Origin of the sequence: Enterococcus mundtii (assembly GCF_002947535.1) — a bacterium.
Taxonomy (GTDB): Bacteria; Bacillota; Bacilli; order Lactobacillales; family Enterococcaceae; genus Enterococcus_B; species Enterococcus_B mundtii_B.
Window position 1 is genome coordinate 57,672 of sequence record NZ_PUAP01000050.1, and the last position, 45,923, is coordinate 103,594.

Here is a 45,923-nt window from a genome sequence, read left to right on the forward strand (position 1 = left end):
CGTTTACCTTAGGTGAATGGCACAGACGAAATCAAAATGATTTTGTCGGCTAAGAAACGAGAGGTTGCGACACGCCCGGACGCTTTGCCACGAACGAGCGTGACGGAAATTTTCGTGGAGCTATGTCTACTTTTCAAAATAGGCGAAGGAGGGAACAAGATGGCAAAACAAAAAATTCGTATCCGTTTAAAAGCGTATGAACACCGTATTTTAGATCAATCAGCGGATAAAATCGTGGAAACTGCAAAAAGAACTGGAGCTGGCGTTTCTGGTCCAATTCCATTACCAACTGAACGCAGTCTTTACACAGTTATTCGTGCGACTCACAAATACAAAGATTCACGCGAACAATTCGAAATGCGTACACACAAACGTCTTATCGACATTGTGAACCCAACACCAAAAACAGTTGATGCTTTAATGAAGCTTGACTTACCATCAGGTGTTAACATCGAAATCAAACTATAAAAACTAAACTAATAATAATGGAGGTGTACTCATGACCAAAGGAATCTTAGGGAAAAAAGTGGGAATGACACAAATCTTCACTGAATCTGGCGAATTAATTCCAGTTACTGTTGTAGAAGCTACGCCAAACGTAGTACTACAAGTAAAAACAATGGAAACTGATGGCTACGAAGCTATTCAAGTTGGTTACCAAGACAAACGTGAAGTTTTATCAAACAAACCTGCGAAAGGTCATGTTGCAAAAGCAAACACGGCTCCTAAGCGCTTCATTCGTGAATTCAAAAATGTTGAGCTAGGAGAATATGAAGTAGGAAAAGAAATTACAGTTGATGTTTTCCAAGCAGGAGACATTATTGATGTAACAGGTACTACGAAAGGTAAAGGATTCCAAGGGGTTATCAAACGTCACGGCCAAAGCCGCGGACCAATGGCTCACGGTTCTCGCTACCATCGTCGTCCTGGGTCAATGGGTCCAGTTGCACCTAACCGTGTATTCAAAAACAAACGTCTTGCTGGCCGTATGGGTGGCAACCGCGTAACTATCCAAAACTTGGAAGTTGTACGTGTAGATGCTGAAAGAAACGTAATCTTGATCAAAGGTAACGTTCCTGGAGCGAAAAAATCATTAATCACTATCAAATCAGCTGTGAAAGCTAAATAATAGTAGGAAGAAAGGAGGAACTAAGGAATGCCGAATGTAGCATTATTCAAACAAGATGGAAGCCAAAACGGTGAAATCACTCTTAACGAAGAAATCTTCGGAATTGAACCAAATGAAAGTGTTGTTTACGACGCAATCGTTATGCAACGCGCATCATTAAGACAAGGAACACATGCGGTCAAAAACCGTAGCGCTGTTCGAGGCGGTGGCCGTAAACCATGGCGTCAAAAAGGAACTGGTCGTGCTCGTCAAGGATCAATCCGTTCACCGCAATGGCGTGGAGGTGGCGTAGTCTTCGGACCAACACCACGTTCATACAGCTACAAACTTCCTAAAAAAGTTCGTCGTTTAGCAATGAAATCTGTATTGTCAGAAAAAGTTGCTGAAAACAACTTGGTAGCAATCGAAGGATTAAGCTTTGATGCACCAAAAACAAAAGAATTCAAAGAAGTTCTTGCTAAATTATCTATTGACTCTAAAGTATTGGTTGTACTAGAACCTGGTAACGACTTTGCAGCTTTATCTGCACGTAACTTATCAAACGTTTCTGTAGTAACTTCTGACAACGTTAGCGTTCTAGATGTTGTATCAAATACAAAAGTTTTAGCAACACAAACTGCTCTTACTCAAATTGAGGAGGTGCTTGCATAATGAACTTACTAGACGTAATCAAACGCCCAGTGATCACTGAGAAATCAATGCTTGCCATGGATGACAAGAAATATACTTTCGAAGTAGACACTCGCGCAAACAAAACTTTAGTAAAACAAGCGGTTGAAGCTGCTTTTGACGTGAAAGTCAAAAACGTGAACATCGTGAACGTACGTGCGAAATTCAAACGTATGGGCAAATATGCAGGATATACAAAAAAACGTCGCAAAGCGATCGTTACATTGACTGAAGATTCAAAAGAAATCCAATTATTCGAAGCTGCTGAATAAGCAATACTCGATAACTGATTAAATTAGGAGGGGAAAACGTGGCGATTAAAAAGTACAAACCTACCACAAATGGCCGTCGTAACATGACAGGTTCTGATTTTGCTGAAATCACAACATCAACACCTGAAAAAACATTGTTACAGCCATTGAAAAACCATGCTGGACGTAATAACAACGGCCGCATCACTGTACGTCATCAAGGTGGCGGACACAAACGCCAATACCGCGTGATCGATTTCAAACGTAACAAAGACAACGTTGTTGCTACTGTTCAAACGATCGAATATGATCCAAACCGTTCAGCTAACATCGCGTTAGTACATTATGAAGATGGAGTGAAAGCTTACATCTTAGCACCAAAAGGACTACAAGTTGGAATGAAACTTGTTTCAGGTCCTGAAGCAGATATCAAAGTCGGAAATGCTCTTCCTTTAGAAAACATTCCAGTTGGTACTGTGATCCACAATATTGAAATGAAACCTGGTAAAGGTGGACAATTGATCCGTTCTGCTGGTACAAGTGCTCAAGTACTTGGTAAAGAAGGCAAATACGTATTGATCCGCTTGAACTCTGGTGAAGTTCGCATGATCTTAGCTGCATGCCGCGCAACAATCGGTTCTGTAGGTAACGAACAACACGAACTTATCAATATTGGTAAAGCTGGCCGCTCTCGTTGGATGCGTAAACGCCCAACTGTACGTGGTAGCGTAATGAACCCTAACGATCACCCACACGGTGGTGGTGAAGGTAAAGCTCCAATCGGACGTAAAGCTCCAGTTTCTCCTTGGGGTCAACCAGCTCTTGGTTACAAAACTCGTAACAAGAAAGCTAAATCAGACAAACTTATCGTTCGTCGTAAAAATAAATAATTACTTTGACCATGTGTCGCACATTTTGAGAGGAGGTTCACCATGGGTCGTAGTTTAAAGAAAGGGCCTTTCGTTGATGAGCATTTAATGAGTAAAGTTGAAGCTCAAGCAGGGGCCGAAAAGAAAAAAGTAATCAAAACTTGGTCTCGTCGTTCGACAATTTTCCCAAGTTTTGTTGGATATACCATCGCAGTATACGATGGACGTAAACACGTACCAGTTTACATCCAAGAAGATATGGTAGGACACAAATTAGGTGAATTCGCACCAACTAGAACTTATCGTGGGCATGTCGCTGACGACAAGAAAACGAGACGCTAATTCGAGGGGAGGATAAAAGCAAATGGCAGAACAAATCACATCAGCTAAAGCAACTGCAAAAACAGTTCGCACTTCACCTCGTAAAGCGCGTCTAGTAATTGACCTTATCAGAGGTAAAAGTGTTGCGGATGCAATTTCAATTTTGAAATTCACACCAAACAAATCTGCTGGGATCATCGAGAAAGTATTGATGTCAGCAATTGCAAATGCAGAAAACAACTTTGACTTAGATGTTGAGAACTTGGTAGTATCTGAAGCATTTGTTAACGAAGGACCAACAATGAAACGTTTCCGTCCACGTGCAAAAGGTTCAGCTTCACCAATCAACAAACGTACAAGTCATATCACGGTAGTCGTATCAGAAAAATAAGGAGGGATAATCTGTGGGTCAAAAAGTACATCCAATTGGAATGCGTGTAGGCATCATCCGCGACTGGGATGCAAAATGGTTTGCTGAAAAAGAGTATGCAGAGTTCTTACACGAAGATTTAAGAATCCGTAAATTTATTTCAACTAGACTTGCTGATGCTGCTGTATCAACAATTGAAATCGAGCGCGCAACTGGCCGCGTAAACATTTCAATCCACACAGCTAAACCAGGTATGGTTATTGGTAAAGGCGGATCTGAAGTCGAAAACCTAAGAAAAGAATTAAACAAATTAACTGGTAAAAGAATCCATATCAACATCGTGGAAATCAAAAAACCAGATTTAGATGCTAAATTAGTAGGTGAAGGAATTGCACGTCAATTAGAAAACCGTGTTGCATTCCGTCGCGCTCAAAAACAAGCGATCCAACGTTCAATGCGTTCTGGCGCTAAAGGGATCAAAACTCAAGTATCTGGACGTCTAAACGGTGCGGATATCGCTCGTTCAGAAGGATACTCAGAAGGAACAGTTCCTCTTCACACTTTGCGTGCGGATATTGATTACGCATGGGAAGAAGCAGATACAACATACGGAAAACTAGGAGTTAAAGTGTGGATCTATCGTGGAGAAATTCTTCCAACTAAAAAAAACACTGAGAAAGGAGGGAAATAAACATGTTAGTACCTAAACGTGTAAAACACCGTCGTGAATTCCGCGGAAAAATGCGTGGTGAAGCAAAAGGCGGAAAAGAAGTAGCATTCGGTGAATACGGCTTACAAGCTGTTGAATCACACTGGATCACAAACCGTCAGATCGAAGCTTCTCGTATTGCTATGACTCGTTACATGAAACGTGGCGGGAAAGTATGGATCAAAATTTTCCCTCATAAATCATATACATCTAAAGCGATCGGCGTTCGTATGGGTAAAGGTAAAGGGGCTCCTGAAGGATGGGTTGCACCAGTAAAACGTGGTAAAATCATGTTTGAAATTGCAGGCGTTTCTGAAGAAGTAGCTCGTGAAGCATTACGTTTAGCTTCTCACAAATTACCAATGAAAACTAAGATCGTAAAACGTGAGGAAATGGGTGGTGAATCGAATGAAGGTTAAAGAAATCAGAGAATTAACCACTGCCGAAATGCTTGATCAAGAAAAACAATTAAAAGAAGAATTGTTTAATCTTAGATTCCAATTAGCAACAGGTCAATTAGAAAACACTGCACGTATTAAAGAAGTACGTAAATCGATTGCACGCATCAAAACAGTTTTGCGTGAACAAGCTAAGTAATTATGGAAGGAGGCCATTAAGCGTATGACTGAAGAAAGAAATCAACGCAAAGTTTATCAAGGTCGCGTGGTATCAGACAAAATGGATAAAACAATTACCGTTGCTGTCGAAACAAAGAAAAACCACCCTATCTACGGTAAACGTATGAACTATTCTAAGAAGTACAAAGTACATGATGAAAACAACACAGCAAAAGTTGGAGACATCGTTAGAATTATGGAAACTCGTCCATTATCAGCTACAAAACGTTTCCGTTTGTTGGAAATAGTCGAAGAAGCAGTTGTTATCTAATAACACGAGATTTTCCTATATAGATTGAATGCAAAATCTGAAAGGAGGATACACAACGTGATCCAAGCAGAAAGTCGTTTAAGAATCGCTGATAATTCAGGCGCACGTGAAATTTTGACGATCAAAGTCCTTGGCGGATCTGGTCGCAAAACTGCGAATATCGGTGATGTGATCGTTGCTACGGTTAAACAAGCAACGCCAGGTGGGGTTGTCAAAAAAGGTGACGTGGTTAAAGCCGTTATCGTTCGTACAAAATCAGGAGCTCGTCGTGCAGACGGTTCATATATCAAGTTTGATGAAAATGCTGCAGTGATTATTCGTGATGATAAAAGCCCTCGTGGAACACGTATCTTTGGGCCAGTTGCACGTGAACTACGTGAAAACAACTTCATGAAGATCGTTTCTCTAGCACCAGAAGTTTTATAATCTTGAGACACTTAACAAAGGAGGTGCGAAACAGTTATGTTTGTTAAAAAAGGCGATAAAGTTAAAGTGATCACCGGTAAAGACAAAAACAAAGAAGGCGTTGTATTAGCAGCGTTTCCTAAACAGGATAAAGTGGTTGTCGAAGGTGTGAACATGATCAAAAAACACCAAAAACCTTCTCAAGCTGCTCCTCAAGGTGGAATTGTTGAGATGGAAGCGCCACTTCACGTTTCTAACGTGATGGTCATCGACTCTACTGGTGTAGCTGGCCGTGTTGGCTACAAAGAAGTAGACGGAAAAAAAGTCCGTGTTTCTAAAAAAACCGGTGAAGTTTTAGATAAATAAAAAGTTTAAGGAAGGAGGGTCTTACTGAATGAACCGCCTAAAAGAAAAATATCTTAAAGAAGTAACTCCATCATTGATGGAAAAATTTGACTATAGCTCTGTTATGCAAACACCTAAAGTTGAAAAGATCGTCATCAACATGGGTGTTGGTGATGCGGTATCAAACGCTAAAAACTTAGACAAAGCAGTTGAAGAACTAACTTTGATCACTGGACAAAAACCAATGATCACAAAAGCTAAAAAATCAATCGCTGGATTCCGTTTACGTGAAGGAATGCCAATTGGAGCAAAAGTTACCTTACGCGGAGAAAGAATGTACGAATTTTTAGATAAATTAGTATCAGTTTCTCTACCACGTGTACGTGACTTCCATGGTGTAAGTAAAAAAGCCTTTGATGGTCGTGGAAACTACACTTTAGGTATTAAAGAACAATTGATCTTCCCAGAAGTAGATTATGATTTAGTAGATAAAGTACGTGGTATGGACATCGTCATTGTAACGACAGCGAACACAGATGAAGAATCTCGTGAGTTGTTGACACAATTAGGCATGCCATTCCAAAAATAATTAAAGGAGGCGAACTACGTGGCTAAAAAATCAATGATTGCTAAAAACAAACGTCCTGCAAAACATTCAACACAAGCTTATACTCGTTGCGAACGTTGCGGACGTCCACATTCAGTTTATCGTAAGTTCCATCTTTGCCGTATTTGCTTCCGCGAACTTGCCTATAAAGGTCAAATTCCCGGCGTGAAGAAAGCTAGCTGGTAAAAAAGTAAATTCGCATAAGAAGGAGGTAAAAGTTCAATGGTCATGACAGATCCAATTGCAGATTTTCTAACTCGTATCCGTAATGCAAACATGGTTAAACATGAGGCTTTAGAAGTACCTGCATCAAAAATTAAACGTGACATCGCTGAAATCTTGAAACGTGAAGGTTTCGTCCGTGATGTTGAATATATCGAAGATGACAAGCAAGGCGTGATCCGCGTTTTCCTAAAATTCGGTAAAAGCGGCGAACGTGTTATTACAAACTTAAAACGTATTTCTAAACCAGGCTTACGTGTTTATGTTAAAGCTGGCGAAGTGCCAAAAGTTTTAAATGGCTTAGGTATCGCTATTATTTCGACTTCTGAAGGTGTTGTCACTGATAAAGAAGCTCGTGAGAAAAACATCGGCGGCGAAGTTATCGCTTACGTATGGTAATCAAGTAGAATCTACAAGGAGGTGTCTTTAAGTGAGCCGTATTGGAAATAAGATCGTTGTGATCCCTGAAGGAGTAACTATCACTCAAGATGGAAACAACGTTACAGTTAAAGGACCAAAAGGGGAATTGACTCGTACATTTTCTGCTGATATCAAAATGAATATCGAAGGAAATGAAGTGACATTCACTCGTCCAAATGACAGTAAAGAAATGAAAACTATCCATGGAACAACTCGTGCTAACTTCAACAACATGGTTGTAGGTGTTAGTGAAGGTTTCCAAAAAGGATTAGAATTAATCGGGGTTGGGTACCGTGCGCAAATGCAAGGAACAAAACTTGTATTGAACGTTGGTTACTCACATCCAGTAGAAATCACACCACCAGCTGGCGTGACTGTTGAAGTACCATCTAACACACAAGTAATTGTGAAGGGTGCGAACAAAGAAGAAGTTGGCGAATTAGCTGCGAACATCCGTGGTACTCGTCCTCCAGAACCTTATAAAGGTAAAGGTATTCGTTATGTTGGCGAATTCGTACGCCGTAAAGAAGGTAAAACTGGTAAATAATCGTTTCGAAAAATTTCATAGAAGCCAGCAGCAGGAAAAAAGGATTTTGCTGAAGTATTTCTTCATTAAGAGAGAGTTTACTTGTGCCGCAGCTTCTATTTTTTCAAAACTGATCATTCCTACTGTCTGACAGTAGGAAAAATAAAAATAAAGAGGTGACAATTGTGATTACAAAACCAGATAAGAACAAAACACGTCAAAAGAGACACCGTCGTGTACGTAACACTATCTCTGGTACTGCTGAGCGCCCACGCTTGAACGTTTTTCGTTCTAACAAAAACATCTACGCGCAACTTATTGATGACGTAGCGGGTGTAACGCTAGCAAGTGCCTCTACCTTGGATAAAGAAATTTCAGGTGGAACAAAAACAGAAGCAGCACAAGCTGTCGGTAAATTAGTTGCTGAACGCGCAACTGAAAAAGGCATTAAAGTCGTAGTCTTTGACCGTGGTGGATACCTTTACCATGGCCGTGTGCAAGCTTTAGCTGAAGCTGCTCGCGAAAATGGACTAGAATTTTAGAAGAAGGAGGAATACCATTCATGGTTTATATCGATCCAAAACATTTGGAATTAGAAGACCGCGTTGTTGCAATTAACCGTGTAACAAAAGTTGTTAAAGGTGGACGTCGTCTACGTTTTGCTGCTTTAGTTGTTGTCGGTGACAAAAACGGACACGTAGGATTTGGTACTGGTAAAGCACAAGAAGTACCTGAAGCGATCCGTAAAGCAATTGAAGATGCGAAGAAAAACTTAGTTGAAGTACCTATGGTTGGTTCAACAATCCCACACGAAGTAATCGGTGCTTTTAGTGGTGGTAGAATCCTAATGAAACCTGCTGTTGAAGGTTCTGGGGTTGCTGCTGGTGGACCAGTTCGTGCCGTATTAGAATTAGCAGGGGTAGCAGATATCACTTCTAAATCTTTAGGCTCAAACACACCAATCAACGTTGTTCGCGCAACTGTTGAAGGTTTGAAACAATTAAAACGTGCTGAAGAAGTTGCAGCTCTACGCGGCAAATCAGTGGAAGAATTAATCGGATAAGGAGGACAAACATAATGGCTGAATTAAAAGTAACTTTAAAACGCAGTATTATCGGACGTCCTCAAAACCAACGCGATACTGTTAAAGCGTTAGGTCTTACAAAGATTAACAGTTCTGTGGTTAAGCCTGCTAATGAAGCAATCAAAGGCATGATCAACACTGTTTCTCACTTAGTGGACGTTGAAGAAGTTTAATTAAACAAATGAAATAAGAACTAGGACAATTAAGGAGGTGCCAAACCTATGAAACTTCATGAATTAAAACCCGCTGAAGGTTCACGCCAAGTACGTAACCGTGTTGGTCGTGGTACTTCTTCAGGTAACGGAAAAACTGCCGGACGTGGTCAAAAAGGACAAAAAGCTCGTTCAGGCGGTGGTGTACGTCTAGGATTCGAAGGGGGACAAACACCATTGTTCCGTCGTTTACCAAAACGTGGATTTACAAATGTTAACCGTAAGGACTACGCAGTCGTTAATTTAGATGTCTTGAATCGCTTTGAAGACGGAGCTGAAGTAACACCTGTTGCTTTAGTAGAAGCTGGAATCGTGAAAAACGAAAAAGCTGGAATCAAAGTTTTAGCTAACGGAGAATTGAACAAAAAGTTAACTGTGAAAGCAGCTAAATTCTCAAAAGCAGCACAAGAAGCAATCGAAGCGGCTGGTGGCTCTGTTGAGGTGATCTAATGCTTAAACTATTAAAAGACGCTTTTAAGGTCAAAGATATTAGATCGAAAATCCTTTTTACTGTATTTGTTCTCTTTGTTTTTCGTTTAGGGGCACATATTACTGTTCCCGGCGTAAATGCGAGCTCATTACAAAACCTATCTAACTTACCGTTTTTCAACATGTTGAACTTGGTAAGTGGTAGTGCAATGCAAAACTTCTCGATCTTTTCGATGGGGGTTTCGCCTTACATTACTGCTTCGATCGTGATCCAATTATTGCAAATGGATATCGTTCCACGTTTTGTGGAATGGTCGAAACAAGGAGAAGTTGGTCGTAAAAAGTTGAATCAGGCAACAAGATATTTGACGTTAGTATTGGCATTTATCCAATCTGTCGGTATCACTGCAGGGTTTAACCAATATGCTCAATTAGGTTTTGTCAACAATCCAAACGTCTCTACTTATGTAACGATCGGTTTGATCTTAACTGCAGGAACGATGTTTGTTACTTGGTTGGGTGAACAAATCACTGAAAAAGGTATCGGTAACGGTGTGTCAATGATCATCTTTGCAGGTATCATTTCAAGATTACCGGAAAGTGTACGTGAAATTTATGAAGATTACTTCGTAAATATCGATTCTTCCGATATCTGGAAATCTGCGATTTTCGTTGCCATCTTACTTGTTGCGGTTCTAGCAATCGTGACATTCGTAACATTTTTCCAACAAGCTGAACGTAAGATCCCGATTCAGTACACGAAACGTATAGCAGGTGCGCCAACAAGTAGTTACCTACCGTTGAAAGTAAATGCTGCTGGGGTAATTCCGGTTATCTTTGCAAGTTCATTTATTGCGACACCTAATGCTGTGTTACAAGCGTTAAGTGGCCGATTCGGATCTGAGAACTGGTATAAAATAATGATGGAGATCTTTAACTATAATACGGTGCCTGGTGCAACGATTTATACGGTATTGATCGTCGCATTTACATTCTTCTATGCCTTTGTTCAAGTAAACCCTGAGAAATTAGCGGAGAACTTACAAAAGCAAGGAAGCTATATACCAAGTGTACGCCCTGGTAAGGGGACTGAAGAGTATGTCTCAAGCTTATTGATGCGATTAAGTACAGTCGGAGCACTATTCCTTGGTTTAGTGGCGTTATTACCAATCATTGCACAAATGATTTGGGATCTGCCACAATCAATCGGATTAGGTGGTACAAGTCTGTTGATCGTGATCGGTGTGGCTTTAGAAACTGCGAAACAGTTAGAAGGCTTAATGCTGAAACGTAAATATGTTGGCTTTATTGAGTAAGAAAGCGTGTTGAGGTTTTTCCTCAACACACGTTCTCACATTTATTAGGAGGGAAAGCAATGAACCTCATTTTAATGGGGCTGCCAGGTGCAGGTAAAGGAACACAAGCTGAAAAAATCATTGACGCTTATGGGATTCCTCACATCTCAACAGGAGATATGTTTCGTGCAGCTATCAAAAATGAAACAGCTCTTGGCTTGGAAGCAAAGTCTTATATGGATAAAGGTGCATTAGTTCCTGATGAAGTAACAAATGGAATCGTAAAAGAGCGTTTAGCAGAACCCGATACAGAGAAAGGCTTCTTATTAGATGGCTTTCCTCGTACAATCGAGCAAGCAGAAGCTCTAGATGCAATGTTAAAAGATTTAAATAAACAAATTGATGCTGTCATCGATATCCACGTGGGTGAAGAAGTTTTGGTTGAGCGATTAGCTGGCCGCTTCATTTGCCGTAACTGTGGAGCAACTTACCATAAAATTTTCAACCCTACAAAAGTTGAAGACACATGTGATCGTTGTGGTGGGCATGAATTCTATCAAAGAGAAGATGATAAACCTGAGACGGTTAAAAATCGTCTGGCTATCAACATCAAAAATAGTGAACCAATCTTGGCTTATTATAAAGAACAAGGTTTGCTACACACTATCGATGGTGATCGTGAAATCGATGCTGTATTTACTGATGTCCAAAAAATCATTGAAAAATAGCACGATTGCCCGTAGCCGACTTGCATTAAGCAGTTACTCTTGTCAAGTTCAATAAATTATGATAGAATATGTCAGTCCGACTTCTAGAGAATCCTCTAGATGATCCATTTTGAGAATTTTGAGGTGGGAACTGCAGTTTCCGCCATTTTATCGTGTGAAAATGCGAAACAAGTACAAGGAGGTACTGTGCGTGGCAAAAGAAGATATGATTGAAGTCGAAGGTACAGTCGTCGAAACTTTGCCGAATGCAATGTTTAAAGTTGAACTAGAAAACGGACACCAAGTTCTTGCTACTGTTTCAGGTAAAATTCGTATGCACTACATTCGTATTCTACCTGGTGACAAAGTGACGGTTGAATTGTCTCCATATGATTTAAACCGTGGCCGTATTACTTATCGCTTTAAATAATTGTACTCCGTAAAACTACAGGAGGTATTATCATGAAAGTAAGACCATCAGTAAAACCAATGTGTGAACATTGTAAAGTAATTCGTCGTAAAGGACGCGTTATGGTGATTTGCCCAGCAAATCCAAAACATAAACAACGTCAAGGATAATTGGAGGTGCACTAAATATGGCTCGTATTGCAGGAGTAGATATTCCTCGTGATAAACGTGTAGTAGTTTCACTTACTTATATCTATGGTATTGGTAACACTACTGCTAAACAAATCTTAGCTAATGCTGGCGTGTCTGAAGATGTTCGCGTTCGTGAATTAACGAATGAACAAACAGATGCTATCCGTGCAGAAGTAGATAAATTAAAAGTTGAAGGGGATCTTCGTCGTGAAGTGAACTTAAACATCAAACGCTTGATGGAAATCGGTTCTTACCGTGGAATCCGTCACCGTCGTGGATTGCCTGTTCGTGGACAAAACACGAAAAACAATGCACGTACTCGTAAAGGCCCAGCTCGCGCTATCGCTGGCAAGAAAAAATAATTCTTAAGTGAAGGAGGTTAAATCTTCATGGTAGCAAAAAAAGTGAATCGTAAACGCCGTGTGAAAAAGAATATAGAAGCTGGGATTGCACATATCCACTCTACATTCAACAACACAATCATCATGATCACTGATACTCACGGAAATGCTTTAGCGTGGTCATCAGCTGGTTCATTAGGTTTCAAAGGAAGCAAAAAATCAACTCCTTTTGCCGCTCAAATGGCAGCAGAAACAGCTACAAAAGCAGCAATGGAACACGGATTAAAAACTGTTGAAGTAACAGTTAAGGGACCTGGTTCTGGACGTGAAGCAGCAATTCGTTCATTACAAGCAACAGGTTTAGAAGTGACTGCAATTCGTGACGTGACTCCAGTTCCTCATAATGGTGCCCGCCCTCCAAAACGCCGTCGTGTTTAATGAGTGCCTCTCATTTTGAGTTCTATTAGTAACGTCATTGAACAAGACACTTTTCGTTTTGAAAGGGGTAAAGATAAGAATGATTGAGTTCGAAAAACCAAGAATCGCAAAAATTGATGAAGAAAAAGATTATGGCAAGTTCATCGTTGAACCTCTTGAAAGAGGGTATGGGACTACTTTAGGGAATTCCCTACGTCGTATTTTATTATCTTCTTTGCCAGGTGCTGCCATCACTAATATTCAAATCGATGGTGTACTGCATGAATTCTCTACCATCAAAGGTGTTAGAGAAGACGTCACTCAAATCATCTTGAACATTAAAGGTTTAGCACTGAAAATGTATGGTCAAGAAGAAAAAACCCTTGAGATCGATATTACCGGACCTGCTACAGTAACTGCTGGCGATATTATCGTTGATAGTGAGGTAGAAATTCTTAACAAAGATATGTACATCTGCAGTGTATCTGAAGGTGCTACGTTCCATGCTCGCCTAACGGTGAAACCAGGACGTGGTTATGTTCAAGCAGATGAAAACAAAAAAGAAGATATGCCAATTGGTGTTCTTCCAGTCGATTCAATCTACACGCCTGTGCGTCGTGTCAACTACCAAGTAGAAAACACACGTGTTGGACATCGTGAAGACTTTGATAAATTGACAATGGAGATCTGGACAGATGGTTCAATCGAACCATTGGAAGCAATGAGTTTATCTGCAAAAATCATGACTGAACATTTAGACATCTTTGTCAACCTAACTGATGAAGCGAAAAACGCTGAAATCATGGTCGAAAAAGAAGAAACACAAAAAGAAAAAATGTTAGAAATGACAATTGAAGAATTAGACTTATCTGTTCGTTCTTATAATTGCTTAAAACGTGCAGGAATCAATACTGTACAAGAACTTACGAATAAATCTGAGCCAGAAATGATCAAAGTCCGTAACTTAGGACGTAAATCATTGGAAGAAGTTAAAGCAAAATTGCATGACTTAGGTTTAGGTTTACGTAAAGAAGATTAAACCTTTTACGAAGGAGGGAAACCAACGTGAGTTATCGTAAACTAGGACGCACATCTAGCCAACGTAAAGCGATGTTGCGTGATTTAACAACTGACTTATTAATTAATGAACGTATTGTGACTACAGAAGCTCGTGCGAAAGAAGTTCGCTCAACTGCTGAAAAAATGATCACTTTAGGCAAACGCGGAGACTTACATGCACGTCGTCAAGCTGCGGCTTTCGTACGTAATGAAGTTGCTAGCGTGCGTGAAGAAAATGAGGAAATCGTTATCGAATCAGCTTTACAAAAGTTGTTCAACGATATTGCACCTCGTTATGCTGAACGTCAAGGTGGCTACACTCGTATCTTGAAGACAGAACCAAGACGCGGAGACGGTGCACCAATGGTTGTCTTAGAACTTGTCTAAAATCACACTAATAACATCACTTTATGGATGATTCTTTTAGAGTGTTATGATGTTGGAAGTTACTTATTCCGAGTCTAGCTCAGCGCTGCTCCCCAAGCGATCCGTTTGGGGAGTATGCACTCATCATAAAGTGTTTTTTTGTACCTTCAATTAACTGTCAAGACAGTCTTGAAGGTATAAAAAAACATTTTAAAAATCAGAAATGATTGAAAACTCAGCAGTTTTTTGATAGGGTTAATAGGAACTTTAGGATGAAGAGGGAGTACTTATGGAGCCGATTATTGAATTAGGAAAGATTAATTACAAATACCAACCAGAAGATTTACGACCAGCATTGAAAGATGTTTCTTTCACGATCAATAAAGGAGAATGGATCGCGATTATCGGGCACAATGGTTCCGGTAAATCAACACTTGCAAAAACGATCAATGGCTTACTCCTTCCCGAATCTGGAACGGTCAAAGTTGGTAATCAAACACTAAATGAAGAGAATATCTGGGCAATTCGCCAAAAAGTCGGCATGGTCTTTCAAAATCCTGACAATCAATTTGTTGGATCAACAGTAGAAGACGATGTTGCTTTTGGTTTAGAGAATCAAGGTATCCCTCGAGAAGAAATGATCATTCGAGTGAAAGATGCTCTTGAAAAAGTCCGGATGTCCGATTTTGCGACAAGAGAACCAGTTCGTCTCTCCGGTGGACAGAAGCAACGTGTGGCGATTGCCGGTGTTGTTGCCCTCCGACCAGAAATCATCATCTTAGATGAGGCGACAAGCATGTTAGATCCTGAAGGTCGTGAAGAAGTCATCTCAACGATCAAAGAAATCAAAGAGGAAAGTCAACTGACCGTTATTTCAATCACGCATGATATCGATGAAGCAGCCAATGCCAATCGTATTTTTGTGATGAAAGAAGGCGAATTAGTGAATGAAGGAACACCGAAAGAGATATTCTCTGCCGGTCCCGAACTAATCAATCTAGGCTTAGATTTGCCTTTTCCCGAAAAACTAAAAAGTGCCTTGAAAGAACGTGGCATTGAAGTGCCTAAAGAATACATGACAGAAGAAAGGATGGTGGATTGGTTATGGACATCCGTTTTGAAAAAGTAAACTTTACGTACCAACCGAATACACCATTCGAGCAACGAGCTTTATTTGATATTGACCTGTTGATCAAAGAAAACAGCTATACTGCCTTAGTTGGTCATACAGGAAGCGGGAAATCCACCTTGCTCCAGCATTTGAATGCGTTGATCAAACCGACCGAAGGAATCGTCCAAATCGGTGATCGTCAGATCAAACCAGATACAGATAATAAAAATTTGAAGCCGATTCGAAAAAAAGTCGGTATTGTTTTTCAATTTCCAGAGGCACAGTTGTTTGAAGAAACGGTCGCAAGAGATATTGCGTTTGGCCCAAAAAACTTTGGTGTGAGTGAGGAAGAGGCGACTCTACTAGCAAAAGAGACCTTAGAACAAGTCGGCTTGGATGAGACGTATTTAGAACGCTCGCCTTTTGAGCTGTCAGGAGGTCAAATGCGACGAGTAGCGATTGCCGGTGTCCTGGCTATGAAACCCGAAGTTCTCGTCTTAGATGAGCCGACAGCAGGGTTAGATCCACAAGGAAGAAAAGAAATGATGGATATGTTCTGGCGTTTGCATAAAGAACAGCAAATCACGATTGTTTTAGTGACGCATTTGATGGATGATGTCGCGAACTATGCTGATTTTGTTTATGTACTGGAAAAAGGTCGCATTGTTAAGTGCGGCGAACCAAAAGAAGTCTTCCAACACCTTGCATGGCTAAAAGAACGACAATTAGGCGTACCAACAGCCACTGAGTTTGCAGAGGAACTACGAGTAAAAGGCATCCATTTTGATGAATTGCCGATCACTGCAGACGCGCTAGCGGACCAATTGGTCAAACTGGTGGGAGGTACTGCTCATGATGAATAAATTGATTTTTGGTCGTTATATGCCTGGAGACTCATTTATCCACCGGTTAGATCCACGTGCAAAGTTATTGGCGAGTTTCTATTTTATTGGCATTATTTTCTTAGCCAATAACTGGCAGACCTATGCTTTATTAGCGGCGTTTACTTTATTTGCGGTCTTCTTGTCAAAAGTAGATATCAAATTCTTTATTCGAGGCATCCGCCCATTGATCTGGTTGATCCTATTCACTGTGGGCTTACAAGTACTGTTTACAAGTGGTGGAGAAACGTATTGGAGTTGGGGGATTTTCAATATCACTCAATTTGGTGTCATGAACGGATTATTTATTTTTTGTCGTTTTGTTTTGATCATCTTTATGTCCACCTTATTGACACTGACAACACCACCTTTAGAATTATCCGATGCAATCGAATATTTGTTGCGACCATTGAAAGTGGTTCGCTTTCCAGTCCATGAAGTATCGTTGATGCTTTCGATTGCCTTACGTTTTGTGCCGACATTGATGGACGAAACCGAAAAAATCATGAATGCACAGCGCGCGCGTGGTGTTGACTTTGGCGAAGGAAGTCTCGTGCAAAAAATGAAAGCGGTGATTCCTTTACTGATTCCATTATTTGTCAGCAGTTTCAATCGTGCGGAAGACCTAGCTACAGCAATGGAAGCAAGAGGCTACCAAGGCGGGGAAGGCCGGACAAAATACCGCGTCCTCCACTGGCATTTACAAGACACCATTGTTATGGTCGCTTTTGCGCTCATGACGATCGTGCTAGTGTTTATCCGTAGCTAAATTTATCAAAGATGAATGAGAACAGGGGAAGAAGAATGGTACGCTATAAAGCAATCATTGCCTATGATGGTACCCAGTTCAATGGTTTTCAGAAACAACCCAATGGACGAACGGTCCAAGAAGAACTGGAAAAAACCTTAAAGAAGATGGCAAATGGAAAAGAAATCACGATTTTCGGATCTGGACGGACAGATGCGGGGGTTCATGCAATCGGGCAAGTCATCCACTTTGATTATCCAGAAGAGCGACCTTTGGAACGTATGCGTTTTGGGTTAGATACGCAGTCGCCAGAAGATATTGCAGTAAAAAGTGTGGAGATCGTGCCAGAAACTTTTCACGCACGCTATCTAGTGAAAGAAAAAACCTATCAATTCAAAGTAGACATTGGAAAACCACGTAGTCCTTTCCGTAGACATTATGCGAGCTATTTTCCTTATCCAATAGATGTAGCAAAGATTGAACGAGCATTGCCTGATTTACTTGGTACGCATGACTTCACTTCATTTTGCGCTTCTGGAAGTTCCATTGAAGATAAAGTACGGACTATCTATGAAGCCAGTTTACAGGTCAATGAAGCAGGCGATGAGTTGACGTTTACGTTTCGTGGTGATGGCTTCCTTTATAAAATGATCCGCATTTTAGTTGGTACGTTGTTAAAAATAGGCAACGATCGTTTGCCAGAAGATTGTCTTCCAGAAATCATTGCAAAAAAAGACCGCAATGCTGCGGGTCCGACTGCTCATCCGGAAGGGTTGTACCTATACGAAGTAAAATATGAATAGTGAAGTACCCCTTGTCAAGTAGAAATTCAAAAAACAAAAATTATACTATGCAGGAATCGAATCAATCGATTCCTGTTTTTATGTAGCTCGCTTCCTGAACTCGTCAAAAGCTTATTTAATGCTTCAGAGTAGCGATAATTATTGTAGTACCGCATATAACTACAGACAGATTTCTTTAGGTAATCAAAACTTTGATAACTTTCTTGAGAGAATTTTTCTTCTTTAAATATACCCTATAGTCCAGAAATGTTCGATCGGTTATTTAATTTTCCCAAAAAAATAAAGCAATTTAGATCTATGAATATACTGAAAAGTGAAATTTACTATGATCAACTAGCAAACAAAGAAGATGTTTTATTAACAAAAATAATTGAATTTCAAAAAGAGTAAATAGAGTAATATATATATATATTTATGAAGATTCAAAATGTGATACAGAAAATTATAGACGAGAAGGGTTAGTATGAGAACATATTATAACATATTGTTGATTCCATACATTTTGGAAAGAAGCTCAAATTTGAAATGCTGTATATTTAAAAGAGAAGATATGTCTGTCTGGCAATTTATTGCAGGTGGAGGAGAAGATGAGGAAGCGCCTGATCAAGCTGCGATAAGAGAATTTATTGAAGAAAGTGGAATAGCATCAAATTTTTTGAAAGTTGACAAATTAGTTCAACTGGATTCAACAGCATCTGTTTTGGTAGATCATTTTCCTGAGCTTGTTAAGGATGCAATGAAGAGAGATATTTTTGTAATACCAATTTATACGTTTGCATACGATATAACTGAATATCAAGGAGCCCTACAACCATCCGATGAACATACTGAATTCACATGGGTTACTTTTGAAGAAGCACAACAATTATTACATTTTGATTTAGATAAAACGGCCATTTGTGAGTTGCAAAAGAGATTAAGTAGGAGGAACAAGTAATTTTCCTATATTGAAAGGCGATAATATAAGTTATTAAAAACTGAAAACTAAAGTTGTTGAATTGCCTAAAGGCCTATATGCCGAACAAATAATTCAAATTTAGTTTGGTTGATCTAAGACTGGGACATTAGTCCGTTCTCAAAAATAAAAATGAGTCCCATTTTGATGTATTTTAGGCTCTTTGTCAATAAGGACTGATGAGTTCAATCAAGTGAAATCCAGAAGAAGAGACTCCTTTTTCTTCGTTATTTTACATGAATAACTTGATTCGTCAAAAAAATACGGATTCGCATGTTCTAAAATGATTTAAAGCCATAATACACTCATTTGAGTGTATTGATGTGAGTGTTCTTTGCTTCGATTTTATCGTTAGAGTAAGGATAGATTAAGGAATGACGGACACCTTCTTCATAGCTTAGAAAATTTTGTAGTTTTAGCCGAAATTCTTCATCTAGTGTTTCTGATAACTGATGCAAGAGAGTGAAAAACGACTCGTGGTCTTTGTCACGAAAGGCATCGGCTAGATCATATAAAGCGTGATAGGCGACTTTCAAGGCAGTAGAAGCGCCTAATAACCGATCAAGCGCCATGGATTCTGTCAGATAAGGATACTTGGGTGCGCGAAAGCTACGCCAAGTTTTATATTCTGTATGGTTGATGTTCTTCCGATTTTTGGTGAGTATTCGCCAATGGCTTTTTATTTTTCTTGGCATCGTTTGATCATTCGAGGAAATCAGACGTTTCATTTCACGTACACGAAAATCTTAGAACGCTTGATTCATGTGTTTGACGACATGAAAGCGATCAATGACTAATTTGGCATAGGAAACACTTTTTTTATTAATTGGAAATACGCTGTATTCATATCAGTGACTAGATAGTTAACATCAGAGGATTCATACATGACTGAAAATAAGTGGTCAACCACGCTAAGTTTCGAGTGGGTACGACATCAACTAATTACCCAGTTTATATGGTTATAGAGCCCGTTTAGTCATCTTAATACTTAGCATTCCATTCTTTTCACATGTGCGCATACAAACAGAAACTAGTCCAATTTTGACAAATTATATCAAAATTGGACTAGTTTTTATTTTTGAGAACGGACTAATGCCCCACACTATTTGTCTGTTTATCTTGCGCGACGACGTTCACGTCTTGGACGGTGATCATCGCTTTCGTTTATAGGATCAATGACGCCACTAAATGGCTGACGTTTACGAAGATACCATAGATACAAGATAAACAAGGCAATACATCCAATAAAGAGAAGTAAGCCAGGAATGAATCCTTTTGGCATGTAACTAAAAGTAATCGTATGCTCGCCTTTAGGGACTTCAATCATGATAAAAGCATCTTGGAATTTTTTCACAGGTACTTTTTCGCCATCGATCTTAGCGGTCCAACCACCATCATAAGGGATAGTCGTAGCTAACATCGTTTTTTCAGTCGCATTTACTGTTCCTGTGGCTGTTCGACCGGTAGTAGTCATCTCTACGCCGTTATTTCTGAGCTGGTTGATTGCGGCTTGATACGCCACCACATCAAGTCCGACAACTTGTGGTTCCATAAAGCTGACTTCTTTCGTCCCATAGAAGCTTGCAGTGAAAGTAACCGTTGTGTCTTGCGGGTAATAACCTAAATCGTAATATTGACCAGTAATGTTAATTTGAGATTTTCTGGATACACCATTGACGCTAATCGTTGCGGTAGAGCTTTCTAACTGGGCAAAATTTGTTGGAAACAGGCTGAGATATGCTTGGGTGTTCGCAGGTACTTGGACTTCCCAAGTCAATTCTTTGGGCTGATTATTTGCTGTTTCGCTGTAAGTAACGCCATTTGTCGTATTTGTGATCTCCGTATTCTCATGACTTTTTAGGGTCGGTGTGTAGAACGTAAAGAACTGTTGATTCAACCCAGAAAGAGCATTCATCAAATTCGTTTGACTGGTTAGATTATCAGCTATCGGTTGTTCGATCTCATTGATCGTCATGGGTGCTTTAAAGGCTAATGGTACAGCATTGCTATTTTCGTACAATGTATAGTTGTCCGTTTGTTCGACGGATTGGAAGCCGTATTTATTAAAACTACTATCGTTTTTAGCAATGTTGTATTTGATTCCCGTAAATCCATCCATCAACAAGGTATTATTATTGTAGCGAATGTTCAGATTTGTTCCTCTAGAACGGAAGCCTAAAGTATCCAAGTAAGAGGAAGAGTTGCGATTTCTGATCGAAGAAAACATGCTGATACCACTATAACCATAATTGATCGAATCATTCGGTGAAACAGGATCAAGGTTTTCTAATCGATAAAACGTATCAGAATCCTTTTTCGAGGCATCAACTAACGTTTTGATCTCAGGATAAGGTTCGGTATACAAACTTCTTGAGGCATAATTCCAATCATCGAGAATGCCATGGATCATACTGTTGGTATTGACTGCAGCTTCGGCTGTCATCAATAGTAACAGAAGAATACTCAAACGTTTCAAATCAAAAGGGTGTTGTTGGAATAAACCAATCGTCAATGCGTAGAGCGCTAAAAAGACCAGCGTCAGAACAAAGGAGGTGAGCGTGACATACGTATAACTACCATCTGGTTTGATTCCCCAAGCTGTGGCAAAAGCAGCCGCTAGTACAATGATGACGCCTAGCAATCGTTTATGATCCTTCTCCTGTAGCTGTTCCCAACTATGGGCAGCTAACAAGAGTACGAGAAACGAAAAGAGATAGGCATAGCGGAACAAGAACATATTTGGTGCATGCATCCCATGCCAGAATAAATTCAAAGGAACTAAATAGAAGCTAGCAATCAAGATCGCGAATAGTCCACCGAACAACAACTTATTTTTCAACGGGAACTTGCGACTGACAAAATACAAGAGGCATAATGCTAAAGGAAACAATCCAGCATAGATAAAAGGAATCGATCCGTATTTCGTCGTGTCATAAACACCCACCATGTTTTTCATCAATAAATCTAAATAAGAAGTCGCTTCCGTCTTCAATGAAGTGATCTGCGTCAATGCTTCGCCATTGGCACGTAGATCGAGAATGGCAGGCAGAATGATCACCATCGAAGCGCCTCCTGCTAATAAAGAGGTGATTCCATAGGGTAAAATCGTTCCTTTGTACCTCCGCCAATTTGTCAGTAGTCGTGTAACAAAGTACAAAAAGGAGAAGACCCCGACCATGAAGCCCATATAAAAACTGGATAAGAACAAAAGCAAGTAACTAACAAACAATAAAATAGGTTTCTTTTGGTCCATCACACGATGGATACCTAAAATGATCAGAGGAAGATAGACAAAGGTGTCTAACCACATGATGATCTCTGAATGGGCAGTGATAAATGAAATCGACGCATAGCTGACGCTTAATGCGACGTGTCCCCAACGTGGAATACGATAGGTTCGTGCTAGGAACCAGAAGGATAAACCTGCTGAACCAACCTTTAATAAGGTGATAAGATACAAGGCATCCGGCATCAATTGATTCGGGAACAATAAAACGAGTGGTGTGAAAAGTCCACCTAAATAATAAGAAATCAATGATAGATAATTTAGACCAAGTGAAGCATTCCACGTATAAAAAATGCTTTGTTTTCCTAATAACATATTACGAAAGCTAGCATGAAAGTTTGAAAATTGTGAGAAAGCATCACTTGCCAAGATGCTCCGATCACTTCCTGGATAAATACCGATACTTAAATAAACCAATAAAAGAATCAGTAAAGGGATAAAAAAGCTAGCAGCTGCATAGCGGCCGTTTTCTTTTAAGAATTTTTTCAATGTTGTTTTCATTACAATTCAGTCACCAAATTTCTATTTGAAGTTATAATTAGTTTATCACATTCATGATTTTACTTGCTGAAAATACAACCAAATTCATAAAAAAATTACATTTGAAATTAAATAACAATTGTGAGTTTAAATTACATTTACATTAGGAAAATAACATAAAATAAGAAAACACTTTCTACTTTAAAATAAAGTGTTGACAGGCGTTTTCAAATGCGTTATGTTTTATTTGTAACAATTATAAAAAAACATATACCTATCACTATCTGAGGGATGGTGGCACATAAAAGAAGACTTAAAACAATTATCTGGGTGATTGATTGTTTTAAGCCTTTTTTATTTTATTTTCTTGAGTTTGATGTAGTAGAGGAAATGTCTCTCATTTGATAATGATTCGCAAAAAATAAAAACCGTTCATTTAGTTGAACGGTTCAAATCGATTCATTTAATTATACGCGTTCAACTTTTCCTGATTTCAACGCACGAGTTGACACCCAAACTTTTTTAGGTTTGCCGTCGATCATTACGCGAACTTTTTGTAAGTTAGGTTTAACTGTACGTTTTGTTGAGTTCATCGCATGTGAACGGTTGTTTCCACTTTTTGTCTTGCGACCTGTAAAGTAACAAACTTTTGCCATGTAAATTTCCTCCTTTGCCTTGATTTGGAGCAATAGTAAATTCAGCTCATACCAGAATAACATATCATATTGCGTAGGAATTTGCAAGCATATTTTCATAGATTTGATTGACATTTTCATGGATTAATTGTAACGTGAACAAAGTCTTTTCTTATTTTTTTTCAATGGTTTTTGAGTACTTTAAGGGAACAACCTTTTATTTCGGTTGACGCTATGATAAAATGTGATAGTAGAAAAATGGGAATATTTTACCCGTTAAGGAGGCTCATTCATGGCTGTAAAAATTCAAACGTCAGCTGGAACCATTGAAATTACCAATGATGTCATCGCAACAGTTGTTGGTGGTGCCGCAACAGATGTATTTGGTGTTGTAGGAATGGCTAGCAAGAATCAAATCAAAGATAATATCACTGAAATTTTGCGTAAAGAAAATTACTCAAGAGGAGTAGTTGTCCGTCAAGAAGCTAATGGGATCGCAGTTGATGTTTATACAATCATTAGTTATGGAACAAAAATTTCGGAAGTTTCTCGTAATGTCCAAGAAAAAGTGAAATATAACTTGGAGACTTTACTAGGTGTGACAGCCAATTCAGTAAATGTTTTCGTACAAGGTGTTCGTGTACTGCCAGACTAGGCAGGAGACTTGCTGACTGTTCAGCAGTCGATCTGAAGGAGGATTATCTAGGTGAGTGTAACAGAAATTAGTGCAAGCCAATTCCAGGAAATGGTTCAGTCCGGTGCGAATCGGCTACAAAAAAATGCAGAATACGTCAATTCACTAAATGTATTCCCGGTTCCCGATGGAGATACCGGTACCAATATGAATTTATCAATGACAAGTGGCGCAAAAGCCGTTGTTGATTCTACCTCTGAAAAGGTAGGAGAATTAGCAGCGCTGTTATCTAAAGGTTTATTGATGGGTGCAAGAGGAAACTCTGGGGTCATCTTATCACAGTTGTTCCGTGGTTTTTCAAAACAAATCCCTGATGTGACTGTATTAACAGCAACAGATTTAGCTGCAGCTTTTACCCATGGGGTCGAAACAGCTTATAAAGCAGTAATGAAACCTGTCGAAGGAACGATCCTGACAGTCGCAAGAGAAGCTGCCAAAGCTGGTGAGAAAAAAGCAAAATCAACAGACGATGTGATCGAAGTCATGACTGCGGTCGTTAAAGGTGGAAAACGTGCATTAGCAAAAACACCTGATTTGTTGCCTGTATTAAAAGAAGTAGGCGTTGTTGACAGTGGTGGACAAGGACTATTATTCGTATATGAAGGTTTTCTAACTGCGTTGAATGGTGAATACCAAGCAGACGAGGTCTATGAACCATCTCCTGCTCAAATGGACGATATGGTGAATGCAGAGCATCATCGTAGTGTGCAAGGTCAGTTAGCGACTGAGGATATCCATTATGGTTACTGTACAGAAATCATGGTGAAGATCGGTGAAGGTCCAACTGTAGATAGTACATTCGATTATGAAGAGTTTCGTAATTATCTAGATGGACTAGGTGATTCCCTGTTAGTGGTCAATGACGATGAAATCATCAAAGTACACGTTCATACAGAAAATCCTGGGGAAGTCATGAATTACGGACAGAAATTCGGTTCCCTAGTGAAAGTCAAAGTGGACAACATGCGTTTGCAACACGAAACAATCTTAGAACATGACCAAGCTCCTTCAGCGCCGGTCGCACAGACGAAGCCACGTGTACCTTACGGAATCGTTGCGATCGCAGCCGGTAAAGGTGTGCAAGAGTTATTTGAAAGTCTAGGAGCAAACTACGTGATCAGTGGTGGACAGACGATGAATCCAAGTACGGAAGATATCGTGAAAGCCATCAATGAAGTGAATGCAGATAAAGTCATCATCTTACCGAATAACAAAAATATCTTTATGGCAGCTGATCAAGCTGCTGAGGTAGCTGAACTTCCGGTTGCTGTTGTTCCTTCAAAGACAGTTTCTCAAGGATTAACAGCGATGTTGTCATTCAATGAGCAAGCAACATTAGAAGAAAATAAAGAAACGATGACAGATGTGCTTTCAAGTGTTGTCAGTGGTCAAGTGACACATGCGATCCGCGACACGATGATCGACGGAGTGAAAATCACAGAAGGTGATTTCTTAGGGATGATCGATGGGAAGATCGTGATTTCTAATCCAGACATCTTAGCGACATCACTTGCTACATTAGAGCAAATGATCAACGAAGATACTGAGATCGTCACGATATTAACTGGAGAAGATGGGTCTGCAGAACAAGCACAAGCATTTGCGGATCAACTGATGGACAAACATCCTGAGTTAGAGATCGAGATCCATCAAGGCGATCAACCTGTCTATCCTTATTTATTTTCTGCTGAATAATACAGCCTGAAGCCGATAGATAAAGCAGAAAATCATTTGAAAGGATCTTCGGTCAACGATTCGCGAATCGTTGACCAAGTTCCTTTTTTTGTTAAAGGAGGGAATTCTTATGCGTTCGTTAGCTGATCCAGTCACAGTGCTGGCAGGTGTTGGCCAAAAAAGAGCGGATAGCTTAGCTAGTCTAGGTATCCATACAATCGAAGACTTATTAACTTACTATCCTTTTCGTTATGAAGATATCCAAGAAAGAAATCTAAACGAAATCCAAGACCAAGAAAAAGTTACATTAAAAGGTTTAGTTGTCTCTCCGCCAGTAATGAGTCGTTTTGGCTACAAAAAAAGCCGTTTGCAATTTCGGATGATGCAAGAACATGAAGTGTTCAATGTTTCTTTCTTCAATCAGCCCTATTTAAAAGATAAAGTCATTTTATCTGAAGAAATCGCAGTTTATGGGAAATGGGATGCGAAACGTAAAGCACTGAATGGGATGAAGATCCTTGGTTCGCAAAGTCCAGATGATTTCTCTCCGATCTATCATGTCAACAAATCCATTCGCCAAACGACACTGGTCGATCTGATCCGTCGAGGGTTTAGTGAGTATGGTGATTTGATTGAAGAAAATTTACCAGTATCTTTAATTGAAAAATACCGTTTGCTCGATCGTCCGACAGCTGTAAGAAGCATGCATTTTCCACAAAATCATGAGGAAAATCATCAAGCCAAACGGCGGATCGTTTTTGAAGAATTCTTTTTTTTCCAGATGCAGTTACAAGGATTGAAGAAAGCCGAAAAATCTGAAAAGAATGGACTTGAGATCCTTTATGATGTCGAACGATTAAAACAATTTACAAAAAAATTACCATTTGAATTAACGATGGCACAAAAACGTGTCACCAATGAGATTTGCCGGGATCTCCGTAATCCACACCATATGCAGCGTTTGTTGCAAGGGGATGTGGGGAGTGGGAAGACCGTTGTTGCTGCGATTGCTTTATATGCGACAGTGACTGCTGGCTTTCAGGGGGCGTTGATGGTTCCGACAGAAATCTTGGCGCAACAACATATGGAAAGTTTATCCCAACTATTTGATCCAAATGAAGTGACCGTTGCTTTATTGACCGGATCAACGAAAGTAAAAGAACGTCGCGAGTTATTAGAACGCTTAGAAAATGGGGAAATCGATATCGTCGTGGGAACACATGCATTGATCCAAGAAGGTGTCGCATTCCAAAATCTAGGCTTAGTGATCACCGATGAGCAACATCGTTTTGGAGTGAACCAACGAAAAGTATTGCGTGAGAAGGGCTGGCGTCCGGATGTGTTGTTCATGACAGCCACTCCGATCCCTCGAACCTTAGCAATTACAGCATATGGCGAAATGGACGTATCTGTGATCGACGAGCTTCCTGCTGGACGGATTCCGATCGAAACAAGATGGGTCCGAACCCCTCAATTAGACACCGTGCTAGAATGGACCTATAAAGAATTGCGCAGAGGGCATCAGATGTATGTGATCTGTCCTTTGATTGAAGAGTCCGAAGCCTTAGATGTGAAAAATGCAGTGGAAATTTATGAAAAACTTCGTGAGTTATTTGCACCAGAATATGAAGTTGGCTTATTGCATGGTAAAATGAAGAATCAAGAAAAAGATCAGATCATGGAAACATTCAAAGAAAACCAACTCCAGATCCTAGTGTCAACCACAGTGATCGAGGTCGGTGTCAACGTGCCGAATGCAACGGTCATGTTGATCATGGATGCGGATCGTTTTGGGTTAGCGCAACTGCATCAGTTGCGTGGGCGTGTCGGTCGGGGAAGTGAGGCTTCTTATTGTATCCTCGTGGCGAATCCTAAAAATGAATTAGGTGTCGAACGAATGAAAATCATGACAGAAACCACGAATGGCTTTATCTTGAGTGAAAAAGATTTAGAATTACGAGGGCCTGGGGAGGTATTTGGGTTCCGCCAATCCGGCTTGCCAGAATTTGCGATCGCAGATCTAGTAACAGATGGAAATGTCTTAGAAGTTGCTCGAGAAGAAGCTGCGGCAATCTGGCAAATCAAAGACTGGCAGTTATTACCTGAATATCAACCATTAACAGCCAAGTTACAATTAGACGAACAAGATAATCGTTATTTTGATTAATAGATTATCAATACTTTCAAAAATGATGATAAGGAGTGGAAATAATAATGAGAATTGCAGTAGATGCAATGGGCGGAGACCACGCACCACAAGCCATTGTGGAGGGGATCGCTCTAGCACAAAAAGATTTCCCTGATTTGGAATTTGTTCTATATGGTAAAGAATCAGAGATCAAGAAATATTTAACAGATGAAACAAATATCACGATCGTCCATACTGACGAAAAAATCAATAGTGATGATGAGCCAGTCAAAGCAATCCGTCGTAAGAAAACTGCTTCGATGGTTTTAGCTGCACAAGCAGTCAAAAATGGAGAAGCAGATGCTATTTTTTCAGCAGGGAATACAGGAGCTTTACTAGCAGCCGGCTTATTTATTGTTGGACGTATCAAAAACATCGAACGTCCAGGACTAATGTCCACATTGCCAGTTATTGGCAAAGAAGGCGAAGGGTTTGATATGCTAGATTTAGGTGCAAATGCAGAAAACAAACCAGAGCATCTTTTACAGTATGGTATTTTGGGGTCGTTTTATGCGAGAAAAGTTCGTGGTATCGGCCGGCCTCGCGTAGCATTGCTTAACAATGGGACGGAAGAGACCAAGGGAAGTGAATTAACAAAACAAGCATTTGAACTTTTACAAAATGAAACAAGCTTGAATTTCATTGGCAATGTAGAAGCGCGTGATTTACTAAATGGCGTAGCAGACGTTGTAGTAACCGATGGCTTTACCGGAAATGCAGTGTTGAAATCTATTGAAGGTACAGCGATGAATATGATGACCTTATTGAAATCTGCGATCTTGAATGAAGGTATCAAAGGTAAAATGGGTGCATTACTATTAAAAGACGGTTTGCGCTCTTTGAAATCTGAAATGGACTATTCAAAACACGGTGGAGCTGTTTTATTTGGATTGAAAGCGCCAGTTATCAAAACACATGGTGCAACTGGACCAGATGCAGTTCGCTATACGATCCGTCAAATCCATACGATGCTTGAAACCAATGTTGTAGGACAATTGGTGGAGCAATTTGAGAAAAAAGAGGACTAAATTTTCTTCGAATTGACAAGCTGAAGGAGAAAAAAGGGTGGACATTCCAAAAAATTGTCAGTAAAATTAGCTATGGTTGAAGAAAACGTAGTAGTTCTAAGAATTGTGGGGGTGAAAAAATTGACGCGTGAAGAAGTATTTAATAAGGTAGCTAAAATCATTTCTAATCACTTTGAAATGGATACAGACAAAGTCACAGACGAACTGAACATTAAAGATGATCTGAAAGCTGATTCAATTAGTATCATGGAATTCGTTCTTGAACTGGAAGATGAATTCGGTACAGAGATCTCTGATGAAGATGCTGAACAAATCGAAACAGTCGGCGGTGCCGTGGATTATATCAGCAGTCATTTGAAATAAACTGAATGAATAAATACACAACAACTGATGAATGAATCGGCGATAACCGATTTAAACTCAAAGCCAAGAAAACAGAAATAGTTTAGCTATTTCATGTTTTCTTGGCTTTTTCAGTTACAATCATTTGATTAAAATAGTTTTTTTAAAGAGTAGAACCATGTAATAAATTCCTATAGAATAAGTGATTTTTTCAAGTTTCGATTTCGTATATACTGTATAATTATACTTTTATAAAATGGTGTAACTATTCGATAAAAGCTGTTTTTTATATAACGGTGATTTTTGTAGATTTTTATAATGATTCTTAATTTATAAAAATAGTAGGATAAAGAGAGGGATTGGTACGTACCTCATTTTTTTTTAATCTTCCTTAAAAGCTGACACAGCTACGTAAGATTTTTCAGACAATTCTGGCAACAGTGTGAAATAATCTTGCAATATAAAACGGTTTTCTATATAATTATTAATAATTAATTACACACTCCTTAGAATGCTACTTATTTAATTTTTTTTGCTAAGTTGTTATTCAGTGTAGGATTATTTTTTTTATTAAAAACTTCCATCGAGGGAGCAGAGAGGGGTATTCGATTGTCAGATAACCAATTATTAGATGTTCAGAACCTACACACAGGCTTCCGTCTAAAAGATGAATACTACGATGCAGTAGACGACGTTTCTTTTACTTTAGATAAAAACGAGATCTTAGCCATCGTTGGTGAGTCTGGTTGCGGGAAAAGTACGTTAGCTACAACGATTATGGGATTATTAGATCCTAACAATACAAAGATCACAGGGGAGATCATGTACAATGATCTAAATTTAATTGAATTGAATGAAACTTTGTACAATAAGATCCGCGGGAATGATATCGGGATGATTTTCCAAGATCCATTATCTGCATTAAACCCTCTGATGAGAATTGAAGATCAAATCAAAGAAGGTTTATCTTACCATACAAAAATGACTGCTGAACAAAGACAAGCACGTGCATTAGAATTATTAGAACAAGTAGGGATTCCGAATCCTGCACGTGTTGGCCGTCAATATCCTCATGAGTTGTCAGGTGGGATGAGGCAGCGGGTGATCATCGCGATTGCGATTGCATGTAAGCCACCGATCATCATCGCGGATGAACCAACGACTGCCTTGGACGTAACGATCCAAGCACAGATCCTTGACTTACTGAAAGACTTACAAGAAGAAACAAAGACAGGGATCATCTTGATCACACATGATTTAGGTGTCGTAGCTGAAATGGCGGATCGTGTTGCTGTGATGTATGGTGGACAATTTGTTGAAGTTGCAGGAGTCAAAGAGTTATTTGAAAATCCAAAACACCCATATACACAATCGTTGCTAAATTCGATTCCACAAGAAGGAAATCACGAGGCAGAGTTACACGTGATTGAAGGCGTGGTCCCTTCATTGAAAAATATGCCACGCACAGGTTGCCGATTTGCGCCACGGATTCCTTGGATCCCAGCAAGCGCTCACGAAGAAAATCCAGTCTTGCATGAAATCGCACCGAATCATATGGTACGTTGCTCATGTTATAAACATTTCCACTTTAGAGACGAAAAAGGAGAGGTGTAGATGTCAGAATTAATTACAATCAAAGATTTGAAAGTTCACTATCCTATTCGCAGTGGGTTTTTCAACCGAGTAACAGACCATGTCTATGCAGTAGACGGTGTTGATTTTATTATTGAAAAAGGAAAAACATACGGACTAGTTGGAGAATCAGGTTCTGGGAAGTCCACAACCGGAAAAGCAGTTGTCGGTCTAGAAAAAGTGACCTCTGGCCAAATCATGTATGAAGGAAAAGACGTCACGAAAAGAAGTAACCGCAAAAAAATCGGCTACAACAAAGACGTCCAAATGATCTTTCAAGATTCAATGTCTAGTTTGAATCCTAAGAAACGGGTACTAGACATTATCGCTGAACCGATCCGTAACTTTGAACGCTTGAGCGATCAAGAAGAAAAGAAAAAAGTCAAAGGCTTATTGGACATCGTTGGGATGCCAGAGGATGCGTTATACAAGTATCCCCATGAATTTTCTGGTGGACAAAGACAGCGTTTAGGGGTTGCCCGAGCAGTCGCAACGAATCCTAAATTGATCGTTGCAGATGAACCAGTTTCTGCGCTAGACTTATCCGTTCAAGCACAAGTATTGAACTTTATGAAACGTATCCAACAAGAATTTGGATTGAGCTATTTGTTCATCTCTCATGACTTAGGTGTCGTAAAACACATGTGTGACAACATCGCGATCATGTACAAAGGTCGATTTGTTGAAATCGGTACACGAGAAGATATCTATAATGATCCGCGCCACATCTACACAAAACGCTTACTATCTGCGATTCCACGAATCGATGTAGACAATCGGGAAATACAAAAACAAAACCGACGAAATGTTGAACGTGAGTATATCGAACATCAAAAAGATTACTACGATACAGCAGGGCGAGTGTATGATTTACGTACACTAACTACTACACACAAAGTAGCGTTGAAAGATGGAGGTGCTAGCTAATGTGGAAAACGATTCTACGAAGAGTTCTTTTGATGATCCCACAAGTGATCATTCTTAGTGTGTTGATCTTTATGCTAGCGCAAGCCATGCCTGGAGATCCGTTTACAGGATTGATCAACCCAAACCAAGATCCAGCTGTGATCGAGCAAATGCGTCAAGCAGCGGGCTTGAATGACCCTTGGTATGAACAATACTTCCGTTGGGTCGGAAATGCCTTACAAGGTGATTTTGGACAAAGTTTCTTGTATAAACGTTCGGTTTCCTCTTTGATTGGGGAACGAATCATCAATACTTTATATTTATCTATTTTAACTGTTATTATTACCTACTTGATTGCTGTACCACTAGGTATGTTAGCTGGTCGATACCAAAATTCGATTCTGGACAAAGCAGTTGTTATTTATAACTTCTTCAGTTTTGCTGTTCCATTATTCATTTTCGGATTGATCATGTTGTTTGTTTTTGGTTATCGTTTAGGTTGGTTCCCAACAAGTGGTTCTCAGACTTTAGGTTTCCAAGGAGGCTTTTTCGCTCAATGGATCGATCGATTGCAATACATTTTATTACCATCGATCACACAAGCCTTTCTAGCCACAGCAGTAACGATCCAGTATTTACGAAGTGAAGTCATTGATTCGAAATCCTTAGACTTTGTACGTACAGCTCGTTCCAAAGGGGTGCCGACAAACAAAGTATTCAGTCGTCACATTTTCCGTAATGCAGCATTGCCGATGGCATCTCAAATGGGGTATGAAATCACTTCATTGATTGCTGGTTCTGTCGTTATCGAAAAAATCTTTGGTTACCCTGGTGTCGGAAAATTGTTTATTGACTCAATCGGTCAACGTGATTATACCGTAATCACAGCCTTAGTCTTGATTTTAGGAATCGCAACGCTCGTCGGAACACTGCTGTCAGATATTATCATGAGCATTGTTGATCCGCGTATACGAATCCAATAAAAAATCAAACAGAAGGGAGAATCGATCATGAGTGATAAAAACAAAGAAGTTGCGCAAGAAAGTATCCCACCAATGGGTATACGAATGATTGCACGAGAATTTAAAAAAGATAAAGTAGCCATTTTTTCACTGGCTTTGTTAGTTGTTTTACTATTAGTTATTTTTATCGGGGCAATCTTTATTGACCAAGATAAAGTGATGTTTGTTAGTATTTTTGATAAGTATGCTGAACCTGGCGCTATCTCCTCTCAAGGGTCAAAATTCCTTTTAGGAGCAGATGAAGGCGGACGTGACGTCTTCGGTCAATTGATCATCGGAGCAAGAAACTCTGTGATGATCGGTTTTGCTATCACGATCATTACGTCGATCATCGGAGTAGGGCTTGGAATTCTTTCAGGTTTTTATGGTGGGATCATTGACAACGTATTGATGCGTATTGTTGATTTTATTATGATTTTACCGATCATGTTGATCATTATCGTATTTGTTTCGATCATTTCGCGTTATAACGTTTGGTCATTTATTTTTATCATGAGTGCATTTTATTGGGTAGCTAAAGCCCGATTATTCAGAAGTAAGACGTTATCAGAAGCTAGACGTGATTACGTCAGTGCTTCAAAAACGATGGGAACAAGTGATTTCAAAATCATGTTCCGTGAAATCATGCCAAACCTTAGTTCATTGATCATCACCAACTTAACAATGAACTTTGCGGCAAATATTGGGATCGAGACCACTTTGACTTTCTTAGGATTTGGATTGCCAGCTAATGTACCTAGTTTAGGAACATTGATCGGTTATGCAAGTAACGGTGAAGTTTTAGTGAATCGACAATGGATTTGGTTACCCGCGTCAATTCTAATTTTAGTGTTGATGTTGAGTATAAACTACGTTGGACAAGCATTTAAGCGTTCTGCAGATGCGCGTCAACGTTTAGGATAAGAGAAGTGAAGGGGGAAAATAGGATATGAAGAAAACGATTTTTGGATTTGTCACACTGCTATCTGTAGCAGCATTAGCAGCGTGTGGAAATGGCGGCGGAACTAGCTCGTCAGGTAATAATTCAGCAGATAATGGGGATAACAGTGAATTGACTTTCCCATTAGCAACAACGAATAATGATGAAGCAATCGAAGACGGTGAGTTAAATGTTGCAGTCGCAACAGACAGTCAATTCAAAGGATTGTTCCAATGGGAATTTTATCAAGATGCCTTTGATGCAGCGTTTATGGCGCCTTCACATGAACCATTATTTACAAATGATGACAACTTCACGATCACAAACGATGGTGCAGCCTCATTAGAATTAGACGAAGATGCGAAAACAGCGACGATCACACTTAAAGACAACGTAAAATGGTCTGATGGTGTCGATGTCACAGCAGATGATGTTATTTTCCCTTATGAAATCATCGGTAACTCTGAATACACTGGTATCCGTTACGATGATACATTCCGTAATATCGTTGGTATGGAAGAATATAACAGCGGTAGTGCAGATACGATTTCTGGAATTACAAAAGTAGATGACAAAACTGTTAAAATCGAATATAAAGAAATGAACCCAAGCATGCTTCAAGCAGGTGGTGGTATTTGGACATATGCAGCGCCAAAACACACACTTGAAGGAATTGCTATCAAAGACATGGAATCAAGTGATCAAGTCCGTAAGAACCCTGTGACATTTGGTCCTTACTATATGAGTAACATCGTTGCTGGTGAATCAGTAGAGTTCTTACCAAATGAATACTACTGGAATGGTACACCACAATTGAAGAAAATCACAATGAAATCATTACCAACAGCAAGTGCAACAGAAGCATTGAATTCAAAATTGTATGATATGATTTTCCAAATGCCAACAGATACTTACGAAACATACCAAGATATCGCTGGCTATACGAATCTAGGACGTCAGCAAACTTCATACACTTACTTAGGTTTCAAACTAGGTAAATGGGATGCTGAAAGTGGAAGTGTTGAATATGATCCAAACTCAAAAATGGCTGACAAATCATTACGTCAAGCAATGGGTTACGCTTTAGACAACACTGCAGTAGGCGAACGTTTCTATGCTGGTTTAAGAAGCAATGCGACTTCATTGATTCCACCAGTATTTGAAGGATTCCACGATGCAGATCTAAAAGGCTTCACACAAGATATTGATAAAGCCAATAAATTATTGGATGATGCAGGATATAAAGATGTTGATGGAGATGGTATCCGTGAAGACAAAGATGGTAACAAGTTGACAATCAACTTTGCGTCAATGTCAGGTGGCGAAACAGCGCAACCATTAGCAGATTACTACGTACAACAATGGAAAGAAATCGGTTTAGATGTTCAATATACAACAGGTCGTCTGATCGAATTCAACTCATTCTATGATCGTTTAGAAAATGATGATCCAGAAATCGACATCTACCAAGCTGCTTGGAACACAGGAACAGATCCAAATCCAAGTGGACTATGGGGTGCAAATGCAGCGTTCAACTACACTCGTTATGAGTCAGAAGAAAACACAAAATTGATCAATGATATCAATTCAAGTGCAGCATTTGATGCAGATTACCAAAAAGAAGCTTACAAAAAATGGCAAGAATACGCATTTGAAGAAGCTTTTGCTATTCCAACATTGTTCCGTAACGAAGTATTACCAGTAAACGACCGCGTTAAAGATTGGAATTGGGCATATGATGCTGTCAATCCATGGGCTGTTGTATCTGTCACTTCAGATTCACGTTCATAATCATTAAATGATAAAACCGAATCAGTTCGAGATAGGATTCTCCTAATCTCGGCTGGCTCGGTTTTTTTGATTAGGAAAAAAAGGAATTATCTGTTTTTGGAACATGTGAAAGTATATAATATATATGAAAGGAGGAGAATAATTAGGAAATTTTATTTTTGTTGTTACTTTATAGAGTTCAGAAGTCACTATCAATCTTCAGAGGAGAATATATGTGGAGGCTCCTCGCTTTTTACTGAAAATAGATCTGGAGGGTGGTGGATATAGAAATCATAAGTAGCTAAGATATAAATGTAGTTACAATATTTCATAACTTCTCAAATATTGTTCAAAGTGTTTTCAACTTTCTTATATTTTAGATGCTTTTTTTCTTTCATTATGAAAAAAATCTATCGAGGGTTATTTATAGTTACAGTGTTAAGTTTTCTTTATGCCATTTCTTTTATCGGAAATGAAGGAATCAAGAGTGCTATCCCCAATGCTCATTCGGGCATTGTGATTGAAGAAGCGAGTGGGACGATTGAGGAAGTCAATGAAAAGATTTCTGCTTATGCAAAAAAACATCAAATTGCTATACATAAACTGGTTTTTAGAATTGGCGCCTCTGGTGAGACGACAAAAGAAATTTATACCTTTGACAAGGTGGAACGATCGGAATACTCTTTTCCACCTATAAAAACGGATGTTGCCACTTATTTTTATGACTACACAGAGATGGAACATCAAGATGTGTTGGGGACTTATATTGTAACAGAAGCCCCTCCATCTGAAATGATCGCTGATTTTCATGAACAAGGAATCAAATTGGGGATTGAAGAGATAAAATGGTTCCATTTATTGACTGCGGGTTTATTGATGAGTATCGGACAACTCTTTTTTATTCTATTTTTCTTTGTGATTTTAGCTTTACTGTTTTACAAAGCTTCCCTGCGTAAGAAAATTGGTGTGATTGAGATGTTAGGACAACGTTGGCTGACGGTGTCCGTCAAAGATAGTTTCATTGATAGCGCGATTTTTACTTTCTTGATGATTGCTTTTTCTTGGTGGTCTCCACAATTGCAGTTTCTTTATCGACCGATTTTTTTCTGGGGTCATTTAATGATTTGGGTGCTTCAATTGTTTACGAGTTGGATTGTTTTTTCGTTCGGTACGATTTCAGATAAGATAAAAGGAAGGAAACCTTACCGATTATTATTTCGTTTGAACCTTTTATTAAAGATCATCATCTTCACGTTTGTTACGGTGCAAGCTAGTACGTTATCAATTAAAGTAATGGAGACGCGTGAGCTTGAACAGCAGCTCTCCCAATGGACAAGAGTTCCTGACTATTATCACTTGGCATTTAGTAGAGACACCAATCTACTTGTAAACCCGGCAGAAAGTAAAGACGTGCGAAAGAAAGCACAAGCACCAATCAATTCACGGTTGCTTCCCTTGTTGGAAAAATCAGAACAGTCAGGTGGAATTTTTCTAAGGGACAATGAACTTGGTCATAGTAGTCCGACACTAAATTATATTGAAAATGACGCTTTTTGGTTAAGCAACCATCATGCCGTACAAGAATTGGCTATCAAGGATGCGGATGGTCAATTGATTGACTCATTAGATGATTCCTTTTTCTATCTTCTTATTCCTGAAAATAAGCGAATGTATACAGAAATGATCATTCCAGAAGCCGAGGCTGAACTTGATTTTTATCAAAATTCTTTTGAGTACGAAACGAAAGCATACGAAGGCGAGTTAAAAATTCTTTATACGCAAGCAAACCAAGTCCTTTTTAACTATAACTTCCAACCCTATGAAAAAACTTTTTCTTCCAATCCAATTATCGTTTCCATGTCATTGCCATTGATCCAACCAAATATTGAAATATGGATACAGGATATTTCAAATGGGACTTACTTGTTTCGAGACCCTCAACTTGTCCAAGAATTTATTAAAGAAAATCATATGGAACATGATTTTTATGGCTTGATTGCTGTAAAAGATAGTATCAATCAATCTCTTATGGGGGTGAGACGTGATTATTATACAACCCTTAGTATTTTGATCTTGATCCTTATGGGCTTTGTTTTTATTCAAGTCTATTTGAGTTTACTGTATGTGGAAATGAATAAGAAAAAACTGTTTCTCAAATATATTGCTGGTTGGACTCTGCTACAGAGGCATCACAGATATTATGAAATAATATTAGGCATTTCTACTGTTGTTGCGTTGATCTTGCTACTCATCAACCATGCTTGGTGGCAGATTTTGATTCTATTACTATTATTTGAATTATGTATCCTTTTATTCACTACGTATTTATCAGAAAAAAGAAAACGTCTGGAGGTGATCAAATATGATTGAAGCCAAAGAAATCACTAAAAAGTATAAAGGAAAAGTGATTTTTGAAAACGTATCTTTACATGTAGAGACTGGTTCAATAACTGTGATCACTGGAAGCAGTGGTGTAGGGAAAACGACGTTACTGAACTGCTTAGGACAACTGGAGCCCATAGATTCTGGTGAAATATGGATAGATAATCAATTCCTTCACCGTAAAAGTAAAAAACGTTTCTTTCGTGAATATGCAGGATTTTTATTTCAGAACTTTGCATTGATCGATAATGAAACAGTCAAACAAAATTTACAATTGGTAGTAAAAGAAGAGAAAAAAATGATTGCTGCACTCCGTAAGTTCCAAATGGAAGACTCACTGCACCAAAAAGTATTTCGTTTGAGCGGAGGTGAGCAACAACGAGTAGCTTTAGCTCGTTTGTTTTTGCAAACCCCTAAAATCGTTTTTGCTGATGAGCCCACTGCCTCTTTGGATAAAGGAAATCGGCAACTTGTGATCGAAGCATTGAAAGAATTGAATGAGCAAGGAGTGACGATCGTCTTAGTCACCCATGATTTAGATTTGGCAGAACAACTAGGTGGGCAAGTTGATATGAATGAACTGATAAATAGAAGTAGGTTAGTGTAGGTATAAGCATATTAATGAATTGCGATATAGCCAATACAAATCAAGGGGAAATATTAACGAATGTTTTTTTTACACTTGTTTTAGTGAGGAAGGATTTCTGAGTTTCGCTTGATTTCCATCACTCATTGTAAAGCTAACTTAGAGAACTTCTTCTCAGAGATTAACCAGCGAATGACTTAATGGCATAAGCTGAATTGTAAAAAAATAGGATTCAAAATTGGGGGAAGAGAGTCCAATTAAGTATCGATTAACGGATAAATTTTACAAGTATTAATAATAAAATACGACGATTTCACTCCGATAGAAAAGAGATGAGATCGTCGCTCAAGCGTTGATTGATCTGTTGAGAGGGAGTGGTTTAGTATTGTACTATTTCAAACATTTTGTTTCATATTCTATCTGTTCTCTAAGGTTGTGCTACTTTAGCTAAGATAAATAGTAGCTAAAAATGATTCTTTTCTTTTATTGTTTTTATTGCTTCAACCAACTCAGTCTCGATTTTATTTTTTGAGCGTAGCAAGCTAATTATTTCATTTAACTGTGCAACGATTTTTATTATACCGACAAAAACTACAACAAAAATAAAACTAGTTACTGAAAAAATTTTAATCACCAACTTACATTATATTTTGACGATATCCTTTGTTAGTTAACGTCACTCAAATGGTTTCTGTATTTTCGTGACTAGACAAAAAATCGTGGATGTTGATTATTCTAACTAATAAATTGGAAATCATAATCATCGATGCGTCAATGCTTATGATCTCGTATGTAACAGCAAAAGCAACTAATCTGATATTGTATAGTGCATTACCTCCAGCTCCCACGGCAAGTGTATCATAGAAGTTATGGATAGACTACTTCGTCCCTATTTATTATTGAGTGTTGGCGAACAACTAAAGGAAGAGACTTCTCAATAGGATAAACATACGACGATCAGAAAACAAAGAGAGCATCTAACGGATTTCGTGTCTGCTAGTCTTAGTTTATTTTTTTATAGGAGGTTTATTCATATCATTCATAAAGCTTTTCATACCTTTTGTCTCAACCATTTCATATTTTATAAAAAACCAGTATAATAAGGAAGTATTGAAAAAATAGCCATAAAGGAATGTGGGAAATGGACAATCAGCTAACAAAAGAATTGAAAGAAAAGTATAGCATCGTTTTTCACGATTTAAACTTACTTGAACAAGCTTTTACCCATTCATCCTATGTGAATGAGCATCGCAATTTGCAACTATCCGACAACGAACGTCTTGAGTTTTTAGGAGATGCTGTATTAGAGTTGATGGTTTCTGAATATCTGTATCGTTTGTATCCAGATATCCCAGAAGGAAAATTGACCAAAACTCGTGCAGCTATCGTACGTGAAGATAGTTTGTCCAAATTTGCCAAGGAATGTCGTTTTGATCAGTACATCCTGTTAGGAAAAGGTGAGGAGAACTCAGGTGGACGAACCCGTCCAGCGCTTCTTTGTGATCTATTTGAAGCCTTTTTAGGAGCATTGTACCTTGATCAAGGGTTTGACGCAGCACATGTGTTTATTGAAACGGTGATTTTTCCGAAGGTGCGTGCCGGTGCTTTTTCCCATGAGATGGATCATAAAACAAGATTACAAGAAGTATTGCAAAAAGCAGGAGACGTGTTGATCGAATATCGTTTGATCAATGAAGAAGGTCCAGCACACGAACGTATTTTTTGGATCGAAGTATACGTTGACGATCGGTTGATTGGAACTGGACAAGGAAAATCGAAAAAACTAGCAGAACAAGCTGCTGCTGAGAATGCTTTAGCAGCACTAAGTAAGTGAGGGAAAGACTTCGTGTATTTAAAACGCATTGAAATAGCCGGCTTTAAATCATTTGCAGATAAAACAATCATTGAGTTTGAAAATAGTGTCACAGCGGTCGTTGGGCCAAACGGTAGCGGGAAAAGCAATATTACCGAGGCCATCCGTTGGGTACTAGGCGAACAGTCTGCGAAAAGCCTTCGTGGCGGGAAAATGCCGGATATTATTTTTGCCGGTTCTGATTCCCGTAAACAATTGAATGTCGCTGAAGTAACCGTCGTATTAGACAACTCTGATCATTACTTGCCACTAGAGTATAGTGAGATCAGTGTGACACGGCGTTACCGTCGAACAGGTGAAAGCGACTTTTTCATCAATAAACAACCTTGTCGTTTGAAAGACATCCAAGAATTATTTATGGATTCTGGCTTAGGGAAAGAATCTTTTTCGATCATCTCTCAAGGAAAAGTCGAAGCGATTTTTAGCAGTAAGCCAGAAGACCGTCGAGGGATTTTTGAAGAAGCAGCTGGAGTCTTGAAATACAAACAGCGCAAGAAAAAGGCGGAGCAAAAGCTTTTTGAAACAGAGGATAATCTAAGCCGTGTCCAAGATATCATCTATGAACTTGAAGAGCAATTAACTCCTTTGGCCGCCCAGAGTGAGGCTGCGAAGGAGTTTTTACGATTAAAAGAAACATTGACTAACACAGATATCTCTTTGATGATTGCTGAAATCAAAGCGGCAAAAAAAGAGTGGGATGAACGACAACTACAATTAGATCAGTTCAACCAATCACTAACATCCTTAACGACGCAGATCCAAACAAAGGAACAGTTATTAGCCGACAAACGCAAACAAAATAACCAGGCCGACCGTATGATCGAAAAAAATCAACAAACGTTATTAGCGTTGTCAGAAAAATTAAAGCAAACAGAAGGACAAAAAGAAGTATTACTTGAGCGAACGAAGCATACCCAAAAGAGCTCAAAAGAATACCAAGCTTCTTTAACTGAAGTGCAAGAAAAAGTGGCTCATTTTGAACAATTACAAGCGACTTTGACCCAAGAAGTCAGTCAAAAAGAGGCAGAGATCCAAAAAGCTGAAAAAGCGCTGATGAGTACGCAACAAGAATTGGAGAAATACCAAAAATCAACCAAAGAATTGTTGGCAGAATTACGCGATCAGTATGTCGATCTGATGCAAGAACAAGCAACTGTCGGCAATGAATTGAAGTACTTGGAGCGTCAATATGTCCAAGAGACATCTAAAAGTCAGCAAACACTAGCAAAACAATCGGAAGTGGAAGCGAATGTTGCGGAAATGTCCGCCAAGCAAATCGAGTTGACAGAGCGACATGAAAAGCTGCAGCAAGCATTGAATGAGGTCAAAGCGTCACTTGAACTTGTGCAAACAAAAGGAAAACAAGCACAAGAGCGTTTGGCAAAAGAACAGCCCAAAATGTATCAACTGATGAACCAAGTCCAACAATTACGGGCACGTCAGAAAAGTTTACAAGAAATCCAAGAAAATTACTTTGGCTTCTATCAAGGTGTTCGTTTGATCTTGCAACAAAAGCAACGCCTCTCTGGGATCGTTGGGGCGGTTGCTGAATTGATCGATGTTCCGGCTGATTATACATTAGCGATCGAAACAGCTTTGGGTGGTTCAGCGCAACATGTCATTGTTGAAAATGAAGGCGATGCACGTCAAGCGATCACTTATTTGAAACAACAAAAAGGCGGACGAGCAACGTTTCTACCATTAACGACAATCAAGCCTCGTCAATTACCTGCACATATTTTTGCACAAGCGCAAACAGTTGACGGGTTTATCGGGATCGCTAGCGAACAAGTGACTTATCCCGAGCAGATCCAGACAATCGTGCACAATCTATTAGGGACGATTCTATTAGCAAAAGACTTAGCAAGTGCCAATGCCATTGCCCAACAGATTCGTTACCAGTATCGTGTGGTCTCACTAGAAGGTGATGTCATGAATGCCGGTGGTTCAATGACTGGTGGGGCGACGAAGCGGGGCAATCAAGGAAGTTTATTTGCACAAAATCAAGAATTAAAACAATTGACGAGTGAGTTTCAACAAGCCGATCAGGAATTGCAAAGTCAAGAAAAGAAAGTCCAAGCATTGCAACAAGAAGTAACGGTTTTGGCAGAAGAACAAGAACTTCTGCGGACACAAGGGGAACAGTTACGCTTTGAAGAACAAGAAGTAGCAAATCAACGACAAAATGTGGCCAACGAACTCACTCGTTTTGAAAAAGAGCAACAAATCTCAAGTTATGAAACGCGTGAATTGCAACAATTCATGGAGAATTATCAAAAACAACAGGCAGAACTTTTGGCAAAACAACAAGAACTAGAAGTACAACGCCAAGAGATCGATGCTGAAATCAGTTCATTGAGTCAAGAAAGTGACAAGATGGAAGAACGTCGCGCGCAGATCCAGGAAAAACAAGCACAGGAGCAGGCCTCATTAGCCGTATTGAAAGAGCAATACAATCACTTGCAGATCCAACTACGTGGCGCACGCGTACAAAAAAATGAAGCATTAGCCAAACAAGAAGGACTAGAACAACAACTGCATGCATTGACTGCGGACTTCTCTGATCACGAACTGACAGAAGAAAGTTTAGATCAACGAATTGCTGATTTAGCGACAGAACGAGATCGCTTAAAAGCTTCTCTTGAAGAAGCCAAACAGTCACGTGAAGAAATGCAAACAAGCATCGATGCATTGGATGCCGATCTATTAGCTGAAAACCGTAAACAAAAAGAACTTTTGACAGAACAGTCACAGTTAGAGGTCCAAAAGAATCGTGCGGAAATGATTTTGGATAATCATTTGAATTATCTTCAAACGGAGTATCAGATGAATTATGAAAAAGCCTGCGAATCTTATGAAGAAACAACGGATGTAGCGAATAGTCGAGTAGAAGTTGCTTCGTTAAAACAGCAAATCGACCGTTTAGGACCAGTGAATCTGAACGCCATTGAGCAGTATGAGCAAGTGAATGAACGTCATACCTTTTTGGCTGCTCAACGAGATGACTTATTATCGGCTAAGGACCAATTGTTTGAAACAATGGATGAAATGGACGATGAGGTACGGACTCGTTTCAAAGAAGTTTTTGAAGCAATCCGCCAAGAATTCAAAGTCGTTTTCCCAAATATGTTTGGTGGCGGTCGCGCAGAACTTGTGTTGACTGATCCGACTGATTTGTTGCAGACAGGGATTGAAATCGAAGTACAGCCTCCAGGTAAAAAACTACAAAGTTTAAGTTTACTCTCAGGAGGAGAACGTGCATTAACTGCCATTGCGTTGCTCTTTTCGATTATCCGTGTCTGCCCTGTACCGTTTTGTATCCTTGATGAGGTCGAGGCTGCGCTAGATGAAGCCAATGTCAAACGCTTTGGTCGCTATCTCAGCGAGTTCCAAGACGATACACAGTTTATCGTGGTGACGCATCGTAAAGGGACGATGGTTGCTGCGAATGTCTTATACGGTGTGACCATGCAAGAGTCTGGGGTTTCAAAAATCGTCTCTGTCCGTATGGAAGACATCAATGAAGAAGGAAGAATGAGTGAAACGAAAGTGTAGGGGACGAAATGATCAAATTAATCGCTATCGATTTAGATGGAACACTATTGAACGAAGAAAAGAAAATCTCATCTGAGAATAAACAAGCTTTGGCCGAAGCAAAAGCACAAGGCGTAAAAATCGTTTTATGCACGGGGCGTCCGTTAGCAGCGATGGCACATTATTTACAAGAACTAGGTTTAGTCGAAGAAGGCGATTATAGCATTACCTTCAACGGTGGCTTAGTCCAAAAAAATGATACAGGTGAGATCATCGAGAAAAAGGCGATGTCTGTGTCTGATATCCATCGTCTTTATGCGTTGGCACAAGAACTAGACTTGCCGTTAGACGTCTTATCAGATAATGTCGTCTTGCAATTACCTAGTGCGCCTCAAAAGCAATCGTTGTACAATGTATTAAACAACTTATTGCAATTCCAACCAGCAGTACTAGCTGATATCACGGATGAGTTTGTGTTGAATAAAGCAGTCATTGCCTATGAGCAAGAAGAACTAGATGCAAAAATCAAGGAGATTCCAAGCGCTTATTATGATTCGTATGAAATTATCAAAACGCGCAATGTTTTATTAGAATTTATGCCAAAAGGTGTCACTAAGGCATATGGTATTTCTTTATTAGCAAAAGATTTAGGACTTGAACGTAGTGAGATCATGGCAATCGGAGATGAGGAAAATGATTTACCGATGATCGAATACGCAGGACTTGGTGTAGCCATGGAAAATGCGGTACCTTTTGTCAAAGAAGCCGCTGATCATGTCACGGCAAGTAACATCGAACATGGGGTAGCAAAAGCAATCCAACAATTTGTTTTAGTGTAAAGGAGGTATACTATGGGATTTTTTGATAAGATCAAACGAGCCTTTACTGGTGAAGAAGCACCAGAAGAAGTAGAAGTACAAGAGAAATATGACAAGGGTCTAGAAAAGACCCGTAAAACGTTTGGTGAACGAATGAATGAACTGTTTGCAAATTTCCGTACAGTCGATGAAGATTTCTTCGAAGAATTGGAAGAAACATTGATCGGTGCAGATGTCGGCTTTGAAACAGCCATCAAGATTACTGAAGCGTTACGCCAAGAAGTGAAGCTAAGAAACGCCAAGAAACCAGCTGAGATCCAAAATGCGATCATCGAAAAATTAGTTGAGCTGTATGAGCAAGAAGGCATCGATGAAGTCAATACATTGAATCTTCAAGAAGAAGGATTAACGGTGATCCTCTTTGTTGGTGTCAATGGTGTAGGAAAGACGACGAGTATCGGTAAATTAGCACATCAATACAAAACGGAAGGCAAAAAAGTATTGTTAGCCGCAGCAGATACCTTCCGTGCGGGTGCGATCGATCAATTAGTCGTTTGGGGAGAACGTGCAGAAGTTGAAGTGGTTCGAGGCAAAGCTGGTGGTGATCCCGCGGCAGTCGTTTACGATGCCATCGAAAAAGCCAAAGAACAACAAGCAGATATTTTACTTGTTGATACAGCTGGACGTCTGCAAAACAAAGTCAATTTGATGAACGAATTAGAGAAGATCAAACGTGTGATCCAACGAGAATTACCAGAAGCACCACATGAGATCTTACTTGTGTTAGATGCGACGACAGGGCAAAATGCCATGGTCCAAGCGAAACAGTTCAAAGAAACCTCTGATGTGACAGGGCTAGTTTTAACAAAATTAGACGGTACAGCTAAAGGTGGAATCGTCTTAGCCATTCGTAATGAATTGCACTTACCTGTCAAACTAGTTGGTTTGGGTGAAGGAATCGATGATTTAGAAGCTTTTGATCCAAATGATTTTGTCATCGGTCTATTTAAAGGCTTATTGAAAGAAGAATAAACAGTATATGAGCATAACTTCATCTAAAGAGCTTGTAACAAAGGTGTTCAACTTCAAGAAATAAAAAGAAGCCACGGGAATCGTTCTTTAAATTCCCGTGGCTTTCCGTTTATTTTTGAAGAGGTTCCGTTTGTTTCAGGCTCTTTTTTTCTCCTTCCAATGGAATAGCGATATTTATGGAACGATATTTCGGGTATAAACCAAAAATGAATCAGCGATTTTTTGACTGTTCTGTCTCACCATGTACTGTCTTATTGTTCAGTTTGCAGTCATTTACCTAAAATATCAGTTGTTTTTTTAAAAAAACACCCCTTTTTTCTCATTTTCAAACAATTTCATTCTTTTTCTTGGCGGTTTTTACTATTTTCATTTGTCAAATTAAG

Annotated in this window: 53 protein-coding genes and 1 pseudogene; 50 read left to right on the forward strand and 4 right to left on the reverse strand. The window is 39.3% G+C overall.

Going from position 1 to position 45,923, the window contains the following annotated elements:
* Positions 1 to 159 precede the first annotated feature (159 nt).
* From rpsJ to truA, 33 genes are all read left to right on the forward strand, one after another.
* Positions 160 to 468 (forward strand): 30S ribosomal protein S10, encoded by a 309-nt coding sequence (gene rpsJ, locus CUS89_RS14565; RefSeq protein ID WP_010734471.1) that lies wholly within the window; start codon positions 160 to 162, stop codon positions 466 to 468.
* 31 nt (positions 469 to 499) lie between these two features.
* Complete coding sequence (gene rplC, locus CUS89_RS14570) at positions 500 to 1,129, forward strand: 50S ribosomal protein L3 (RefSeq protein ID WP_010734470.1); 630 nt, start codon at positions 500 to 502, stop codon at positions 1,127 to 1,129.
* Between the two features lie 27 nt (positions 1,130 to 1,156).
* The gene (gene rplD, locus CUS89_RS14575; protein ID WP_010734469.1) at positions 1,157 to 1,780 is read left to right on the forward strand and encodes a 50S ribosomal protein L4; all 624 of its coding nucleotides are present in this window, start codon (positions 1,157 to 1,159) and stop codon (positions 1,778 to 1,780) included.
* A complete protein-coding gene (gene rplW, locus CUS89_RS14580; protein WP_002290449.1) occupies positions 1,780 to 2,070 on the forward strand; it encodes a 50S ribosomal protein L23 in 291 nt (96 codons plus the stop codon). Before rplD ends, rplW begins: the two co-directional genes overlap by 1 nt.
* A gap of 38 nt (positions 2,071 to 2,108) precedes the next feature.
* Positions 2,109 to 2,939, forward strand: a complete 831-nt coding sequence (rplB, locus tag CUS89_RS14585; protein WP_010734468.1) for a 50S ribosomal protein L2 — start codon at positions 2,109 to 2,111, stop codon at positions 2,937 to 2,939.
* A 42-nt stretch (positions 2,940 to 2,981) separates the two neighbouring features.
* The gene (gene rpsS, locus CUS89_RS14590) at positions 2,982 to 3,260 is read left to right on the forward strand and encodes a 30S ribosomal protein S19 (protein ID WP_010734467.1); all 279 of its coding nucleotides are present in this window, start codon (positions 2,982 to 2,984) and stop codon (positions 3,258 to 3,260) included.
* A 22-nt stretch (positions 3,261 to 3,282) separates the two neighbouring features.
* Positions 3,283 to 3,630 (forward strand): 50S ribosomal protein L22, encoded by a 348-nt coding sequence (gene rplV / locus CUS89_RS14595; protein ID WP_010734466.1) that lies wholly within the window; start codon positions 3,283 to 3,285, stop codon positions 3,628 to 3,630.
* A 13-nt stretch (positions 3,631 to 3,643) separates the two neighbouring features.
* The gene (gene rpsC, locus CUS89_RS14600; RefSeq protein WP_010734465.1) at positions 3,644 to 4,300 is read left to right on the forward strand and encodes a 30S ribosomal protein S3; all 657 of its coding nucleotides are present in this window, start codon (positions 3,644 to 3,646) and stop codon (positions 4,298 to 4,300) included.
* A 2-nt stretch (positions 4,301 to 4,302) separates the two neighbouring features.
* Positions 4,303 to 4,737: a 50S ribosomal protein L16 gene (rplP, locus tag CUS89_RS14605; protein ID WP_010734464.1), complete on the forward strand. Its 435-nt coding sequence runs from the start codon at positions 4,303 to 4,305 to the stop codon at positions 4,735 to 4,737.
* Positions 4,727 to 4,915, forward strand: coding sequence for a 50S ribosomal protein L29 (gene rpmC, locus CUS89_RS14610; protein ID WP_002288664.1), 189 nt, complete (start codon positions 4,727 to 4,729; stop codon positions 4,913 to 4,915). Before rplP ends, rpmC begins: the two co-directional genes overlap by 11 nt.
* A gap of 24 nt (positions 4,916 to 4,939) precedes the next feature.
* Entirely contained in the window at positions 4,940 to 5,206 is a 267-nt protein-coding gene (rpsQ, locus tag CUS89_RS14615) for a 30S ribosomal protein S17 (protein WP_104872659.1), read from the forward strand.
* Positions 5,207 to 5,263: 57 nt separating this feature from the next.
* Positions 5,264 to 5,632 (forward strand): 50S ribosomal protein L14, encoded by a 369-nt coding sequence (gene rplN / locus CUS89_RS14620; protein WP_010734462.1) that lies wholly within the window; start codon positions 5,264 to 5,266, stop codon positions 5,630 to 5,632.
* A 36-nt stretch (positions 5,633 to 5,668) separates the two neighbouring features.
* Positions 5,669 to 5,977: a 50S ribosomal protein L24 gene (gene rplX, locus CUS89_RS14625; RefSeq protein ID WP_010734461.1), complete on the forward strand. Its 309-nt coding sequence runs from the start codon at positions 5,669 to 5,671 to the stop codon at positions 5,975 to 5,977.
* Positions 5,978 to 6,005: 28 nt separating this feature from the next.
* Entirely contained in the window at positions 6,006 to 6,545 is a 540-nt protein-coding gene (gene rplE / locus CUS89_RS14630) for a 50S ribosomal protein L5 (RefSeq protein ID WP_010734460.1), read from the forward strand.
* Positions 6,546 to 6,563: 18 nt separating this feature from the next.
* Positions 6,564 to 6,749: a type Z 30S ribosomal protein S14 gene (locus CUS89_RS14635; RefSeq protein ID WP_002356214.1), complete on the forward strand. Its 186-nt coding sequence runs from the start codon at positions 6,564 to 6,566 to the stop codon at positions 6,747 to 6,749.
* Positions 6,750 to 6,785: 36 nt separating this feature from the next.
* Entirely contained in the window at positions 6,786 to 7,184 is a 399-nt protein-coding gene (gene rpsH, locus CUS89_RS14640) for a 30S ribosomal protein S8 (RefSeq protein ID WP_010734459.1), read from the forward strand.
* A 31-nt stretch (positions 7,185 to 7,215) separates the two neighbouring features.
* A complete protein-coding gene (gene rplF / locus CUS89_RS14645; RefSeq protein WP_010734458.1) occupies positions 7,216 to 7,752 on the forward strand; it encodes a 50S ribosomal protein L6 in 537 nt (178 codons plus the stop codon).
* Between the two features lie 164 nt (positions 7,753 to 7,916).
* The gene (gene rplR, locus CUS89_RS14650) at positions 7,917 to 8,273 is read left to right on the forward strand and encodes a 50S ribosomal protein L18 (RefSeq protein ID WP_010734457.1); all 357 of its coding nucleotides are present in this window, start codon (positions 7,917 to 7,919) and stop codon (positions 8,271 to 8,273) included.
* A gap of 20 nt (positions 8,274 to 8,293) precedes the next feature.
* On the forward strand, positions 8,294 to 8,794 hold the full coding sequence (rpsE, locus tag CUS89_RS14655; protein ID WP_010734456.1) for a 30S ribosomal protein S5: 501 nt from the start codon (positions 8,294 to 8,296) through the stop codon (positions 8,792 to 8,794).
* A 14-nt stretch (positions 8,795 to 8,808) separates the two neighbouring features.
* Positions 8,809 to 8,988: a 50S ribosomal protein L30 gene (gene rpmD, locus CUS89_RS14660; RefSeq protein ID WP_010734455.1), complete on the forward strand. Its 180-nt coding sequence runs from the start codon at positions 8,809 to 8,811 to the stop codon at positions 8,986 to 8,988.
* Positions 8,989 to 9,036: 48 nt separating this feature from the next.
* Complete coding sequence (gene rplO / locus CUS89_RS14665; RefSeq protein WP_010734454.1) at positions 9,037 to 9,477, forward strand: 50S ribosomal protein L15; 441 nt, start codon at positions 9,037 to 9,039, stop codon at positions 9,475 to 9,477.
* The gene (gene secY, locus CUS89_RS14670; protein WP_104872660.1) at positions 9,477 to 10,772 is read left to right on the forward strand and encodes a preprotein translocase subunit SecY; all 1,296 of its coding nucleotides are present in this window, start codon (positions 9,477 to 9,479) and stop codon (positions 10,770 to 10,772) included. Before rplO ends, secY begins: the two co-directional genes overlap by 1 nt.
* 59 nt (positions 10,773 to 10,831) lie before the next feature.
* The gene (locus CUS89_RS14675) at positions 10,832 to 11,479 is read left to right on the forward strand and encodes an adenylate kinase (protein WP_010734452.1); all 648 of its coding nucleotides are present in this window, start codon (positions 10,832 to 10,834) and stop codon (positions 11,477 to 11,479) included.
* Between the two features lie 190 nt (positions 11,480 to 11,669).
* Positions 11,670 to 11,888, forward strand: a complete 219-nt coding sequence (gene infA, locus CUS89_RS14680; RefSeq protein ID WP_002288695.1) for a translation initiation factor IF-1 — start codon at positions 11,670 to 11,672, stop codon at positions 11,886 to 11,888.
* A gap of 32 nt (positions 11,889 to 11,920) precedes the next feature.
* Positions 11,921 to 12,037: a 50S ribosomal protein L36 gene (gene rpmJ, locus CUS89_RS14685; protein WP_002288710.1), complete on the forward strand. Its 117-nt coding sequence runs from the start codon at positions 11,921 to 11,923 to the stop codon at positions 12,035 to 12,037.
* A 17-nt stretch (positions 12,038 to 12,054) separates the two neighbouring features.
* The gene (gene rpsM, locus CUS89_RS14690) at positions 12,055 to 12,420 is read left to right on the forward strand and encodes a 30S ribosomal protein S13 (protein ID WP_010734451.1); all 366 of its coding nucleotides are present in this window, start codon (positions 12,055 to 12,057) and stop codon (positions 12,418 to 12,420) included.
* Positions 12,421 to 12,447: 27 nt separating this feature from the next.
* Complete coding sequence (gene rpsK, locus CUS89_RS14695; protein WP_010734450.1) at positions 12,448 to 12,837, forward strand: 30S ribosomal protein S11; 390 nt, start codon at positions 12,448 to 12,450, stop codon at positions 12,835 to 12,837.
* A 79-nt stretch (positions 12,838 to 12,916) separates the two neighbouring features.
* On the forward strand, positions 12,917 to 13,855 hold the full coding sequence (locus CUS89_RS14700; protein ID WP_005880735.1) for a DNA-directed RNA polymerase subunit alpha: 939 nt from the start codon (positions 12,917 to 12,919) through the stop codon (positions 13,853 to 13,855).
* A 26-nt stretch (positions 13,856 to 13,881) separates the two neighbouring features.
* The gene (gene rplQ, locus CUS89_RS14705) at positions 13,882 to 14,262 is read left to right on the forward strand and encodes a 50S ribosomal protein L17 (protein WP_010734449.1); all 381 of its coding nucleotides are present in this window, start codon (positions 13,882 to 13,884) and stop codon (positions 14,260 to 14,262) included.
* A gap of 268 nt (positions 14,263 to 14,530) precedes the next feature.
* Entirely contained in the window at positions 14,531 to 15,370 is an 840-nt protein-coding gene (locus CUS89_RS14710) for an energy-coupling factor ABC transporter ATP-binding protein (RefSeq protein ID WP_104872661.1), read from the forward strand.
* Entirely contained in the window at positions 15,346 to 16,215 is an 870-nt protein-coding gene (locus CUS89_RS14715) for an energy-coupling factor ABC transporter ATP-binding protein (protein WP_104872662.1), read from the forward strand. Before CUS89_RS14710 ends, CUS89_RS14715 begins: the two co-directional genes overlap by 25 nt.
* A complete protein-coding gene (locus CUS89_RS14720; RefSeq protein ID WP_104872663.1) occupies positions 16,205 to 17,002 on the forward strand; it encodes an energy-coupling factor transporter transmembrane component T family protein in 798 nt (265 codons plus the stop codon). Before CUS89_RS14715 ends, CUS89_RS14720 begins: the two co-directional genes overlap by 11 nt.
* A 35-nt stretch (positions 17,003 to 17,037) precedes the next feature.
* Positions 17,038 to 17,784 (forward strand): tRNA pseudouridine(38-40) synthase TruA, encoded by a 747-nt coding sequence (gene truA / locus CUS89_RS14725; RefSeq protein WP_010734445.1) that lies wholly within the window; start codon positions 17,038 to 17,040, stop codon positions 17,782 to 17,784.
* 26 nt (positions 17,785 to 17,810) lie between these two features.
* Here truA and CUS89_RS16610 read toward each other — a convergent pair whose 3' ends face one another.
* On the reverse strand, positions 17,811 to 18,014 hold the full coding sequence (locus tag CUS89_RS16610; RefSeq protein WP_108205378.1) for an IS3 family transposase: 204 nt from the start codon (positions 18,012 to 18,014) through the stop codon (positions 17,811 to 17,813).
* A gap of 233 nt (positions 18,015 to 18,247) precedes the next feature.
* Between CUS89_RS16610 and CUS89_RS14730 the strand changes: the two genes are divergently transcribed.
* On the forward strand, positions 18,248 to 18,721 hold the full coding sequence (locus CUS89_RS14730; protein WP_104872664.1) for an NUDIX domain-containing protein: 474 nt from the start codon (positions 18,248 to 18,250) through the stop codon (positions 18,719 to 18,721).
* A 296-nt stretch (positions 18,722 to 19,017) separates the two neighbouring features.
* Here CUS89_RS14730 and CUS89_RS16490 read toward each other — a convergent pair.
* The 3 genes and pseudogenes from CUS89_RS16490 to rpmB form a co-directional block, all read right to left on the reverse strand.
* Positions 19,018 to 19,681: pseudogene (locus CUS89_RS16490) on the reverse strand (transposase); the annotation flags it as partial.
* A 172-nt stretch (positions 19,682 to 19,853) separates the two neighbouring features.
* A complete protein-coding gene (locus CUS89_RS14740; RefSeq protein ID WP_104872666.1) occupies positions 19,854 to 22,526 on the reverse strand; it encodes a YfhO family protein in 2,673 nt (890 codons plus the stop codon).
* A gap of 446 nt (positions 22,527 to 22,972) precedes the next feature.
* Positions 22,973 to 23,161, reverse strand: a complete 189-nt coding sequence (gene rpmB / locus CUS89_RS14745) for a 50S ribosomal protein L28 (RefSeq protein ID WP_010750781.1) — start codon at positions 23,159 to 23,161, stop codon at positions 22,973 to 22,975.
* Positions 23,162 to 23,432: 271 nt separating this feature from the next.
* Between rpmB and CUS89_RS14755 the strand changes: the two genes are divergently transcribed.
* The 16 genes from CUS89_RS14755 to ftsY all read left to right on the forward strand — a co-directional run bounded on the left by CUS89_RS14755 (position 23,433) and on the right by ftsY (position 45,540).
* Positions 23,433 to 23,795, forward strand: coding sequence for an Asp23/Gls24 family envelope stress response protein (locus CUS89_RS14755; RefSeq protein WP_010720424.1), 363 nt, complete (start codon positions 23,433 to 23,435; stop codon positions 23,793 to 23,795).
* A 51-nt stretch (positions 23,796 to 23,846) separates the two neighbouring features.
* On the forward strand, positions 23,847 to 25,529 hold the full coding sequence (locus CUS89_RS14760; RefSeq protein ID WP_065096390.1) for a DAK2 domain-containing protein: 1,683 nt from the start codon (positions 23,847 to 23,849) through the stop codon (positions 25,527 to 25,529).
* A gap of 109 nt (positions 25,530 to 25,638) precedes the next feature.
* A complete protein-coding gene (recG, locus tag CUS89_RS14765; RefSeq protein ID WP_104872667.1) occupies positions 25,639 to 27,675 on the forward strand; it encodes an ATP-dependent DNA helicase RecG in 2,037 nt (678 codons plus the stop codon).
* A 47-nt stretch (positions 27,676 to 27,722) separates the two neighbouring features.
* Positions 27,723 to 28,724, forward strand: a complete 1,002-nt coding sequence (gene plsX / locus CUS89_RS14770; RefSeq protein WP_104872668.1) for a phosphate acyltransferase PlsX — start codon at positions 27,723 to 27,725, stop codon at positions 28,722 to 28,724.
* Between the two features lie 120 nt (positions 28,725 to 28,844).
* Positions 28,845 to 29,087, forward strand: coding sequence for an acyl carrier protein (acpP, locus tag CUS89_RS14775; protein ID WP_104872677.1), 243 nt, complete (start codon positions 28,845 to 28,847; stop codon positions 29,085 to 29,087).
* A gap of 588 nt (positions 29,088 to 29,675) precedes the next feature.
* Positions 29,676 to 30,680, forward strand: a complete 1,005-nt coding sequence (locus tag CUS89_RS14780; protein ID WP_010734437.1) for an ABC transporter ATP-binding protein — start codon at positions 29,676 to 29,678, stop codon at positions 30,678 to 30,680.
* Complete coding sequence (locus CUS89_RS14785; RefSeq protein ID WP_010734436.1) at positions 30,681 to 31,625, forward strand: ABC transporter ATP-binding protein; 945 nt, start codon at positions 30,681 to 30,683, stop codon at positions 31,623 to 31,625.
* Positions 31,625 to 32,587 (forward strand): oligopeptide ABC transporter permease, encoded by a 963-nt coding sequence (gene opp4B / locus CUS89_RS14790; protein ID WP_104872669.1) that lies wholly within the window; start codon positions 31,625 to 31,627, stop codon positions 32,585 to 32,587. Before CUS89_RS14785 ends, opp4B begins: the two co-directional genes overlap by 1 nt.
* Positions 32,588 to 32,614: 27 nt before the next feature.
* Entirely contained in the window at positions 32,615 to 33,529 is a 915-nt protein-coding gene (locus tag CUS89_RS14795) for an ABC transporter permease (protein WP_010734434.1), read from the forward strand.
* Between the two features lie 25 nt (positions 33,530 to 33,554).
* Complete coding sequence (locus tag CUS89_RS14800; protein ID WP_104872670.1) at positions 33,555 to 35,336, forward strand: oligopeptide ABC transporter substrate-binding protein; 1,782 nt, start codon at positions 33,555 to 33,557, stop codon at positions 35,334 to 35,336.
* A gap of 414 nt (positions 35,337 to 35,750) precedes the next feature.
* Positions 35,751 to 37,685, forward strand: coding sequence for a DUF1430 domain-containing protein (locus CUS89_RS14805; RefSeq protein WP_308726900.1), 1,935 nt, complete (start codon positions 35,751 to 35,753; stop codon positions 37,683 to 37,685).
* Positions 37,678 to 38,304, forward strand: coding sequence for an ATP-binding cassette domain-containing protein (locus tag CUS89_RS14810; RefSeq protein WP_104872672.1), 627 nt, complete (start codon positions 37,678 to 37,680; stop codon positions 38,302 to 38,304). The genes CUS89_RS14805 and CUS89_RS14810 overlap by 8 nt, the downstream gene beginning before the upstream one ends.
* Positions 38,305 to 39,424: 1,120 nt before the next feature.
* Positions 39,425 to 40,117: a ribonuclease III gene (gene rnc, locus CUS89_RS14815; RefSeq protein WP_104872673.1), complete on the forward strand. Its 693-nt coding sequence runs from the start codon at positions 39,425 to 39,427 to the stop codon at positions 40,115 to 40,117.
* Positions 40,118 to 40,129: 12 nt separating this feature from the next.
* Positions 40,130 to 43,711 carry a chromosome segregation protein SMC gene (smc, locus tag CUS89_RS14820; RefSeq protein WP_104872674.1) on the forward strand — a complete coding sequence of 1,194 codons (3,582 nt, stop codon included), beginning with the start codon at positions 40,130 to 40,132 and terminating at the stop codon, positions 43,709 to 43,711.
* An 8-nt stretch (positions 43,712 to 43,719) separates the two neighbouring features.
* Positions 43,720 to 44,529, forward strand: coding sequence for a Cof-type HAD-IIB family hydrolase (locus tag CUS89_RS14825; RefSeq protein ID WP_104872675.1), 810 nt, complete (start codon positions 43,720 to 43,722; stop codon positions 44,527 to 44,529).
* A gap of 12 nt (positions 44,530 to 44,541) precedes the next feature.
* Positions 44,542 to 45,540 carry a signal recognition particle-docking protein FtsY gene (ftsY, locus tag CUS89_RS14830; RefSeq protein ID WP_010734424.1) on the forward strand — a complete coding sequence of 333 codons (999 nt, stop codon included), beginning with the start codon at positions 44,542 to 44,544 and terminating at the stop codon, positions 45,538 to 45,540.
* The last annotated feature ends 383 nt before the right edge of the window (positions 45,541 to 45,923 follow it).

Coding starts and splice junctions, on each gene's coding strand:
- rpsJ (WP_010734471.1), top strand. CDS start 160: ATGGCAAAACAAAAAATTCGTATCCGTTTAAAAGCGTATGAACACCGT.
- rplC (WP_010734470.1), top strand. CDS start 500: ATGACCAAAGGAATCTTAGGGAAAAAAGTGGGAATGACACAAATCTTC.
- rplD (WP_010734469.1), top strand. CDS start 1,157: ATGCCGAATGTAGCATTATTCAAACAAGATGGAAGCCAAAACGGTGAA.
- rplW (WP_002290449.1), top strand. CDS start 1,780: ATGAACTTACTAGACGTAATCAAACGCCCAGTGATCACTGAGAAATCA.
- rpsS (WP_010734467.1), top strand. CDS start 2,982: ATGGGTCGTAGTTTAAAGAAAGGGCCTTTCGTTGATGAGCATTTAATG.
- rplV (WP_010734466.1), top strand. CDS start 3,283: ATGGCAGAACAAATCACATCAGCTAAAGCAACTGCAAAAACAGTTCGC.
- rplP (WP_010734464.1), top strand. CDS start 4,303: ATGTTAGTACCTAAACGTGTAAAACACCGTCGTGAATTCCGCGGAAAA.
- rpmC (WP_002288664.1), top strand. CDS start 4,727: ATGAAGGTTAAAGAAATCAGAGAATTAACCACTGCCGAAATGCTTGAT.
- rpsQ (WP_104872659.1), top strand. CDS start 4,940: ATGACTGAAGAAAGAAATCAACGCAAAGTTTATCAAGGTCGCGTGGTA.
- rplX (WP_010734461.1), top strand. CDS start 5,669: ATGTTTGTTAAAAAAGGCGATAAAGTTAAAGTGATCACCGGTAAAGAC.
- rplE (WP_010734460.1), top strand. CDS start 6,006: ATGAACCGCCTAAAAGAAAAATATCTTAAAGAAGTAACTCCATCATTG.
- rpsH (WP_010734459.1), top strand. CDS start 6,786: ATGGTCATGACAGATCCAATTGCAGATTTTCTAACTCGTATCCGTAAT.
- rpsE (WP_010734456.1), top strand. CDS start 8,294: ATGGTTTATATCGATCCAAAACATTTGGAATTAGAAGACCGCGTTGTT.
- rpmD (WP_010734455.1), top strand. CDS start 8,809: ATGGCTGAATTAAAAGTAACTTTAAAACGCAGTATTATCGGACGTCCT.
- rplO (WP_010734454.1), top strand. CDS start 9,037: ATGAAACTTCATGAATTAAAACCCGCTGAAGGTTCACGCCAAGTACGT.
- secY (WP_104872660.1), top strand. CDS start 9,477: ATGCTTAAACTATTAAAAGACGCTTTTAAGGTCAAAGATATTAGATCG.
- CUS89_RS14675 (WP_010734452.1), top strand. CDS start 10,832: ATGAACCTCATTTTAATGGGGCTGCCAGGTGCAGGTAAAGGAACACAA.
- rpmJ (WP_002288710.1), top strand. CDS start 11,921: ATGAAAGTAAGACCATCAGTAAAACCAATGTGTGAACATTGTAAAGTA.
- rpsM (WP_010734451.1), top strand. CDS start 12,055: ATGGCTCGTATTGCAGGAGTAGATATTCCTCGTGATAAACGTGTAGTA.
- rpsK (WP_010734450.1), top strand. CDS start 12,448: ATGGTAGCAAAAAAAGTGAATCGTAAACGCCGTGTGAAAAAGAATATA.
- CUS89_RS14700 (WP_005880735.1), top strand. CDS start 12,917: ATGATTGAGTTCGAAAAACCAAGAATCGCAAAAATTGATGAAGAAAAA.
- CUS89_RS14710 (WP_104872661.1), top strand. CDS start 14,531: ATGGAGCCGATTATTGAATTAGGAAAGATTAATTACAAATACCAACCA.
- CUS89_RS14715 (WP_104872662.1), top strand. CDS start 15,346: ATGGACATCCGTTTTGAAAAAGTAAACTTTACGTACCAACCGAATACA.
- CUS89_RS14720 (WP_104872663.1), top strand. CDS start 16,205: ATGATGAATAAATTGATTTTTGGTCGTTATATGCCTGGAGACTCATTT.
- truA (WP_010734445.1), top strand. CDS start 17,038: ATGGTACGCTATAAAGCAATCATTGCCTATGATGGTACCCAGTTCAAT.
- CUS89_RS14730 (WP_104872664.1), top strand. CDS start 18,248: ATGAGAACATATTATAACATATTGTTGATTCCATACATTTTGGAAAGA.
- CUS89_RS14740 (WP_104872666.1), bottom strand. CDS start 22,526: ATGAAAACAACATTGAAAAAATTCTTAAAAGAAAACGGCCGCTATGCA.
- rpmB (WP_010750781.1), bottom strand. CDS start 23,161: ATGGCAAAAGTTTGTTACTTTACAGGTCGCAAGACAAAAAGTGGAAAC.
- CUS89_RS14755 (WP_010720424.1), top strand. CDS start 23,433: ATGGCTGTAAAAATTCAAACGTCAGCTGGAACCATTGAAATTACCAAT.
- recG (WP_104872667.1), top strand. CDS start 25,639: ATGCGTTCGTTAGCTGATCCAGTCACAGTGCTGGCAGGTGTTGGCCAA.
- plsX (WP_104872668.1), top strand. CDS start 27,723: ATGAGAATTGCAGTAGATGCAATGGGCGGAGACCACGCACCACAAGCC.
- CUS89_RS14785 (WP_010734436.1), top strand. CDS start 30,681: ATGTCAGAATTAATTACAATCAAAGATTTGAAAGTTCACTATCCTATT.
- opp4B (WP_104872669.1), top strand. CDS start 31,625: ATGTGGAAAACGATTCTACGAAGAGTTCTTTTGATGATCCCACAAGTG.
- CUS89_RS14795 (WP_010734434.1), top strand. CDS start 32,615: ATGAGTGATAAAAACAAAGAAGTTGCGCAAGAAAGTATCCCACCAATG.
- CUS89_RS14800 (WP_104872670.1), top strand. CDS start 33,555: ATGAAGAAAACGATTTTTGGATTTGTCACACTGCTATCTGTAGCAGCA.
- CUS89_RS14810 (WP_104872672.1), top strand. CDS start 37,678: ATGATTGAAGCCAAAGAAATCACTAAAAAGTATAAAGGAAAAGTGATT.
- rnc (WP_104872673.1), top strand. CDS start 39,425: ATGGACAATCAGCTAACAAAAGAATTGAAAGAAAAGTATAGCATCGTT.
- CUS89_RS14825 (WP_104872675.1), top strand. CDS start 43,720: ATGATCAAATTAATCGCTATCGATTTAGATGGAACACTATTGAACGAA.
- ftsY (WP_010734424.1), top strand. CDS start 44,542: ATGGGATTTTTTGATAAGATCAAACGAGCCTTTACTGGTGAAGAAGCA.